The organism is Flavobacterium enshiense (assembly GCF_040750275.1).
GTDB classification, from domain to species: domain Bacteria; phylum Bacteroidota; class Bacteroidia; order Flavobacteriales; family Flavobacteriaceae; genus Flavobacterium; species Flavobacterium enshiense_B.
In genome coordinates this window covers 288,358-346,028 of the sequence record NZ_JBDOCV010000002.1, presented here as the reverse complement: position 1 = coordinate 346,028, position 57,671 = coordinate 288,358, and the positions used below count along the sequence as shown (strand labels likewise).

Genomic DNA, 57,671 nt, shown 5'->3' with positions numbered 1-57,671 from the left:
TACTTTAGAAATGCAAAAGAAGCTGCTATAGTTTCAGGTTTGGAAGTTTATGGTGTTGACAATGTACTCGAAGTAATCAATTTTTTTAACGGAAAACAGACTCTTGAACCTACTATTATAAATACTCGTGAAGAATTCGTCAAAACTTTAGATTTCCCTGAGTTCGATTTTGCTGAAGTAAGAGTTCTGCAAAGTAAAAATATAATCAATTTAAAGTCAATATGTTATAATTGATTTTAAAAATAAGTGTCTTAATGGTGTCTTAGTTTTCAACAATTATTTTAAACACCATAAACAATCCATACTTCCAAAACATGCAACACCATGATATAATATATACTAATAAAATATATTGTAATTATGAGAATCTTTTTTAAAACAAAATCAGTTAATAGATATATAAAGAAAGAAATAAAGTATTTGAAAACAAATGAACTATTTAGTGTTAGATTTTATTTCTTCTTCTATATAGTTAAAGTAGTTTCAATACCGGACTTTCTGTAAATTTCTCTTGTATTCAAAAAGAGGTGCCGTCACACTAGCACCTCTTTTTTATTTAGGTCATAGGGACTTTTCAAACTTTTATATATAACCTATGATATACAAGAGTTTAGAAGAGTTAGTAAAGGATGATTTTAAGTGGAGAAAGATGTCCTTAAAGATTTGTAAAGATGAAATTATTGCAGATGAACTACTGCATACTTTCTATGAGAAATATATCTCAGCAAAGCCAAAAGAGATAACAGGTGCTTATGTCTATGCTTCACTAAGCAATCATTATAAGCAATTAATTAAAACCTATAAGTTCAAAGAATTAACTATGGATTTTATAGAAGATGATGAAGAGATTGATGTAGTTAATCAAATAAGATATGAACTCTCTAAACTACATTTTTTTCATAGAATGATTTTTGAATATATAGTAGATGAAGGTTTTAGTATTAGAGAACTCTCTAGAAGAACCGGGATTAAATTTAATGTAATCCAAAAATCATTTAAAGAAACAAGAGAGCATATAAAAAGTAAAATTACTAATGAAAACATTTAAAAGAATATTGAAACAGATTAACCCTTATACAGCATTGTATATGATTACATTCTATGTAACTATACTATCAATACAATCTTTGTTAGTGTGGTTCTCAGGCTACCTAATCATTAAACTTTTATTAGGGTTTAAGTTCATTTCATTTTGGCAAACCATACCATTCACAATATGGCTAAACATTATTCACCAAGTCTTTAACAAGATTAACGGTGGTAAGTTTATGAATAATGTCTAATCAAAAATAGAATTGATAGTTATATGAGTATAAGGTATTATAAGAGTGGGTTTATCTTTTATAGAAAGAGTGTTGTAGAGAATGAGATTGTAGTTGATGTAAAACTTATTTATCCTGTCTCTATTACTCAATTTATCATTACAAATGATAATTATACTCTGAGTGATAAACTAACGCTTAAAACACTCCTAAATGGTTATTATCAGATAATTGATGAATATAACCGTATAGCCAAACTCTAATGAGTTTTGGCTCTCACAAAGTGAGTATCAAAAAATAATTAAAACAATGGCTCAAGCAGGTAAACCAAAAGGAGGTTATAGACCAGGCTCAGGTAGAAAATCTAAATCTGAAGAATTAAAACTAGCTGAGAAGTTAGAAGATGCTTCTGATGAAATTATTGCTATGATGAAACAAATGGCAATGAACGGAGATAAAGATATGATTAAACTTTATATGGGTTATATGTATGGTAACCCTAAAGTTAAAACTGAGAATGAAACTTCAATGTCAGTTTCAGGTATTGAACTGAAAGATATTTTAAGATTTGGTGATGAAGATTCAGAAGATTTATTTGATGAATTTGATTTGAATTAATCTATAAAAAATAGTCCTATGATTTTTGAGTTTATTAAAACCAAAGTATAAGCCATTAGCAGAGCATGATGGTAGATATTTCGTTGTAACAGGTGGTAGAAGTTCGGGTAAATCTCATGCAGTAACTAGATTACTTATTGCTTTAACTTTTGAAGCAGGGCATAGAATACTATTTACCCGTTTAACTATGACTTCTGCACACGATTCAGTAATTGCAGAAGTTAAAAAACAGATAGATGAACTTAATCTATCTGAATACTTTACAGTCAATAAAGAAAAGATTGTAAATAGAACTACCAATTCATATATAATCTTCAAAGGTATAAAGGCTTCAAGTGGTGATAACACCGCTAGATTAAAATCACTTTCAGAAATCACAACTCTAGTAGTAGAAGAAGCGGAAGAGTTAGTTGATGAAGATGTATTTGATAAGATTGATGATTCAATTAGAACTATCAATAAACAGAATAGGGTTATAATGATTCTTAACCCAACAACTAAATCACATTGGATATATAGAAGATTCTTTTTAGATAGAGGGATTGATGATAATTTCAATGGTATAGTAGAAGATACTTGCTATATATTCTCTACTTATAAAGACAACCTAAAATATATTAACCCATCTCTTTTAAAGAAGATTGAGAGCTTCAAAGAAACAAGACCTGATAGATACCAACACCAATACTTAGGTGCTTGGTTAGATAAAAGTGAAGGTGTTATTTTCAAAGATTGGGAGTTCGGAGATTTCCCTGATGATGTTGATTCTAAATTCGGTGCTGACTGGGGATTTACAAATGATGAAACAGCTCTAGTTGAAGTATATGTAGATAAGAAAGAAAGAACAATCTACCTAAAAGAACAACTATACCAAACTGAAGTATTGCCTACTGAAATGATAAAAATATTTAAAAGAATAGTTGGTGATAGATTGGTTGTTGCAGATTATGCCTCAGGTGGTGATAGAATGATAGCAGAACTTCAAACAAACGGTATAAATATTAGAAAATGTAGAAAGGGTGCCGGGTCTGTTAAAGAGGGTATAATGTTGATGAAAGATTATAAACTTGTAGTAGATAGACAAAGCTCTAACCTTGCAAAAGAATTTAATATGTATAGTTGGAAAAAAAGCGGTGAAGACCCTATTGATAAGTATAATCACTTAATAGATTCAGCTCGTTATATCATTAGTGATATTTTGAAAGAAGAAGATGGGGTTTATTTTATTTACTAATAAGTTATATCAATAACTATATCACTATATAATTGATGATTTTTTAATGTATGATTCCATCTAGAATTATTACCACTATAATCTAATTTAGGATTTGGGTAATCATTTATTTTATACTCACTAAGAATATTAAACTTATCAATTGCTTCTTTTACACTATCATTAAACTCACTAATTATTTTTCTTCTCTGGACAACTTTCCTATTAAAAGTTTCCATTGACCTAAGTTGAATTATTACTCTTATATCGGTAGTTTTATATTTAACTCTTGACAACAACGAAAGCTGAAAACAACTAATATCAACATTGAAGCCATAAATATCTTCAAAGTCAATAAAAGCAAGTTTCATATTATTTGAAACATCTTTAATTACCTCCTCTGCTTTCTCTTTCATAATGGCTAAGATAAGGTAAACCCCACAAATAAAAAAAGCGGTTAGGAAATATCTTAACCGCTTTTTACTTTTCATAAACCGAAATAACATCATAATAATCATAAACTATTTCATCACCATCTAATTCAATATCAACTGATGACTTTATATAATGCTTATCACTAAAATCTAACTTAACTATATATGAATTATCACCAAAATATTCAACACCTTCAATACCATCAATACCTTCATTAATTTCTCCATCAATGAAATCTTTAATTAAATCTCTTGCAGGTTTGTAAATAAACTCACCTTCTAATGCAGATATTAAATCATCAACATCACCATTATATTCATCTAATAACATAGAATACTTATCTCTATATTCATCTGATAAATCCTCATAATCAAAATCAACATCTATATACGATGCTAATAAAAACTCTTTACCTAATTCTTTTAATTCTTCTTTCATAACTTTTAACTATTTAATTTTTAATAACAAATTTCTATATAACTAACACCCTCATTACTCAATCTTTGTAATTCTCTATAATCTTCAACATAAAGACTTTTATCAAAACCTAAATCATACATCTTATCCAAAATATCAATTAAACAATATTGAGATGAATCATTATTAGGTGATACCATTGAAGCCTTACAATTATCAATAATCCAAATCTTAGTCTCTTCACTTAAAGAAACATCATATTCTAAAATAAATCTATCAACAGGTAAAATATCAATATTACCATCTTCATCAAACTTATACCCTCTAAGTAATAACTCTTCTTTTAACTCTTGTAAACTACATTTTTTTAAATAATCTTCCATAATTGTTAATTTTTTATATAATTCTTTGTTTTTCTTTTGTTTCACAAAGATATATTCAAAATAATTTAATTAAAAGTAAAATATATTTGTTTTTTAACAAAATTTGAAAATTCAGCAAAATAAGGAAGTTCTGAAAAAGAGGGTCAGAATGTTCTTCTGAATCTGATTTGAATTTAAGTTGCGAGTGCGAAGCACGAGCATTGAGCGAAGCGAATTAAAAGAGCGGAACGAAGTGTAGCGATTGGTTAAATAATAATAAATATATAATATATATTATGTTACTCTTCTTCACTTCAACTTCAAAACATAAGAAATCCTTATTGGTTAATCAATTTTTTCCAACCGTTATTAAGGATGAACCTAAATACAAAAATTCGCACCTTTTTTTGTATATTTTATTCCGCCAAGTGGGGAACTCTCCGTATCTTTATGTTGGTGCCTTGGAACTAACAAATAGGTTTTCACCTACAAAACCCCCTCTCTCTTTTCAATGGTTAAAATCTATGCGAACCCCTGTAATCATTGATATTTTCCATTAACAAACTTGCACCGCTCCTTGGTGGTTTGTCCGAATAACCTTATCTTTATAATGTAATAAATGTTTAATTAAATTCTTTGACATTATGAAAGAAAAGTTTAAGGAATTCCTTCAGAGGGATTTTGATTTCAATGATACCTTAAAGGTATTAAAATCTCCAATCAATGTATTTTGGAGTTGGGGTGTAGAAAAGATTTACACCGTTGAAAATAGTGGTATAATTTTAAAAGTAAATGGTCACCATTGGAAACACTTTGTCCTTATCACTTTAGCGTGGAATGATACTTACACCGTTACTCTTTTAGATGGTGGGTTTAATCCAACTAAAACAATGAAAGAAATCTATTTTGATGAACTACAAAATAGAATAGATAAAGAGATTGAATTTATTAGTGATTATGAGGGGGTTTAATCCCCCTCTTTAAATTTTAAAAGTATGGCTACTAGAAGTATTATAGCTATTAAAATTAATAGCACAAAAGTAAAGTTTGTTTATTGTCATTGGGACGGTTACCCTCAACACAATGGTAAAATACTATTAAATCATTATAACGATTTTTTAAAGATTAATGAATTGATAGAACACGGTGGAATTAGTTCGCTTGGTGAAAGTGTTAATGCTCCTAGTGATGTCTCACACTCATTTGATAAACCTGTTGAGAATGTAACTGTATTTTATGGACGTGAAAGAGGTGATAAAAACTCTCACCATACAGAAGTTAAAACAGTCAAAGCATTAGATAAATTCTTTGAACATTGGGGAACTGAATGGGTTTATTATTATGACTACTCTAAATGTAAATGGTTCTTTAAACACTATAAAAGTAAAGAGTATAAAGAACTCACCTCAAAAGATTGTGAAGAGTAACAACTACTCACTAAGTGAGATAAAAAGAGAGCATTGCTCTCTTTTTTTATATCCATATTTCTTATTTAGAACCGTCCTAAATGTTACTTCCAAAGCACCAACATAAAGATACGGAGAGTTCCCCAAATGGCGGAATATTTTAACACTTTTTTTCTAATTCAGGATAATCCTAAATAACACATAATCACCACTTTAACCTTGCCAATTTGTCCAATTATCCTTACATTTACATAGTAATAAATTAATCTTTGACATAATGAAAAAATACATTGCATACACCAGAGTATCAACATCTAAACAAGATTTAGGTTTAGATGTTCAATTAGAAATCATTAATAGATTCATAGGTAAAACTGATGAAGTGTTAGCCACCTATACAGAGAAAGAATCAGGTAGAAAATCTGATAGACCTGAACTAATGAAAGCGATTCAACACGCTAAAGATTCAGGCTCTATTTTACTTATAGCCAAACTAGATAGACTATCTAGAAATGTAGCCTTTATATCTACTCTAATGGATTCTAAAGTTCAGTTTAAAGCGTGTGATATTCCTACTGCTGATAACTTTACTATACACATCTTTGCAGCACTTGCTGAGAGAGAGGTAGGACTTATTAGAGAAAGAACCAAATCAGCTATGAATTTGATTAAAGAGAATATCTCAAAGAATGGTTATCATATATCTAAGAGTGGTAACCGTATTACATCATTAGGTGGTGGAACATTCACACCTGAACAAAGAGAGTTAGGTATATCTGTAATTAAACAAAAGAAAGCATCTAATGAGAATTTAAAACGTGCTAAAGCATTTGCTCTTTCTTTAAAAGATAATGGCTTAAATCAAACGCAAATAGCAAACCTTCTTAATACAAATGGGTTTAAGACATCTAAAGGGTTTGACTACACACACACTCAGGTAAGAAGATTGTTTGTGTAAACTCTATTTGAGTGTATATAAACCTTTACTGATTCTAATGAAGAAGGTATTATAATTACCTGGATTGTTTTCACAATGTTTTGATAGAAATGAAGGTGAGTTAATTAAGATGTTATTACAGAATTTATTAACATCTTTTACTCTAAATTTTTTAGGTAAAGTTTTACAGTTTGTAATTGTGTTTAAGATTGATTCTCTCATGTTAAATTGATTATAATTAGATATATAATATATGAAAAAAATATGAGAAATCCTAATATTCATAAGGGTTTTGTTAATAAAAATGTTTTAAAATTACTATAAGTTTTACTATCATTGTTAAATTATTAGAAGCACAATGAAGAAAGTATTATTAGATTCAATTAGTCAGGTTATCTCAGCAGGTATATTAGTTATTTTAGGGTTTATAAGTATGTTCACTTATAGTCAAATAACAGATAAACCATTTAAGACGGTGTTTAAAGATTCTATAACTTTTCAATTTCCTACTTATGTGATTATATTGATAATTTTAGGATTCATTTTAATCACCTCTGTAGTTAGTTATTTAAGAAGTAATAGTGTATCATCAGAAGTAAAGTATTTAAAGAGAAAGATTAAAGCATTTACCTCTGATGATTATAGATTTACTTACAATGATATTGGTTTATTGTGTAGATATAGTGTTAGTTATAATAATTATACAGGTAAACCATTTATACACAACTTGAAATTATATTGTAATAAACATACTCCACCTATGGAAATGTTTGATGGTGATTGTAATGTAAACCGTTGTGATAATAGAAATGCAGATATAAATGAATTTAGTGTTCAAAGACATTTAGAATCTGATATTATACATAGATGGGAAGAGTATGATAAAAAGCAAAAAAAAGGCTCTTAATTAAGAGCCTTTTTTTTATTTACCTGATTTCATTCTATTATCATTCTTACAAAGTAATTGACAATTCTCTTCTACTGTTTTACCACCTTCATGCCAAGGTGTAATATGGTCGGCTTCCATTTCTTCAATAGTGTAATGCTCTTGACATTTAACACATATTCCTAACTGCTTCTCATATACTTTTTGTTTGATAACATCATTGAAAGCACGGATAGAAAGATACTTCTCATTTCGTGTTAGAACATAAGGATATATTCCACTTTTCTTAGTAACATCATCATCTAAAATTAGTTTAGCAATCTCTGCTTCAAGTGCTTTAGTATCATAAACAACATCTTTGTATTTGTTATAAAGGAAACCCCATTCAATACCCTTCATAAACTTCTTTCTTTGTGTTGTGAATGTAGCATTAACCCAAGACATTACATCTTGAAAATATCTCCATAAAGCACTTGCATTAGGGTCGTGTTGGTGATTAGCCATATAGACCTCAATATTACCTTCTGATATCCAATCAATAGCAGTTTCAAAGAACTCTTGTCTTATTGGTGAGCCGTTAAGATAATCACCACCAATTTGATAAGCAGCGCAACCTGATTTACTGAAATATCTTTTAGCATCTGAAACCCAAGAGCCTGAATAAACAGCATTTCTTAGTTCTTGTTCAGTTAGTTTTTCACCTGCAATATTAATAGTTTTGAACCATTCTAATTTTTCACTTTCAGTTCCGCTACATATATAGACCATTAACTTATAATCTAAAATCTGTTCTTGTTCATCATTCTTTAGATTGTGAAAGTATCTGAATAAGTGAGCAAAATCACCATTAACATATTGACATATAGAGATAGTTCTTTGTTGACCGTCAATTACTTCATAAGTCCCATCTTCTCTTAGAGACCAATACATTACATTCAAAGGATAGTCTTTAGTAATGGTGTCAATTACAGCATCTCTTTGTTTATCTTTATAAATAAACTCTCTTTGGTAGGGTGGTCTGATGTCAAGGTTACCATTATAACCAAAGATACCTTGTTCATCTTTATCTATATAACCTTGTGTTAATTCACGGACAGTTATTTCTTTTAAAGTTATATCCATTACTTTTTCTTTATTAAAATTCTAGCATAAGGAACTTCAACAATATCATTTTTCATCATATATAAGTCACCATCAACTGCTCCTCTTTTTTGTATTTCTTTTCTATACTTTTTATGTTCAGGTTTATAAGGTTGAACTCCACACTCAATTCCTGAATTTGATATTCCAAGACCAATAATTTCAAACTGGTCAGGATTATATTTATCTAAAAATGTAATTGGAACACCAATGATTCCCTCATAGTCATAAGGTATTTCTTTTGTCTTATCTACATTGATACCATCAAAATTCTCATACTTTGGATAATCATCCGGTGTATATTTTCTATACAGTATTAAATCTTCATGTCTTTCATTATAATCTAAATTGGTATACCATCTAACACCTTTTACTCTAATGAATTTATTTCCAACTTCATCAATTCTACTTCCGGCTGCTGTTAATGGATAATCATCAGGAACTCTAAACTCTCTATCTCCACTATGAATACTATGACCAAACCATAATTTACCATCTTTAACTAATTTGAAGATGTCTCTATAAGTAAGTGCATTTAGGTTACCAATTATTACAAACTTTTTATCATGCTCTATAAGTTGAGCAACATATTCTCTAAATAAAGAAAAAGGTGGGTTAGTAACAACAATATCTGCTTCTTTTAAAAGCTCAATACATTCTTTACTTCTAAAATCACCATCACCTTTTAATGGTTTAATGCCGATTTCTTCGGGATTTGGAATGTTATCACCGTTTTTATCTCCGGTATATTCTAAATAGATTGCTTGTTCAGAGTTATTTTCACTAAATAGGTCTGCATTTTGACTTTTATAGCAAGTTGCAATTAGTTTTTTAAGACCTAATTTTTCAAAGTTGTATGAGAAGAAGTGAAAGAAGTTACTAACTCTAGGGTCATCACAATTACACAAAACAACTTTACCTTTAAAGTGGTCTTTGTAATGTCTTAATTCTTTTTCTATATCAGAAAGTTGAGTGTAGAACTCATCTTTTTTATTTGTTTTAGCTGATTTTAGATTTTTGTTAGCAGATACTTTTTCCATTTGTATTATTAAAACCAATATTATTTTTCCATTGGTCGTAAAAATACAATTTTACTTTCATTTTCTCACAATTTTTATATAAGAGATTAGTTTTTGAAATCTATCTCATTGATTTTTAATAACTCTTCAAGATATTTAATTCTCTTATTCAATTTAGAAATCTCATTACCCATATATGCTTTAGTGCTTCTATTTTCATTCCAAATCATTTCATCTTTATTTACACTCATAATTTCAAACCTATTTTTATACCTGCTACTGGTTGACCTGTTATAGGGTCATAAGAAACTTTTCCACCTACAATAACTTTATTCTTTATAGTGTAATCTAAATCAACACCTATTTCTTTTCTACTGTTATAACTTGGTGAAATGTATAAAGTATTCTTATTTACATACTTTGTTGTTTCTTTCTCAATGGTAATAATTGAATCTTTATACTTAGTATTTATTTCAATATTATTTATTCCACCAAACCCATCTACTTTTAAGTGTGTATCGCCATTCTTATCTACATAAGTTGTATCAATTGAGTAAGCATACTCTTCTTTAATTGTTTTATAAATGGTATCAGTTCTTAAACTTTCTTTGGTGATATATTTATTCTTATACTTTATTTCAGGTTTATCTTTTATTTGAATAATCTTTTCTTTTACCTCAATTGTTTTGGTGGTTTTGGTTGAACTATCTTTATCACCTTGACAGTTTATAACACAACCTAGTAGGAAGCCTATTATAACTGCTACAATTAATTTTATATTTCTCTTTATCATAAGATTATATATTAAAAAGAGAGTGGCTCTATTCTGAACCACTCTCTTCAACCTTAATCAAAAAAATTCTACTTATTATTTACAAGGTAATTCTCTACCAAATATTGCAAAAGAACAAGATAATGCAACACTTCTAACTAAAAAGTTTTTAATATCATCTACTATTTTATCATAAACAATAAACCCTTTTTCAATATTTAATTCTCTACATAACATTTTATCATCTTTTACAATTTTATATCTAATTGTTCCTGAGTTAAAATTATAACCAAATATTATAATCATATCTTTTTTTTCTAATAGGTTTTCTATTATAGAACCATTTTCTAAATCATATTCTTTTAATCCTAAATTTTCATTAAATCTTTTCATTTTCATTTTTAATAATTTTATCGCTCACTCTTTGGTGAGTTGGTTTTGTTTAAGATGGTATTAAGTTTTTGTTCTCTTATTGCTGCTGATAATATTGAAATATTGTATTCAAAATTATCATCAAGTTTTACACTTTTTTTTAGTTTATTTAACATAAGCGTCATTCTATCCAAATTACCATTTTTAATAATTGATTCTATAAGTGGGTAAATATTTTTCATATTTCAATCTAAATTATTTTTTATGAACTCTTCAACCACATCATTCAAATCTTCTCTCTGATGCTTTGATAGTTCTTGCTCTTGTAAATTCTCTATTAAGTCCCAAAATGCTACTGGGTTTATTTTAAATAGATGTGAGAGGTTAATCCACTCACGAGGGTCTTTTAGTATGATGCCGTTCTTATCGAAGCGGAAAAGAGACGGTTCAACTCTTTGTAGGTTATCGGTTGTGTAATAAAGTCTCATTTTTAATCTCTATTACCCATTATACAATTAATTATAATAATTAATATTAAAACTGTCACACAACTTGAAGTTTCATCACGAAAACACCATTGTAATACTTCTAACATATTTCATTCTTATCTTTTTTATTCAAAGCATTCACTTTGATATATGTATATATTACTATTTTATATTAGTTTTTCTCCGAGGTGGATTTTTTATAGAGAAGTGAATTAATTTTTTGGTCTCTCAATTCTGCTATTATTTCTTGAACTCGATTATTAATTATAATTTCATAACCAAGATTACTGATTGGTAATTCATAAAGAAGACTAGTTAGATATTCATTATCTTCTTTTGAATTATTAATCAAAATTCTAATATCATAATTAATTGTTTTATGAGAATTTTCAACAATATAGTTTGCTATTTCATCTACTATTTTATTTATTATAATATTCTTTTCAATTTCACACATAACTTTCATCTCTATCTAATAATTTTTTAATCTTCTCTTCTCTTATTTCTTCTTTATATTCTAAGAATACTTGTTGAACTTCATCTTTTGAAATTGTTCCGTGTTTCTTTAAATAGAGAAGTTTTTCAAAAATTTCATCACAACCCTTTGTGAAATCTATTCTTATTTCTAAACCATCATATTTAATTATAAATTCGTGGTTTAGGTAATCATTTATTATTGAGTAGTGCATACCTGCACTCTCGTTTTGCGAGTAGGTCATTTAACATTCCAATTTTTTTCTTTTCACTTCCTCTAAAGTGAATATTATTTCAGGTCTTCTTTCTTTACACCAGTTCAACATCAAATCTTTATCTTCTTTCTTTACTACAAGAGCATCGTGTATTGATAAACAAAATTCAACAGGACAATTATTCAGTAAATCATCAATGAAAATCTTTGCTTCTTTATACTGAAGAAGCCTACATATATTTTTATAATCAGAAGTTTTATAGTGTTTTAAAAATGTGTTAGCGATTGGGAAAATGTCTCTAATTATTTTCTTCTCACCATCAATATATCCAGTTCCATTTATCCAAGTGATGAATAAATCTTTTGCTTCATCTCTATCATTTTCTAATACTGGAATTCTATCTAAAATATATTGGTAGAAGTCTAAACCATTTTCAAAAATGAAGTTTAGTTTTTCATCTTGTAATCCTATTTCTTGTAGGTGTAACCATAGTAATCTTGGTTGTGTAGTTTTACCGTCTATTAAAAAGTAATCACCACCTTCTAATAGTTTTCTATATGAACCAAAATCTTCAATGTGTTGTGTGATATTTGTGTGTAGTCTTCTAGAAAAATTATCTCTTTTAATTCTAATATTTTCTAGTGGGAATCCTAAATCTAATAGGCTCTTTTTTGTTTTAGAATACCATATCTCATTTTCATATATGGTTGTGTAGTCAGTTTGTAAATCGTATTCATAACCTTCTTCTACATCAATAAGAAATTTATATTTCATACATATTCCTTTCTCAGTATCATAGAACTTTTTTCTTCTTTGATTGAACAAATCAGTAGTATCATAGTTTACTGATTTGAAGTCTATTATTTTATGTTCTAATAATAGATTTACTACTTTATAATATCTTGAATTTACTTTTTCTAGATATGCTGAAGGACAGTTAAAATAACCTTTTGTATTTCCTTTTTTATACACTAAAGCATTATAAACTTTTAGTATTCTTTCTTTAGCATCTTTTCTTTTTTGTAGGGTTAATAAATAATCTAATTCTTTACCAATTTTCACTTCATATTATTAATTTTTATGATTCGCACTTTGAGTTAAGTTCTTCACTTTATTATATATAAAATCTTCACTTCTCCCTTTTTAGTTTTTACTACTTTTTTTAAAACTTTTTAATCAAAGTGCAGAAGAGTGACATGATATATATTATATATTATTATAATTATTTAGATTTTTCCTTAGAATGTCTTAACTGTTATTTGATGTTCTAGATGTGTGCTTAGATATAAAATAAATCAGCACAGAATTAAACAAGATTTTATCTTGAAGACTAAAAGCCATTTTAAATAGTTCTGACGGATCTGCAAGAACTATAACAAACCATAACAATTAATGACAGCCTTAGAACGCAACAATCTTATAGTAGCACACGACCCTCAGGAGTGATGCGTTCTCAATAGAGCCAACCACCAACTTAATATATACTTCATAATCACTATGAAAAAAAGAAGTTATATAAGTATATGAGAATAACCTATGATTTAATTGATAGTAAACAAGATATAACATTAGGTAAATGGTTAGAATATGGAAATATTTCTAATACTGAAGATGTTGATATTAAATTTTTACAAGCAAAGAGATTAGAAATTTTTGCAGGTCTTTCATTAGAAGATGCTCTTTTATTGGAACAATGGCGAATAGATGAAATAGAAGAAAGAATTTCAATAATAACAAATGAAGAAAACAAGTTTGTTACAACATTTGAATTTGGTGGTATTGAATACGGTTTTATTCCTGACTTTTCAGAGTTTGTTACTTCGAGAGAATTAATAGATGCTGATTTCTATTTAGAAAAGCAAGACCATGTTAGATTACTTTCAATTTTATATAGACCAATTTCATTCAAAGATGGTGATAAATATAGGATTGACCCTTACACAAAAACACATACGCTCTTTAAAGATTTGAGGTATGATATATATGAGGCTTCTATGGGTTTTTTTTTGAATGGCTTGCTCATATTAGGGCAAGCCACCCTGAGATTTATAGAGGACAATCTAAAGGAAACCAAAATGAGTTCTCTAGAGAAGCACAATTTATTAAAAAGTATGGAGGATATACAGAAATGGTATACCTCGTTTCAGGTGGTGATATAACTAAAACTGAATATGTTTTCAATATGAAAGCGGTTGATTTTCTGTTTTGGGTTTGCTACCTAACCGATAAACAAGCTATTGAAGCAGCTCGTTATGAAAAAATGAATAAATCTTAATGAATTTTTATGCAATTGTAGGTAAGTATTTAGAAGGTATTTTCAAACAAGACCCCTTAGTAAATACGGTGATGTTTGGAACAATAAATGAAAGAGATATTGAAAAATATTTAATATTTCCATTGGTGCATATTATACCGGGAGATATGACATTAAATGAAAATAGAATTGAATTAGAATTTGAGATTGCTTGTGTTGATTTAAGAGATATAAGACCAGATTCTAATACAGATAAATTTTGGAATGATAACCTTATTGATTCATTAAATCAATCAGCAGCAATATTAGTTAAGGGTTTAAATATTATTAGAAAGAAGCGTAATGCAAATGATATTATTTTAGTCTCTTCAACATCAGCAACACCTGTAATATTTGAAGAGAAAAATATTGTAGATGGGTTTTCAATTCATCTAACACTATCTATTCAAAATACAGTAAAAGCATGTCAGTAAGTCCCGATATTCAAAAGAAGGCACTACAACTATTGCTTTCAACTTTTAAACAAAAAGCAAAACAAAAACTTCAATCTTCGAGAAGAGGTATTTGGACTGGAAAACTATTAGATAGTATTACTGGTTCAGTAGAATATGATGATGGTGAATGGAACATCTTTATTGATATGGAACATTACGGAGAGTTCTTAGATGAAGGTGTTAATGGAACTGAGAAAAATTGGGGTTCAAGATTCGGATATACAAGTAAAAAACCACCTATTAGTGCTTTAACACCGTGGGCAAATGCTAAAGGTTTAAGTCCTTGGGCGGTTCAACAGTCGATTTACAAGAACGGTATTAAACCAATTCACTTTTTTTCAGATGTTTTTGATAGTGAAATGGATAAAATGCTAGACTATATTATAGAAGCAGAGATAGATGATAAATTAAATAACGACTTCTTTCCTGACTTATAAAAAATAACCTCTTAAAATGCAAAATTATAATGATTTCATACTTACAAGAAGTCCATATTACATAACTTATTCAGCAACGGCATCACTATTTGACTATGCTACATTAGATTTATGGGTTTGGTCAGGTGATAAAACTACACCACCAAGCACAAAGAACTTTAGTTTAACAAGTTATAAAGCAAGAACATCTGATAACTCATTATACTTTCAAGTTAATGACTATATAAATGGGTTTTTAGACCCTCAAATATCTGATAACACATATTTTACAGGTAATACAGCATCTTTTGTATCAACGGAAGCTGTTTGGGTAAAATGGGTTTTAAAATCTTATAAATTATCAGCAGGTGTAGGAACACTTTACCAAACTTCTACTCAAAGTGGTAAGCCTGCAACTTTAGGTTATGGATATGTAACTGATGGTTACAATCCTACATTAGCAACAAGTTCTATTATAAATCAAAGTGATAGATTCGGGGTTGATACTTATTATCACTACAACGTATCATTAAACACTACTACAAACCAATCTTCACAATTATTTACAAGAGTAAATTCTACACCTGCTAATAATTTATGCTTAGGTGATTTGAATTTCTATCAAATCATATTCTTAAATAAATGGGGTGTATTTGATACTATGGATTTTAGTAGAAAATCAACAAGAAGTATCAGTATAAACTCTGAAAAATACGATGCTTATAGAACTCGCCCTGATATTTTCTCACAGTATAGAGGGACAAGTAGAATATATAATATAAATGCTAATGAAGAGTGGATTTTAAACACGGATTTATTAGATGATTACAATAATGAAGTGATGGAGCAACTATTTCTATCTGATAGATGGTGGTTGTATGATGCTGAAAAGCAATTAGCATATCCTGTAATACTTACTGACAAAAAGTTTGATGAAAAGTTAGGAGTTTATGAGGGTGCTATGATACAATGGACGCTGAAATTTGAATCAGCGAACAATAAAATTAATGATATAAGGTAATGAATGGGGTTAGAATTATTGTAGGAGATGATATTACTAACAAGGATATAATATTTAATGGTGAGGAATTAGATTTATTTAAAGATGAAACTATACAATTAACTCTTAAACAAACTGATTTCTCAGATATTGGAACTAATTTCTCAGATTATACACAACCTTTCTCAGTTCCGGCTTCATCAAAAAACAATAGAATTTTAAAATATTGGTATGATGTAAATAATGATGAACAATTTAGTTCCGTTGATGGTATACCTGCTAGAATTGATATTGATGGTGTTATGTTTAAAAGAGGAACTATTAGAATTATCAATTATCAATCAGATAATGACGGTAATCCAAAAAATTACTCTTTGAACTTTACAGCAGGTTTAAAATCACTTGCGGATTCATTTGCTGAGACCAATCTAAATCAATTATCATTTACTCAATCAATGGGTGTTTCAGGTTTACACAACTTTGAATATACAGATGATATGATTAGAGGTATAATTCAAAATAATAGTAATGCTGATTTAGAAATACCTATGGTGTCGGTTAAAAGATTATTAGATAACTATGATAATTTCAAATACCAAGGTAATAATCAAAATGGGTTAAGAAAAACAGAGTTAAGACCTGCAATGAAATTCTCTACTATTATTAATACAATAGAGAAAGAGTATAATTTAAAATTTGGTGGAAGTTTCGTTACTGACTTTGAAAGTCCGTTAAATAAACTGTATATGTGGTGCAATAAGAATGAAGAGCCATATACAAACGGTGGTATTACAATGGATTTTAATGGAACTACTATTAGAACATTATCCTCACCGATTGGAATGTTTGGAAACTCACCAACTAACTATGATACTGGAACTGCTTCAGTTTGGATTAACACAACTAATAACATTACAAGAATAAAGAAGAGTTATATAACATTTGGAACAGGTCTTAATAGTTATAGACTTTCTTCTAATAGTTATATGCTTAGAATGAACACTTTTACTAACAATTCATCTATTCCATATAGGATTTATCTACAAGAAGTTAAGATGATGGCTAATGGTGTTACAGTAAATGAAGCAGCAACAATAGCACAAACAAATGAAGGTTATGTTTGGACTTCTAACTGGGTTACAGGTAATCAATCTACTGACTATTATCAATGGGTTTGTGCAGCAGAACCAAATAATAAAGAAAGATTCTTTAGATGGAGGATTGAAGCTAAAGGAACTATTCTATTTACTAGCACACAACTATATGTTAGACATTCATATAGTATGAATAATGTATTCTTTTCGGGCCCGGTTGACCCTGAGGGATTTTACACTACTCAACATCTTTTAATGTCTAATGCAACCAATGATATTAGAGCAAGATTTGATGCAGGTAGAAATTTACCTGACCTTACTGTATCTGACTTTATGCGTTCATTGTTCAAGATGTTTAATCTTGTTATTGTTCCTATTTACAATCCAACTTTATCAGCACTTTTTGGAACAGAAAAGATTTTCTTATTGGAAACTTATAAGAAGTATTACGGTGCTTTAAATGAGTTTGATATTACTAATTATGTCAAAAGAAATGTAAAAGAAAATAAACTAAAAACATATAAAAATTTTGAGTTAAAACATGCTGATTCTAGTTATGGAACTAACATAGATTTTAAGTCTAAACAGATACCAAATAGAGAATATGGTTCTGTTAAGGCTGAGTTCCCTAATGGTGATGGTGGTGATTTAAAAGTTGATACTAAATTCGGATTAATGATATGGAGAGAAATGCCTAATGTTGGTATAACTGGAACATACTCATTAAATCAAACTTGGATTATTGCAGATGCCTTAAATGAAGACTATTCTAAAGGTGTTTTCAATAAACCAACTATATTTTTCTATAATGGTAAATCTTCATTAACACAAGGTAAGAACTTGTCATTTGTATATGATAATAACCAATCTCAATCACTTGTTAAATACTCCATATTCTCAAATTTAGATAAGATTACAGGTCTTTATACTACAACAAATACATTCTCTACTGAAGAAATGTTTGGTCAAGGTTTAAAAGAGAAATCTTTATTCTATAACTATTATAGTGGTTTAATAAATGGTGTTTATTCACCTTATTCAAGAGAGTTTGAAGTAAAGGCTGTTTTGCCTAAATATATTTATACTCAAATCACTTTAGGTTCTCAGATTATAATAGGTCAGAATAAATATTCTATCATTGATATTACTATTGAATTAACAAGTGGTGAAACTACATTAAAATTAACTAATGTAGTTGAGCAAGGTGATATTTTAGAAAATGATGGTAATTTAAAAGCACCACAATCACCTGCAACTTTTACAGCAAAGTCTAATAGTTCAGAAAATGTAATAACATGGGAAGATACAGTAGAAGAAAGAATTAATATTAAGAATTATACTCTTGAATATACATTAGGAACAGGCTCTACTTGGCAGTATTTAGATACAATCACATCTTCATTATCGTTTGGTTCATATACTCATACTGGAGTTACACAAGGTGCTACATATTCATATAGAATTAAAGTATCAAATTCTGCTGATATTGAGAGTGAAAATTACTCTTATACTTTTGTTGAAACATTTGATAATGAACCACCAACACTACCAAGTTCAACAATACCACAAGTATATGCTAATTATATTAAAATGGATTGGTCAGGTGTTACTGATGCTACTGAAATTGGTGGTTATTATGCTAGTATAACAAGAACTGGCTACTCTGACCCGAATATTCCAATTTATTCAGTAACATCATCAACACACTTCTCAGTTACTTATGATAAGGCTTATGATATAGATAATTTCCCTGCACCTCCGGGATTTACTCTTATTTTACCAAATACAGATTATGATATTACATTAAATATTTATGATGTTTATGGTAATACAACATCATCAGTATATCAGGTAACTACAACCGATAGTTTTTCATATTCTATTTCAGATAACTCACAAGGTGCAAGTGCATCTAATATTTGTTTAGTAAATCCACCTTCATTACCAATCTATACTGGTAAGCCGATTGAACTAATAGAAGTAGGTGATACATTTTATACTAATACTGGTTTAACAGCATCATATAATGGTGGTGGTGAATGGTGGAAAGTAGGTAGTTTGAGTGATTACAAATTCAAGTCTTATAGAATAGCAAGTTATGGTGAAATATTAGAAATAAATGATGGTTGTCCTGATTATTATTTCCAATACAATAGACCATTTGAGATTTTAGATGCAAGTATTTACACTATTCAAGATGGTTTAAATATTTCATCACTTGGAACTCAATATCCTATGTATTTAAAGAAAAAATATGAGCATATCATAGTAGGAACTGATAAGTTATACTTAGATACAAATGGAACTGTTTACCCATCTGCTTCAATAATGAAAATAAACCTAATAGGATTGTCTTATTCAATAATAAAAACAGATTCTAACGGTGTTATTGTTGAAACATTACTCGCTTAATCAATATTAGAAAAACAAGTTATATAAATATATGTTCAAGTTAATTAACCAAATACTTCAATTAGATGATTTCTATGGAATTAGTGAAGAAATAGACATACTGAAGGGTGTTAATAGATACCCTGATACTATGAAAGATGCTTATAAACAAGCAAAAAGAAAATTATTGTCTAACAATGCAAAAAAAGACAGCGGAATTAGAGATTAAATCTAATATCCCTAGTATTAAACAGCAATTAAAAGATGCTACAAATGAATTAATAAAAGCACAAGAAGCCTTTGGAGATTACTCTGAAGAAGCTATTAATGCTGCTAAACAAGTAGCAAAATTAAAAGACCAAATATCAGAGGCTAGAGAAACAGCCGATTTATTCGACCCTGGTAATAAGATGAAAGCCTTTGGTGGCGCAATGCAAGCCGTAGGTGCAGGTTTTGAGACTGCAATCGGTGGAATGGGTTTATTAGGTGGTGAAGGTAAAAAGTTAGAAGAGACTTTATTAAAAGTTAATTCTGCAATTGCTATGAGTGATGGTATTTCACGCTTAGTAGATTCAGGTAAAGACTTCAATAGATTTAAAACAATAGCAGTAAGTGCTTTTAATGGTGTTAAAGGTGCTATTGGAGCAACTGGAATAGGTCTATTCCTTATAGCAGCGGGTCTTATCGTTGCGAATTTCGATGCAATTAAGAAGAAAGTAATAGAAGTATTTCCTGCATTTGGAAATATGGGTAATCTATTTGGTAAAATCAAAGAAATTGCATTTGGTGCCGGTGAAGCAATTAAGAATTATGTATTAATGCCATTCAAAGCACTTGGTAAAGTTTTACAAGGTGATTTTAAAGGAGCATTAGCAGAAGTTAAGAATGGTTTTAATGTAATTGGAAACTTCCAAAAAGGTGCTGAAAAAGAGAGAGGTGACCAACAAAAAGCAGCTGCTAAAGAAAGGTTAGCAAATGATATAGCAGAGAATGAAAAGAGATTAGAAGTTCTTAAAGCAAGAGGTAAAGATACTTATGCTGAAGAGAAGAGAATTTTAAATCAAAAGTTAAAACTTAATGCTGAAGATAAAGCCGAAACTGCAAAATTAAACCAAGAAAAGGCAGTATTAGAAGCAGGTCACCAAAAGAAGTTAGAGGACATACAAAAAGCGGCTAATGATAAGGCTGCCGCTGCTCAAAAAGCCGCTAATGATAAGAAGAAAGCAGAGAGAGAAGCAGCAAAGCAAGAAGAAATAAATTCTGCTGTTGATAAGTATAAAAGATTAGATGATTTAGAGAGGGGTCTTCAAAAGGATAATGAAGATTTTGATGCTAATACAGCACAAAAGAAACTGGATTTAGCAAAGAAAAGAGAACAAGCCGAATTAGATGCTACAATACTTACTGCTGACCAAAAGAAACTGTTAAATGCTAAACAATTAGCAGATTATGAAAATGATGCTAAATCAGCACAAACGGCTTTAGATACAAAATATGCTAATCTTCAAACTGCTTTAAACAAAGAAGAACAAGCTAAAGTAGATGCAAAGAATAAAGACATTCAAGGTATCATAGATGGTAATGCAATTAAAAAATCATTAACCGATGCTAAGAATTTAGAAGAGTTAAATGCTATTTATGCTCAATTACAAGCTGAATTAGATGCTAAACAAGCAGCTCAATTACAAGATTTAGTAGATAAAGGTGCTAGTGGTGAACAAATAGCAGCTTTAAAAGCATCACAAGAACAACAAGATTTAGACTTAACTAAACAGTTCTCAGAAGCAAAAAAGAAAGTAAAAGACTTAGAAGAAGAGCATCTGAAGAAGAAAGTTGCTGCTATTGGTAACACATTAGCTCAGGCTTCTGAATTACTTGGTGAGCATACAGTAGCAGGTAAAGCATTAGCAATAGCAGCTACTACAATATCTACATATCAATCAGCAGTAGATTCATATAAAGGAATGGTATCAGCTATACCGGGTCCTGTTGGTATAGCAGCGGGTGCGGTTGCAGCAGCTGCATCTGTTGCTACTGGTTTAGCGACAGTTAAAAAGATTATTTCAACTAAAGTTCCAACTAAAGCAGGCGGTGGAGCAGGCGGTGGTTCAGCTCCATCAGCACCACCAAAACCATCAGTATCATTCCAAAATACAGCACAAACTCAAATAGGTGATACTGTTGCATCAGCAACTCAAAATAGAAGTCAAGAAGAACCTTTAAGAGCCGTTGTAGTTCTTAAAGATGTTAAATCGGCTGAAGAGTTAGATAGAAATATAGTGAATGGTTCAAAATTTTAATTAAAAACCAATCACTACTAAAAAAAGAAGTTATATAGGTATATGGATAATAATTTACCAAGATATGAATTGATTTTTGATGCTGAGACTATGGAAGGTGTTTATGGTGTTTCAACTGTATTTAGACCTGCTATGAAATCTGAAGAGGGTATTCAATCTATTATGTTTTCAGAGCAAAATGAAATTAATTATACCATAATTGAAAATCTTTTATTAAAAGGTGAAACTGTAAATTCTGATGAATGGGAATTAATAGATGAAAAGCAAGTAAATGATGAATCTGTTTATGGAATTGATTTAGCTTCAGTAGTTGATTCAAATGAAAATGAAGACAGTTCACAAGATAATGAAATACTTAGAATACGATATGAGTATTCACCAAGTTCAACTTCTGATAATTCAAGAGACTTCTGTAAAAAGATGGTTAATGCAGGATTATCATATAGAAAAGAAGATTTAGTCTTCTCAGGTGCTAATCCGGGTTTTGGTGCTAATGGTGCAGATTCTTATAACATCTTCTTATATAAAGGTGGAGTTAATTGTAAACACTTTTGGTTAAGAAAAATCTATTTAAGAAAAGACAATAAAAAGTTATCTGTTTTTGAAGCATTAAAGAAGATTGGTGAGTTAGATAAAAAGTCATTTTCAAAGGCTAAGATTGAGGTAAATCCTCAGGAAGTTGGTCAAGTTGCTTCTGCTGATAATAACTATTGGAAATTATCTTCTCAATTGACTGATATTAAGATGTCAAGTGAAGAGAAAAGAATCTTAACAGGTATAGTATTAATTCCAGAGCAAAATATATATAGAGAGTTTAAAGAAATAGATTCTGACGGTAAAGAGAAAACTGAGAAATGTAATGTTTTTTTAACTGCTGATACAATTGAAAAATTACAGCAAAATTTCTTTAAAAACTCATATCAAAAAAACTCAACATTAGAGCATAAAGAAGTTATAGATGGTGTTTTCTTTTTTGAGAGTTGGATAGTTAGAAATCCAAATAATGACACCGCAAATGAATTAGGTTTTAATGTTCCGGTAGGAACTTGGATGATGTCTATGAAAGTTGAAAATGATGATATATGGAACAACTATATCAAAAGTGGTAAAGTAACAGGATTTTCAATTGATAGCAGATTAGGAGTTCAAAAAAACACAAAAAATAAAAAGGAAAAGATGAATTACTCAAAAGTAAAAGAAATGGTAATGAAATCTATTCTAATGGACGCACAACTAAATGAATTTAAAATTGATGATTCATTATCTGTATATGCTGAATCATTAGAAAAAGATATGGTTGTTTTTGATAAAGACAAAAACCCATTAGCAAATCAGGAATTCACTTTTGAAGGTAAAACTTTTAAAACAGATGATAACGGTGTTATTGTTGAAATTACAGAAGTTGAGCCTGCACAAGATGAACAAAAACAAGAAGTAGATGCTGCTGATGAACCTGCTGCTGATGCGACTGCTGAAACAGATTCAGCAAAATTACAAGAAGAGTTAGATGCTGCTAACAAAAGAATTGATGAATTAGAAACTGAAAATCAAGCATTAAAAGCAGAATTAGTTTCAGTTAAAGAAGAAGTAGTAAATCTATCAAATCAACCTGCATCAACAGGTGTAAACTTAAATGATGTAAGTAATGTGGACTTAGAAAGTCTATCACCTTATGAAAGGTATAAAGCAACAAAATCTCAATACAGATTTAACTAATTCTCTCTGAGAATATAAAAAAATAAAATTATGAAATGTCAATTACCTATAATAAAATTGATTCTAGAGGAATACTTGCAGAGGAAATTATCTCTGAAATATTATTCCAAACTCCTACTATATCAGAAGGATTAGTAACATTTGAAGATGATATTAAAGCAAATACAATCTTCACAGAGAAAAGTGCAACTGTTTCTCAACAAGCATATACATCAGGCGCTCCAAGTGCTGCAGGTGATTTAACAGCATTTGATGCAATTGTAACACCTGCTAAAGTTATGTATTACACAGAGTTTGACCCTGAAACTCTAAGATTTTCAAGATTTAAAAGAGATATGAAGCCGGGTTCTTGGAATAACTTCTCAACTGAATTTGAGAGATTAGTTATCGGTGGAGCTTATGCTCCAAAAATCGCTTTAGATTTCGAGCAAAAATACTGGAATAACGCAACTTCAGCTACTAAAACAGCGGTTGCAGCTTTAACAGCATCAGCATCTAATACTTATGTTTCAACACAAGAACAAGCCTATGTTGCTTCTTTAACAGCAGGTGAGTATGATGGTTTACTTACTAAAGTAATCTACAATGATTCAAATAGTGCGGGTGTTGCAGGTGTTGGTGGTAGAATTAAAGTTGTTGGTGCAACTAAAAACGCTTCTAACATTAAAGCAGAATATGATAAAAAATTCGCTGCAATTCCAGCAGAAGTATTACATAGTGGTAATAAACCATATATCTATGTTCCTTATGCAGATATGCAATTAATTGATATTTACAACAACAATGTATCAAACTTTAGAGATTCATTCGCTGTATCAAATGGTAAATATTCATTCAATGGTTTAGAAATTAAATTCGTTCCAATTCCATCTAATGTAGCATTAGTAGGTAATAAAGAACACTTCATTTTAGCAACTGATTTAATGTCAGATGTTCAATTCTTACAAATGGAGAAAATTGCAGCTAACCAAGATAGATGGTTCTTGAAATCAGTTATGACTTGCGCGGCTCATGTTCAAAACCAAAAATTCAATGTATTATACATTTCTTAATAAAAGGGGTGGTAAACCCACTCTCTTTTATATAAAAAAATAATTTAAAATAATGGCTTGTGAAGGAATAACAAGGTCAAGATATATAGGTTGTGCAGATAACTTTTCAGGTATTAAAGCAATCGGTATTTTACCAATAAAATCTAAATTAACATTAACTTCCGATGGTCTATTTGAAGGTGTTGGTATTACTGGTTCTATTTATAGATGGGAAGTAGATGCAGATGCAAATGTAGGTGAAGGTGAGACTCAAATTGACACTCAAACTCTTACTAATGTAACTACTCAAACATTGAATTTAACTATTCAAGGTATAGATAATGATACTCTAGAACAAATTAGAAAACTGTCTTATGGTAAACCTAAACTTTTCTTAGAAATGTTTGATGATGAAACAATATTGTTAATGGGACATAATAGCGGTTGTAGATTACTAAACTATAAAGTATCTACTGGTGGTGCTAGAACTGATTTATCAGGTATAACTTTGACATTTGAGGCTAAAGAAAAAAGAACAATGGCAATATTAGGTGCTACTGGTTCAACAGCGTATAATAACGCAATTAATTTAACAAACGCTATAAACGGATAATATCTTTCATTCATATCGTTAAACTCTCCGAAGTGAGTAAAAACACCCTTATTTCTTATATGAAGTAAGGGTGTTTTAATATATAGATTTAATCAATTTACTAAAAAGTAGTTATATAAATATATGAAGATTATAAATTTTGATTTTGATGAAAGTATTACTGCTGATAGCGGTTCTGTAACTGCTGATAGCGGTTCTGTAACTGCTGATGGTGGTTTACTTGAAATGGTTTATTCAGTTTCTTTTTTACCTAGAATGACTGATGATATAAACCTAACTCTTAGAATAAGGCATAAAGAAGAAGAAGGTATTACAATAGTTCATCAAATGGCTTATAGAAGAAGAGGATTATTTAAAGTGAAATTAGACCCATTTGTTCCAATAAATGATGCTAAATATGAAATGGTTGTATTAAATCAAAGTAATACTATTATTTGGAGTGGTGAGATTATGTTCACTACTAAAGATGTTCAGAATTATAACTTAAATGATAGTGATGATTCAGATAAAAATTACTTAACCCTATAATGATTAATGAAAATGAAAACACTTATATCTACAACATAGATTTAAACAATTATGTCCTACCTGAAATAAAGTGTTATGTAGGTAATAAATATGTCTTAAATGGTGAGAAAAACTCATTCTTTGAATTTGTAAAAAAGCGTTACATCGGCTCTAAAACAAACTCATTAATTATCAACAAACTTGTAAATTACATTATTGGTGATGGTCTAGTTGATAAATCAGGAATCAATGTAAATAAATACATTTCAAAAAGAGATTTAAGATTAATTGTTCAGGATTTCAAAATCTACGGACAATATACAGTTCAAGTTATTTGGTCAAAAGGTTCAAAGCTATTAAATGAACAACCTAAACCAATTCAAATAAAGCATGTTCCTACTGGAAAAGTAGGTTTAGATGTAAATAGATTAGGAGAAATTAGTGGTTATTGGCATTCTTTTGATTGGTCTAATTTCTATAAATATAAACCTAAATTCTATAATAAATTCACAGGTATATATAATGAAAATTCACCAATAGATTTTAAGACTGTTACAAGGATTTCATCAGAGCCATATTTTCCACAACCAGACTATTTATCAGGTCTTCAATACGCTTGGTTAGAAGAAGAGTTATCAAACAAATATCTAAATTATGTTTTAAATGATTTAAGTGTTGGTTGTATGATTGTTGCTAAAGGTGGAATTCCTGCAACAGAAGAACAAAGAAGAGAGTATAGTGAGAAGTTCTTACAAGCAATAACCGGAACATCAAACAATAAAAAACCTTTTGTGTATTTCACTAATAATGAAAACGATTTAGAGATTAAAAGAATTGAAATAAGTGAATTTGACCAACAAGCAGCTTATCTAGATGAAGTTGCTAAAGATTCATTATTTGATGCTCACGGTATCGGTAATAGAACCATTTTCGGTAAAGATTCTAAGACAGGATTCTCTTCTACTGCTGATGAAATGGATACTACTTTAAAACATCTTTACATAGATACAATCAAACCAATGAGAGAAATTATAATTGACGGTTTAGAAGAGATTTTAAGATTTGCAGAACCTACAATAGAATTAGATTTCATCAATTCAAAAGAGTTAATCTCAATAAAAAATGATACCAATGAATAATGACACAAAGTTATGATTTTGATTTCAAGATATTGATACAACCGGGTAGTAATCTAATGGTTAAATTAACTGGTATTATAGGTAATGTTACCTACGATAAAATTAAACCATCTATTTGGGTTGCTCAAAATACTGAGATTAAAAGAATACTAACAAAACCGCTATATGATAAGATTCTTGAAGATTTCATTAATGCTTCATTAGATGGTGTTTATAAGCAGATATATGAAGATTATATTGCTTTTATGTTGGTATTCTATTCTACCGCTGATTTTGTTCAAAGAAATTCAATAATGATAGCAAATGGTGGGAACTTTAAACATTCACCTGATAATGCACAAATTGTAGATTTCAAAGAGGTTGATAGAAATGCTAACTATTATAGAGATTTAGGTAGATTCTATGAAGACCAGTTCAAAGAGTTTGTCAAAAAAAATAATGTTCCTGAATACGATTCGAGTTCAAATAATAATGATAATGATTTCTTTTTCGGGGTTTATATGTTGTAATGGATAAGGAAAAAGAAAAGAAGGTTAAAGAGAAATATATTATCAAACTCTTACAATTTCAAAGGGAGTTAGAGAAAGAAAAAAAGAATAATAACACTAATGAATAATGTTAATGTTGGATTACAATATAATGATGGTTTAGGTGATAAGTTAAGAGATGCTTTCATTATCGTAAATGATAATTTTACAGATATTCAGAGTCAAGTAGATAATCTATCAGTAGAAGTAACTATTGGTGATGTAAATGGTTTACAAACAATATTAGATAATCTACAAAGTGAAATAGATACACTTCAAATATCTGATATAAGCGGTTTAACAGCTAGTTTAGGTTCAATAACTAACAACATAACTTCTTTACAAACATCTATTACAAATCTTGTAAATTCTGATATTACTCTACAAGATAGTATTAACTCAATTAATACTTCCATTGATACTATAAACACTTCTATTATAACTATCAATGATACTATTACTGATATAATTTCAATATTAGATAATTTATCAGGTGGTGGAGGTGGAACTTTACAAGAAATGCAAGATAATAATACTCTTTCAGCTACTTGGAGTTATGGAGAAATGAATTTAGGTGGTGAGTATTATTCAGGAATGAAACAATTTAAGTTCAGTTCAAGAGGTGATGGTAATGATTTTAGTGTTGATAGAAGTGTTAATATAAATGTTAATCCTGAGGAATCAATTGGTTTTTCTATGACTGATACCTCAGTTTCATCAACTATTTCAATATCACCTTATAGTGTTGATATAAGTTCAAGTGATTCATCAACCGGTAATTCTATCTCAATAGACCCTAGCACTACTACTTTTTATAAAAAAATAAATTCAAATGAGGGGCTATCAGGTATAAATACTACAAGTGAATTTAGACTTGGAACAATAAACTATGATACATTAAGAGAGTTCTTTTTTAAAGTAAATGGTGACGATAATAATTATTCATCTAATATTAGATATGAAGCTAGAATTGATATGGATAGTGCTATATCAATTTATGCAATAGATGATGATAATAACACTTCAGCTGCTTTAAATGTATATACAGGTGCTATTTACAACTATGTTAGTAATGGTGGTAGTTCAAATACTCTACAAATATTATCAACCGAAACAAACTCTTCTAAAAAGATAAATTCTACACAGGGTATTTTTGGTCAATATTCTACTGGAAATAATTTTGGTTTATGTTCAGCTTGGAATGGTTATGAACAATATAGACAATTTTACTTCAATTATAAAGGTGATGGAAACCTATTCCCTTCATCAGATAACTTCTCTATGAGAATGAATAATCAAGAAGGATTGGTTTATACAAGTTATATAAATAATGGTAGTAACCAAGGTAATGTTTATATAAAGGGAGGTGTAACATTACAAGCAGTAGGAAGTGGTGGTATATTAACTAATATAGAGTTAAATAGTTCGAGTGGACTTACACAAATTCTTAGTAGAACTGGTATTACTTCAACTCAAAGAAAGACTGAATATAATTTTAAATCAACAGGTATTTTAATTGATTATAAAATTGGAACTGCATCAGTTGGCTCTATTACAAATATTCTATCACCAACTGCATCAGGAACAACAGATGTTTATTTACCTAGTGAGAGTGGAACACTTGTAGTTCAAAAATATAAAAGTTATGTAGCCGTAATAAATCAAAGTGGAACATCAGCACCAACAGCTACAATTATGGAAAATACATTAGGTGGTAATATAACTTGGACTTATAATGGTGTTGGTTATTATGAGGGAACTTTATCAGGTGCTTTCCCTAATTACTTTAAGTTTTATTCAAATACAAGTCTTCAACAATATGGTGGAGCTTGGGCTTATGTTGATAGAGGTGATACAAATACTATTTCACTTGCTACTGGTGTAGGTTCAACAGCACAAAATGGTATTGCTTCAGATAGAAGTTTAAGAATTGAAATTAGAGTTTATAATTAAAAAATAATGATATGAAATAGTGATAAATGTAAATGTAAGTCAACCTAATGATGGTTTAGGTGATAAATTAAGAGATGCTTTTATAATAGTTAATGATAACTTCAATGAGTTATTTTCATTGATTGATGGTTCTGTTGACCAAAGTGAATTAGATTCTGCTATTGATTCTATTAACTCTCAAATAAATAACATTGTTACGAACTTAGACAATGATTTAACTAATATCTTAAATATCTTAAATACTAAGAGTGATATTGGACATACACACCTAATAAGTGAAATAAGTGGTTTACAGACAATATTAAATAGTTTGGTTACATCAACTACATTTAACGCACAAATAACCTCTATAAACTCTCAAATTGCTTCTATAAATGATATTCTAATATCATTACAAGAAACTGACAATAATTTTCAGATAGATATAGCAGAATTACAAGATAATGTAATTACTCTTCAAGGTAATGTTACGGATTTACAGAATACAGATATTACACTTCAGAATGAGATTGATGATTTACAAGACCAAATAAATAACATTCCACCAAACGACTTACAAAGCGTTACAGATGCAGGTAATACCACAACTACACAAATTATAGCAAATGGTGGTGTTGAAGGTTCAACAGATTATGCTTCTTTCCAGTTGCTTTCACCATACTACAATGATATGAAGTGGTTTAGATTTTCAACTTATGGTGATGGAACAGATTTCTCTGTTAATAGTGGTTGTCAATTTGTAATGAATCCGGAAGAAGGTATTTATATACAAAGATTTGACTATGATAATAGTAGAGCTTCTACAATAGGGTTAGCATCAGGTAGTTTAAATTTCAGTAACTCTTATGGAACTTATTCATCTTATATGCAACTAGATGAAGCGGCTAATATAAACTTATCATCCAATGGTTTTGCAGCAAGATTAAGAACTGATTTATTAACTGATAATAGAACATTTCAATTTCCTGATGAAGATGGAACTTTAGCACTTTTAAGTGATGTATCTAGTTCAATTACAAATGCTAATAATACTTTACTTAATACAATTGTTAAACAAACTGTAACTAATGGTGTTACTTCATCTTGTCCTAGCCAAGATGCTGTTTATGATTTCGTAACAGCTGCTATTGCTTCTGCTACTGCATCTGTAACAACTCCAAGTTTATCACAAGTTACTGCTGTTGGTAATACTTGTTCTCAAATACTTGTTGGTAATGGCTTAGATATAAATGGTGGAAGTGGATATATTGAATTTGATTTTACAGGTTCAAATGTTAATGTATATGATTACATAGATAATGAAGAGTTATATACAAATATTACTAAAAATGGAGATTTCTTTAAGAACTCTTCAACAGCACACGACCTTACTAGATGGGTTGCTACTGTCCAAGAAGGTATTGGAAAAGCATCTACAATTGAAATACAACACCCATTAATTGAATTAGAATCTTATGGTGAAGTAAAAGTTACATCACCAACATTTTCTATTCAAGGTGGAGTTTATAAAGGCACATTTAAAACAACAAATCTAACTACTGATAGAATTTATCAACTTCCTAATAATAGCGGAACTATTGCATTATTAAGTGATATTTCAACTGCAACCGCTTCAATGAACTTACAACAAGTAACTAACATTGGAGCTACCACATCTAAAGCTATTGAATTACAAGGTGGTGTTTATACTAATAATGGTAATTTATCATCAGGACATTTCAATATTTTGAAAGATGGTATAAATGGTAGATTCTTAGAATTAGATGCTTTATTTAAAGGTGATGAATCAGAGAATTATTCAATAATTAAAACAAGTTATAATCATAATGAATGGTTTAGATATGATGATTATTCACAAAATTCAGGTAATGGTATAATCTTATATGATGGTGCTACTACAAACTTAAATTCATTTGATAATACATCATCATCTGATTTAGATGTTAAAGCAAATACAATCAAATTATACTCTTCTGAAACTTATAGTAATTCTCAGTTATTAGTAAAGTCAAATGGTGTAATTGAAATAGATACTAATTCAGATGTTAATAGCAGTATGATTACTGTTGGAACTGGAAGTATCATATTACAACATTTAGATAATATTTTCACTGGTGGTTTTCCACCAATGCCACCAGTATTAGTAGGTGCTACTATTAAGTTAGAAGGGTTTAATGGTGTTGGTGTTCAAACAAATAGTTATACCGCTTACTTAAAAGCAGATAACTTATTTTCTGATAGAAGTTACCAATTTCCAAATGCTAGCGGAACATTCTCATTAGTCGGTCATACACATTCTATTAATGATGTAACAGGATTGACTTCTTCTCTTGCACTTAAAGCTAATGATAATGCTGTTGTTAAATTAACAGGAGACCAATCTATATCAGGTGTTAAGTCATTTAGTCAAGGTGTTATAAATCTATATGAGGGAGCTAATGGTGTTGATATAACTTTAGGAACTAATGAAGATGCTTATTCATTTCTTCACGATGGAAACCCTATGCACTATCATAATTTTAATGATGAAATAATTTCATATTATGGTAAAGACGGAGGACAAGCAAATATAACTTATGGTTCTATAAGTGGTATTAAAAATTATAGCCTACCAAATGCTAGTGGAACATTCTCATTAACATCTGATTTAGCTAACTATGTAAGTATATCGGGTGGAACTGCCGGTAATCCACAATTAATAACTGGATTTAAGAGATTCACCAATGCTGTTAAATTTGATAATGTAATTGAGTTAGAAGATATTACAGCAGGTGGTTATGGTTCATTTGAATTAGATGAAGATTCATTATCATTCTATTCATCTCCAGATTCACCTTATACAGGTAGTTTATATAGAGTATTTAGTGCAGGTAATGCTTTTATAGCAATTGGTAAGAGTCCTACTGTTGGTCATTATTTAATGTCTAATGCAAATGGAAGTTATAAATCTCAAAACTTAATTGATGCTAGTGGTAAGATATTAATAAAAAGAACATCTGCGCCTGCAACTCCTACATCTGCGGGTGTAGAAGGTGAGACATACTTTGATGGAACAAATTTCTACTGGTGTTATAGTGATAACAATTGGAGAAGGGTAGCAGGTTCAACTTGGTAAGCCTTAATGTGTAAGGGATTCAAAGAAAAATTATATATACTATACTAAAAACTACTACTATGATAAATGAAATTTTTACTGGCACTTAAAGACTTTTTATATGATATAAAAGAATTTCTAATACCTATTATTACTATAATCTTAACATTCATTACACCGATTAAAGGAATGTTAATCACTACTACATTATTTGTAGCAATAGATACTTTATTTGGTATTTACGCTTCAATTAAATTAGGTGGTATAAAATCATATAAATCATCAAAGCTATTTAATTTAGTTCCTAAGACTTTTTTCTATCTATCAACTATTATACTTGCTTATTTAGTCAATCAATTTTTAATAATAACACCAGTATGGGGGATAGAAAATTTAATAACTAAAGCGGTGTGTGCTTTTTGGATATATATAGAGATTAAATCTTTAGATGAAACAAGCATGAAATTAGGTAATAAATCATTTTGGGTTTTACTTAAAGAAGCAATCAGAAAACTTTACTCAATCAAAAAAGATTTAAGTGAATTGATTGAGCCTAAAAATGATGATAAAAAAGATGAAGAAGAATTATAAAAGTTTAGGCTCTGAATTTTCACTACTAAATTGGGAAATAAAAGATATAGTAGGTAATATAAGTTTGAATGAATTTAAAATATTGTTATCTATTGAAGATAATGCTTCTGATAATTGGTTTGAAAAGGTATTAGATTATTTTATAGAGAATGAATTTTATGAATATGCTTGTGTAGTTAGAGATGAAATTAAAAGAAGGGAAGGTAATAAAATGAGAAAGCCATCTAAATAGATGGCTTTCTCACACTCTACTAAAATAGAACTATCTACAATCAATAATTCTAACCGTTTTAATCCAACCACCTTCATCTACTTGACCAATAGGGGCTTGGTTGATATATTCTTTCTTTTCACCACATTGAATATCATAACCTTGTGTTGTATAAGTGCTTCTTAAATCATAAGTAGTTACAACTGATAAAGTATCTTGACCACCTCTATAAGTTTGTATTCTAATCTTCTTACAACTACCATTACAATTTAGACCCGGCGGGGTTACACCACTACCATTATCAACTGGATTATCTTCATAACCCATACCTTCTTTTGAACAACTTAACATTGCTAAAGATGCAACAAGCACCAAACCTAATTTCTGTAAATTTCTTTTCATAATTCTTTAATTTTTAATGTTATATATTAATTTTTTTATACGGTTTTTCCCACATTTAAGGCTAAGTTAAGGAACGGAATTTTACCAACCAAGGAACTTATCTATAAAAAATCCTCCTTTTCAAAATGGTGATTTTCAATTCATTATATATACTAAAAATGAAAAAGTTTAATGAAAAAGAAAAACACTAATAAGTTTGATTCTGACTTAAAATGGGGGCAATTCATTGAATGGGAAACTATACCATTTATAGAAAAAACTTTTAATGAAGTTTTAATTAAGAGAGGTGAAAAAATGAGATTTATTCAAGAGAATATTTCTACAAAGAAAAATGAATTAAAGAAGTGGGATTTGAAATTTGGAATCTATAAAGACGGCTCACCATTTTTAGAGAGAGAAATTTACTTTGAAATTAAAGGTGATAAGTTTGATGAAACTGGAAATCTATTCTTTGAGAAATCTTGCTCTAAAAAAGATTCAGGTGTATTTGCTACTGAAGCAAATTTCTTTGTTTATTTCTTACCACGCTACAAATCAAAAAACTTCTACTTAGTTAAACCGAAAGACTTAATAGAATTGCTAACTACAAAATATGCTTCATGTCTTAGTTATGATGGTGGTGATGGTGGTAGAGTATTAAGTTATTTAGTTACTAAAAGTGATTTTGATGAAGACTTTGTTAAGGTGGGTAAGTTGTTAGATTGTAGCATAACAATTCCCGATTACTTTGGTTTAGAAAAGTTCAAAGAGAAAAGTAAAACAACTTATCAATCTGACTTCTTAAAGTGTTATGAAAATCCATTAGATTAAAAGAGAGAGAGTCCATTTCAATATATAGGAAATGGATTCTTTATTTATAAAATACTATGAAAAAACTTTAGTTTGGGAAGGTGGTGCAAAACTTCATAATGTTGAAGGTGATTCCGGTGGTTGGACTAAATATGGAATAGCCTACAACTACAACAAACATCACTTTGATTCATTAGATGAATTTAAGGAAATGTCTTTTGAAAAGGCTTGTGAGATTACCTATGAGAACTATTACTTAACACTTCACTTAGATTTAGTTAATCCTGATGCAAGAGAACAACTATTTGATATTGCTTTTAATGCAGGTGTTAAAAGAGCGTTTATTTTGGCTCAGAGAGCATTAGGTTTAACAGATGATGGAATATGTGGAAAAGTTACAAAAGCCTGTCTAAAGAACTTAGATAACACCAAATTGTATAATGAGAGAGTGAAGTTCTATATGTCATTAGCAAAGAACAATTCAAAACTAAATAAGTTCCTTAAAGGTTGGCTTAGAAGAGCAAACGACTTCAAATAAAAAGAGAGAGTATTAAACTCTCCCTCTTCGGTGTAATAAATGTTCAATCTTTGACTTTGAACAAATACAAAAGTAAAACTATTTTAGGTAATTAACAATATTTAGATTCAGTTCATCAACTCGCTTACTGGAGAACTGGGCAATATATCCTTGTGTGGTTTTCAGCGATTTATGACCGAGAGACTGCATTAAATCGAAGAGATTCAAATTCTCACCAATTTCAATCATTAATGAAGTGTATGAATGTCTAGCTAAGTGTGTAGTTAAATTCTTTTTAACGCCACATTGAATAGCAATGATTTTAAGTATTCTATTGTAGTAGGTTCTTCTTCCTGTAAATTGTGTGTATTGCTCTTCTGTTATTTGTCTAAAGTCCTTAACATATTTGAAATCTTCATTAGATAACAATGGAAACACAAACATATTTTTACACTCATTATCATACTTCAAAGAATCAATAATAACTTTTAAATTGTCATAAAAATAATCATCAGTTTTCTTATCAGAAGTCTTAATATGCTCTTTAACAGAAATCAATTTTTGAGATACAATTTCTCTTAATTCTTTTAGATATTTAGTCTTATCATCAACCTCTAATAATCCCTTAATATGATTATTTATTTTAATCTCATTTTTAGTTCTAATCAAACTTCTTAAATGTAATTCTCTTTTAGAAATATTAGTATCAATATCAGATAATGAAATATGAAACTTCTTAATATCATTAGTAGTTTCTCTATGAGTAATAAAGTCTAATTTAAACTTTCTAATATCATTAATATCTAAATCAATATCTATTTTGAAATCAGAATCATCAATCTTGAATTTTTGTTTTTGAGAGAATATCTTATTGTAAAAAAGATTATAAGCCTTTGATTTTATTTCTTCATCACTAATAGATTCAATCGGTATAAAGTTTATTAAAAGTTCAGCAGTATAATTATTGATTAAGAAGTTAATGTTTTCTTTAACCTTAACCATTTTCTTATCTACTCTTATACCATTAACATCAACCTCAAAATCACACCATCTTAAAGTCATTAAATCACTTACTCTAATTCCTTGTGAGAATAATTGAAACAGAAAGAAGTTTCTAAAAGTATCTAATGAAATATAACCTTCATACTTCTTACTATTCAAAACAGATAAATCAGGTATAGGCACACCGAACTTTTGACGGCTTCTATAAACTTCTACTAACTGAGTTTCTTTTAACTTCATTAACTCTTCTTTATTCAAAGGCGTAATCTTAGTAGATTCTAAACTCAATTCAATTAAATCAAATGGATTCAATTCATAAGTGAAATGTCTTTCTCTCTCAGCTTTGTTAGTAAAACTTTTAAAAGTCTTAAACTTATAGAAGATGGTGTTTTCGTTATTACCTCTTTCTCTAAGATAACTTCTAAACTTTTCTAAGTATTCTACATTTATATCCGTAAATTTAATATCAGTATCACCAAAGTTTTTAGTGTGAAAATCAACAATCACATTTTTAATATTGGTGTATTTGATTTTAGTTCCTGAATTGTTAGTAGGGTTAAGGTCAATAAGATTATTCATATAACTAAGAAAAGACTTCTTATCATTATTGATTAATTTTATTTTACTTCCTTTGCCTTCAAGTTCTTTTAATTTTTTCTCAATGGTATTGTTGTAATGTTCGTGTTCTTTGAAAGAAGTTCTTAACCTTTGAGTATTACTATTGAAATGTTTTTTATCAATAGGGTCTAGAGGTAAATTTCTAATTACAGTTTTACCCGCAACTCTTGAAGATAGTCTAAGGTAACCTAACTTATCTTCTTTGCTCTTTGCTTTCCAAATTACTCTTATACCTGACATATATTTTAATTTAAAAGTGTCTTAAAAGTGTCTTACTTTTTTACAAATATATTCAATTTCTACAAATATTCAATTTCGTAAAGTGTTGTAAATAAAGGAACTTATCAACATAGATTGATTACTCTACTGTCGTAAGAGGGCAGGAGTCTATTAAAAGATGTATGGAAATCGCTGCGGCAGGTGGTCATAATATTATTTTAATCGGGCCGCCAGGAGCCGGAAAGACAATGTTAGCGAAACGTATGCCCAGTATTTTGCCGCCCATGACTTTGAAAGAAGCGTTAGAAACCACAAAAATTCACAGTGTGGCAGGTAAGGTGAAAGATGTTGGTTTGATGAATCAGCGTCCTTTTAGAAGTCCTCATCATAATGCATCAGCAGCTGCACTGGTTGGTGGAGGGAGTTACCCGCAGCCCGGAGAAATCTCATTAGCACACAACGGCGTTTTATTTTTAGACGAATTACCGGAATTTAAAAGAGATGTTCTAGAAGTAATGCGACAACCTCTTGAAGATAGAGAAGTAACTATTTCACGTTCTAAGTTTACCATTACTTATCCGTCGTCTTTTATGTTAGTAGCAAGTATGAACCCGAGTCCCGGGGGGTATTTCAATGATCCTGATGCACCGGTAAGTTCGTCACCAACAGAAATGCAGCGTTATCTCAGCAAAATTTCAGGGCCGCTTTTAGATCGAATTGATATTCATATTGAAGTAACACCAGTTCCTTTTGAAAAACTTTCGGATAAGAAAAATGGTGAAAGCAGTATCGAAATCCGAAAGCGTGTTATTAAAGCACGAGAAGTTCAGTCCAAACGATTTGAAAGCTTTGAAAACCTTCATTATAACGCACAAATGAGTACAAAACACATACGAGAACATTGTGCTTTGGATGATGTTTCACTTCAATTATTAAAAACAGCTATGGAGCGCTTGAATTTATCGGCAAGAGCCTACGACAGAATTTTGAAGGTTTCCCGAACCATTGCAGATTTGGATGGAAGCAATAGTGTAAATTCCAGCCATATTTCGGAAGCTATTCAATATAGAAGCTTAGATAGGGACGGCTGGTTGGGTTGATTTCAGAAAACAGCAATCAGTAGTCAGTGTGAGCAAAAAGTGTTTTTAAATAAAAAGCGAGTAAAACTCGCTTTTTTATTCTAAAAATCTAAAACTTAATTTAATTCTTCTGCAAAGGTATCACCAAGTTTAATATCGCCTGATTTGAATCCTCGAGTAAACCATTTTATACGTTGTTCGGAGGTGCCATGAGTGAACGATTCAGGAACTACATGTCCCTGCATTTTACTTTGAATGGCATCGTCTCCAACGGCATGCGCAGCACTTAAGGCTTCATCAATATCACCTTCTTCGATATATTTTTTATTGTAATGTGACCAAAGACCGGCATAAAAATCTGCTTGTAATTCTAAGCAAACCGAAAGTTCATTGGCTTCGGCATCGCTTTTACCAGCCTGTAACTGACGGACTTTTCCTGAGGTTCCCAATAATGTCTGTACGTGATGACCAACTTCGTGTGCAATCACATATGCAATGGCAAAGTCACCGCCTTTTGCTCCAAAACGAGTACGCAATTCTTCAAAAAAGTCTAAATCCATATACACTTTCTTGTCACCCGGGCAATAGAAAGGCCCTGATGCTGAAGTAGCGCCACCGCAAGCAGTTTGTACCTGACCTGTGAATAAAACCATCTTTGGTTCTTCATAAGTCATGCCGTTTTCCTGAAATATCTTATGCCAAATATCTTCCGTATCCGCAAAAACAGTGGAAGCAAAATCACCCAGTTCTTTTTGTTCCGGAGTAAGTTCAACTTGTTCTGTTGGGGCTCCTTGCTGATTTTGTTGCATTTGCTCTAAAACCGGTGTCAGCATTTTTGCATTTTCGCCCCCAAAGAGATTTAATAATAAAACAATAATGCCGATTAAACCTCCACCCACAGCAATCTGACCTCCTGAGATTCCTCTGCGGTCTTCAACATTGTCACTTTTTCTTCTACCTTGCCATTTCATAGATACTGGGTTTTATGTTTTTAAATTTCTGTAGAAATTCCTATTTCGTCAATTTCATTTTTTTCTTCAACCCCAACTGCATTTTTAAATAAAATATATTGTGTTGAGTAAATAATTGGTAATGTGAAGAATATACCAATACATAAAGCAATTATTCCAACCATGGCGATAATGGCACTTACGATTAGTGCTACTAAAATTACAAAAGGTTGTTTGAATACCAAGGCAAAACTGTTGGAAATAGCAGTTGTTGAATTATGATTTTGAAAAATGATTAATGGAATCGCAAAAACTGCAAAAAAAGAAACAATATAGGTTGCCAGTGTTCCTAAGAAATCCCAATGCATAAATTGAAGCGTTGTCGCTAAAATATTGGTAATGAAACCTAATAAAAGACCTGTTAAGAATAATTCTTTGAAATATTCAGATTTATAATGATCAAAAGCAGTACCTATATTGATTTCTCTACCAATTTCGGCCTCGTGCGCCATTTTAATGATTCCTGCTGTGAATGGATACATTATAGCTCCAACCAAAGAAGTTCCAATGATATAAAGGATAAGGCTTGTAGAGGAAAAATTGCTCACATGAAAACCGGCCATTTCAGATCCGAAGTTAGCGAATCCAACAAAAATCCCAATTGCTCCAAAACTTAATGCGATTAAAACAATAGAAGTTATTAATGTGGCAACACCTGCATTTACAGCAATTTTTTTAAAATTTTCAAAACTTTGGGAAATAACCTCACCTAAATCCAAGGAATAACCATTTTGTTTTAAGCTTTCAATTTTTTGATTAGAGTTTGACATAAAATAAAATTAGAAATTAAAATTAAATACCGAATCGGAAGCCCATATAAACATCGGCTTGTTTTGAATCGTTTAACGCAGCGGTCACAATCGATCCTGAACCTAAGAAGAAACCTCCAAGGCGAAAACCAAATCCTGTGGTAAAACCTGAAACTTCATTGCTGGAAACCGGCAAGTACAATTCATAATGCTTCCCACCAAAACGAGGTGTCAAGGTATAAATATTCTGAATTGTTGTAATATCGTTTTGGGTATCATCAGAGATTTTCTGTTGCATATAAGCCGAAACAGACCATTTGTTATAAATTTTGTAATCAACGTAAGCATTGATTACTGCAGGTAATTTTACTTTGAAATCGCCGTTTGAGGATTGTTTTGTTAGGTAGCCTTCGCTGGTTAGATAATTTTCAATCTGAACAATACTGTTCATTTCTTCAAAATCGGATAAATTTAAACCACCTATGCCAACAGCATCAGGAATGTTTAATGCATAATTTGATGAATTGTTATTATCGTCTTTAAACGTCATGCTTCCCATGTTTCTGAAGGATAGCCCTGCATTCAATTTATAACCGTCAACGGTGTAATCACCACCATCTGCAGATTCTTGCATTTTTTCTTTAAGTTGATAGTTGAAACCGAAGTCAACGCCAAAACCATTTAATCCGCCGGCAAATAATTTGCTGTAATTCGAACTGTCTTCATAGCTGTTGGCTAAAGAGCCGGAGTAGGAGAAGTTCATACTTGCCGTTGCATTATCCAAATAAATATCTCCATTCGTTGGGTCGGTTGTAATTTGTCCTTGTAATCTATCAACTCCCATATTCATGTAAGAACCCGGAAACAATAGTTTAAATGTTACGCCGCCACTTAATTTGTGATTTCCAATTTCAATAATGTTTCTTGCCGCCGATAGATTAATTTCTCCCCAAGAGGCTGCATTCATTCGTTGGTTATAATCGGAATTAATCTGAGACATTCCTAAGAATGAGTTGGTTACGGCATTCCCGAAATTCACATCTACATCAATGGCATTGGCTTTAATATTCCCTGCTGATGCCAATGCAAATACCCATTTTTTATATCTCATGGCTATTGATGGGCCCTGAAACAAAGCATCAAGTCGGGCAGAAGTAGGTTCGGATCCGGTGAAAATTTTATCCTCAAGATTAGTACCTTCCGTTAAATCACTAAAACCTACTTTGTTGTTTGACAAATTCAAGCTCATATTGAAAACATTTACGTCGAATTTTCCGTTTATGTTTGTAAGTTCAGCAGGATTTACGGATGCATTGAGTAATCCGCCACGTTTAGAAATATTAATTCCTGAAAAATGTTCTTGCGCAAAAGAACAAAAACTTATTAGTGAAAAACCAATGATCAATTGTTTCTTCATAAAAATGATTTAAGGATTAGTATTATAAATTAACGAAAAATCAGATAGATTTCCAAATTACATCATTTGGAACCGGTGCAATTATTTCTAAAATCTCTTTGGAAACAGGATGTGCTAAAATAAGTTTTCTGGCATGGAGATGAATCCCGCCGTCTGGATTACTTCGGTCGAAACCATACTTTAAATCGCCTTTTATCGGACAACCAATAGCAGAAAGCTGACTGCGAATTTGATGATGCCTTCCGGTATGCAGATTGATTTCCAGCGCATAATAATTGTCCAATTTCTTAATGATTTTATAATCTAAACTGGCTTTTTTACTCTCGGGAACTTCTTTGGTATGGGCTTTAGATGTGTTGTTTTTCGGATTGCGTTTCAGAAAATGAATCAAATTATCTTCTGTTTTAGGCGGTTGGTTTTTTACAACTGCCCAATACGTTTTCTGGGTTTCACGATTTTTGAACAAGTCATTTAGTCTTGTTAAAGCTTTTGATGTTCTAGCAAAAACAACAATTCCGGTAGTAGGTCGGTCAAGCCTATGCACAACGCCTAAAAAAACTTCTCCGGGTTTATTGTATTTCTGTTTGATGTATTCTTTAACCACATCTGAAAGAGGTTTATCACCGGTTTTATCACCCTGAACAATATCGCCCACACGTTTATTGACAACAATGATATGATTGTCTTCATGTAAAACCTGAAGGTTGTCTTTGGTAGAAACGATCTTTTCAGACATTAATACTGCTCGTTTGCATTAGGAAAATCAACAGCTTTTACATCGGTTACATATTGTCCGATAGCTTTGGACATATCTTCGTATAAGTTCATATAACGACGTAAAAAACGCGGGCTGAATTCATGAGTCATCCCAATCATGTCATGAAGTACCAAAACCTGTCCGTCAACACCGCTTCCGGCACCGATTCCAATAACTGGGATAGAAATACTTTCTGCTACTTTTTGGGCTAATGCTGCTGGAATTTTTTCTAAAACCAAAGCAAAACAACCTACTTTTTCCAGCATTTTGGCGTCTTCCAATAGTTTTTCAGCTTCTTCCTCTTCTTTTGCTCTTACAGTGTATGTTCCGAATTTGTAAATCGATTGCGGGGTTAAACCCAAGTGTCCCATTACTGGAATTCCCGCGTGTAATATCTTTTTGATACTTTCTTTAATTTCTTTACCACCTTCCAGTTTAACTGCGTGGCCACCGCTTTCTTTCATGATTCTGATGGAAGAACGAAGCGCCTCACGAGGATCGGACTGATAACTTCCAAAAGGTAAATCTACCACAACTAAAGCTCTTTCAGCAGCACGAACCACGGAAGATGCGTGATAAATCATCTGATCTAAAGTAATAGGTAAAGTAGTTTCATGTCCGGCCATTACATTACTGGCAGAATCGCCAACCAAAATTACATCCACACCGGCGCTGTCAACAATTTTTGCCATGGTGTAATCGTAAGCCGTTAACATAGAGATTTTCTCTCCGTTGGCTTTCATTTCAATTAATGATTTTGTGGTAATTCTTTTATAATCTTTTTTAGCTACAGACATGATTCTATAATTTATGAATTGTAAAATTACTACAATTTCAAGAACTGCGTAACATTATTCCCATAAATACTACTTATAATCATAAAACTTTTGGTTATGAAAAAAATATTTTTGATGTTAACTTTTTGCTTCTCAATGGTTTCCTTTGCTCAAAAGACAGAGGTAGAGCATGCTGTTAAAACTTTTTTTGAAGGATTTCATGCCAAAGACACTTTGAAAATAAAATCGGTATGTCATGAAGCTATGATTCTGCAATCAATTATTGAAGGACAGAAGGGCACTAAGCTTGTTGATGAAAAAACTTCAGAGTTCTATAAATCGTTTTCAACTTTTCCAAAAGAGATGAAATTTGAAGAGAAAATTTTAAGTTATAACATTCAGATTGACGGCAAAATGGCGCATGCCTGGACGCCTTACGAGTTTTACATCAACGGAAAATTAAGCCATTCCGGGGTAAATGCCTTTACTTTTTTTAAGGAAAATGACGTTTGGAAGATTATTCATCTTGTCGATACCAGACGGAAATCGGTTAAATAAATAGGGGAAAATTAGGTTATAAATGTGATTTGAAAACTGCTTCCTGAACCCAATTCGCTCTCTACGGAAATGGTTCCTCCTTCGGCTTCAATAAACTCTTTGCTGATGGCCAAACCAAGTCCCGTTCCTTCCTTGTCTGTTCCGGGAACTCTAAAGTACTTGTCGAAAATTTTATCTTTATATTGAGAGGAAATACCAAGACCGTTATCGATCACACGTACGGAAACTTTGTTCTCATTTTTTTTGGCTTCCACCCGAACTGAAGAATTTTCATAAGAATATCGGATGGCATTTGAAATTAAATTTGAAATCACCCAAGCCGTTTTTTCTTTGTCAACATTGATTTCAGGCAGATTATCTTCAATCTGCAATTCCAGTTTTATAGTGTTTTGCTCGGCCAGATTCTTGGTTGATTCTACGGCTTGCATAATAATAGGTCTGATTTCGCAGGATTCGATTTTCATTTTCGATTTTCCGGATTCTACCTGTGTAATGTTTAATAATTCTCCGGTGGTTTTTAGCAATCTGTCGGCATCATCGTAAATGCTGTGCACCAATTCTTTTTGCTCCGGATTTAGTTTACCGATTCCTTCATTTTCCAACAATTGCAAACTCATTTTCATAGATGCAATTGGCGTTTTAAATTCGTGGGAAACGGTGGCAATGAAATTAGTTTTAGCTTCGTCCAGCGTTTTATAAGCAGTAACATTTCTAAGAATAATAAATGAACCGATATGAATCTTTTCTTTTTCACCTGTAGGAATAATTCCGATGGGAACCAATTGTTTTTCGAAATAGCTTTCCTTTTTATCGGCATAGATTTTTAAAGTTTCAGGTTTTCGATCAGTCTGATTATCAACCAAATGCTGCAATAAGGAACGGATCAAATCGTTGGAAAGTGCTACTTCTTTAGCCGATTTTCCAATAACATCCGTTGCTTTTAAACCGGAAATTGCCAAAGCCTGTTCGTTGGCAAACAAGATGATGTTTTTATCGTCAAGACCTATTACTGGATCATGCATGTTGTTGATGAGCGTTTCAATCCGTTTTTTTTCCATCATGAGTTTAGCCAAATTACTGTCGTTGTATTCCTGTAATTTTTCAGCCATCGTGTTGAAGGATTTAGCCAAATCGCCAAATTCATTATGATCCTCAAAATGCACACGCTGATGGTAATTTTTAGCCGCAATCTGACGAATACTATCTGTTAAATTTTTTATTGGATTGGCGATATTGCTGGGTAAATTTATAAGAAGGGTAAAGGCGATGATAAAACAGGCTGCACCGGTTAACGATATCCAGAGTATGGCGCTTTGTGCCGTTTTGGAAGCAATGTCACTTTTCCGTTGAATGGCATCCATGTTAAGTTTCATGATATCATTTATATCGTTACGAATCTTAACGGCTAATGCAGTGCTAGCTTGCTTTTTATATTGTGCAACATCTTCGGTAAGATTTTGTGTAAATTCATCTTCGCCAATTTCCGTGATGTTCTGAGATTGTAATTTCAGAAAGCTGTCAAACCTTTGAAAGGGTTTGTCTTCACTTTCAATCTTTTCCAACTCTTTAAGCATATTTCGGGAATAGTCTAATGAATTGTAGTTAGCAACCAATATGTTTTCTGTATCGTTGGAAATTTTATGCACTTGACGAACTCCTAATCCTACCAACAGCACAATTAGGAAAAACAGCAATCCAACGCCAAGTGTAAGTTTTGTTTTAATTCTCATTTTTTAACTTAAAATGATTAAATCGATGTCACTCGAAGATAGTTTATTTAAAAGTTCCTTGAAAACATTCGTAGAGAGAATAATCTTCATTAGGTTCATTCGCGGTTTTCCGATGCAAACCGTTGTAATGTTTTTCTGCTCGGCAAGTTCTATTATGGCTTTGGCAATTTTTGTATGTTCGATCTTGATTACTTCGCCACCCAATTCCGTTGCCAGTTTAAAATTATTAATAAGATGGCGTTGTTTATCAAGTGGAATTTTATCGACACTTTCATTAGGCAATTGAACATATAAAACATACCATTTGCTATTATAGTAATTGGCTAACCTCGCAGTTTTACGAATTACTTTTTTAGCAGTTTTTTCATTACTGCTGATGCAGGCTAAAAACTTTTCGTGACGAATCGCTTTGTTTTTAGGTACTTCTATTTCCACTTTTCGCTCCACCTGACTTGCCACTTCTTTTAAAGCTAGTTCCCGCAATTGCAAAATATGTTCGCTTTTGAAGAAATTTTTCAAGGCAGTTTCTATTTTTTCAGCCTGATAAATTTTACCTTCTTTTAAACGGGTTATGAGTTCATCAGCTGTTAAATCAATGTTTACCACTTCATCGGCTTGTGCCAAAACGATATCAGGAATTCGCTCTTTAACCTCAACATTCGTAATGCTTTTTACTTCCTCATTTAAACTCTCAATGTGCTGAATATTTACGGCACTAATCACATTTATACCGGCTTCGAGAATTTCCATGACATCCTGCCAACGCTTCTCATTTTTACTGCCTTCGATGTTGGTGTGCGCTAATTCATCGACAATGACCACTTCAGGACGAAGATTGATAATCGCCTGAACGTCCATTTCCTCCAATTCTTTGCCTTTGTAGAAAAGCTTTCTGCGGGGAATTACCGGCAAACCTTCCAGTAAATCGTGCGTTTCTTTACGGTTATGGGTTTCGATAAAGCCAATTTTGATATCAATACCGTTTTTTAACAGCGAATGCGCTTCCTGAAGCATACGGAAACTTTTGCCTACACCGGCACTCATACCGATGTAGACTTTAAATTTCCCTTTGCGTGATTTTTTTATTAAATCGAGAAAGTGTTGCACGTTATCTTCTCTGTTGCTTTCCAAAATACGCTTTTTTAGTTGTGTTAAAATGAAATAGCTAAAGCAGTTACTGCAACGAAGTTCTGATCTGATGGATTTCCATTTTTACTGAATACTTCGTCTTTGCTGCTTAAGTTTCTGGCTTCAACACGCCAAACCACATTATCGTAAATATTGTAGTCTAAATTTACGGAATATCCAAAAGTTTGAAAACCGTTTGGCGTTGCTGTTGCAATAATTACCCCGTTTTTATCAGAATAATACTCACCACGAGCAGCGATATTTATTTTGTCGGTAGCTTTATATTTCGCAATTAAAACCGGGGAATACCAACAATTGTAACTTTCGCTTCCTTTTGATTTTTGTTCAGCTCCGATATCAAAACCAGCAATTATCCCCCATCGCTCATTAAACTGAAACTGACCGTAAAGGTTGTGGAAGTAACGCATTTGTTTCGATTCGTTCGGCTTATCGTTTCCAATGAAAGAACTGCTGTTTAACGTAACTTTTGCGTTCGGTTTGTACGTTAACTGATGTCCGAAGGCTAAGGTTTTGTTGCCTTCCACACGCTGAATACGCTGCCAGCCATTTAAAACCAATCCGCTTACAAACCATTTTCCGCTATCGGAAGTGTAGGATAGTTTGGCACCGCTTTCATAATAAGGCGAATTATCAGCTAACATGCTTCGGGTAAGCGTCCAACAACTTGGGGCATGGGCGCTTTCAAAACCAATGTGCGATGCGAAAACTCCGGCGTCTACCCAAAGATTTTTACTTTTAGAAAGTTTCACACCTACATTAGCTTCGTAGATATTTTTCAAAACACCTTCTTCGGCCGCTAAATTGGCATTACTGTAACTTCCGGTCATTAGTGCCAAATTTGCTCTTACATTATCTTTTTCATAAGCGACTTTAATAAAGGCTAAATTTATAGCAACTTCGTTATGACGGTTATGTGAGTAGATAAAACTTGGACGTGTGTTATTTTCCGGTTCTCCGAAATCATAAGCATAATAGGTTTCAATAAAACCGCTAATTTTTAATGGATTTACAGTTTTTGTACTGTCGGTTTGTGCCTGTAAACTTAATGATACTAAGGCAGTTGTTATAATTGTTGATATTTTCGTGTTCATTTTATTTAAGCTTCTCTAAGGCAATATTTAATTTAAGGACATTTATTTTATCCGGACCGAAAAGACCTAATAGCGGTTTCTCCGTATTTTCAGTGATTAAATGTACCAATTTTTGTTCGTCTATCTTTCTGATTTTTGCAATTCGTTTTAGCTGAACTTTTGCGGCTTGTACTGAAATGTTAGGATCTAAACCACTTCCGCTTGCAGTTACTAAATCGGCCGGAATTTCACTTTTCTTAATTTCAGGATTTTGAAGTAAGAAGGTATCGATTCTTTTTTGTACTTCGGCTAAATATTCCGGATTGCTTGGTCCTTTGTTGCTTCCGCCCGAACCGGCTGCGTTATAAGCGACTGCCGATGGACGCGAGTTAAAATATTTGGCCTCTGTAAAAGATTGACCAATGTTTACATATTGTTTTTTACCGTTTACTTCAACGATTTCCCCTTTCCCTTTGTTGGGAGTGATTTGAGCAACACCCAATATAAAGAGCGTGTATATTCCTGAGAAAAAGACCAAACAAATAGCGGTCAATTTTATTCCAGTTATGATATGTTTTTTCATTTTTAAAAATTTTGATTACATGAATAAAGCGACTATGATATCAATGGCTTTAATTCCGATAAAAGGAACGATGATACCGCCCAGTCCGTACCACAATAAGTTTCTTCTCAATAAGGCCGAAGCTCCAATGGGTTTGTAAGTAACACCTTTTAAAGCCAAAGGAATCAAAAACGGAATAACAATTGCGTTAAAAATTACGGCAGATAAAATAGCACTCTCAGGGCTGTGTAACTGCATGATATTCAATCCTTGTAATGAAGGAATGGCTGCAATAAACAGCGCCGGAATGATGGCAAAATATTTCGCTACGTCATTGGCAATACTGAAGGTAGTCAATGTTCCTCTGGTCATTAACAACTGTTTCCCGATTTCGACAATTTCAATCAGTTTGGTTGGATCGTTGTCTAGATCTACCATGTTACCGGCTTCTTTGGCTGCTTGTGTTCCGCTGTTCATCGCAACACCTACATCTGCTTGGGCTAAAGCCGGAGCATCATTGGTACCGTCACCCATCATGGCCACTAGTTTACCTTGAAGCTGCTCATTTTTGATGTAATTCATTTTATCTTCCGGTTTGGCTTCAGCGATAAAATCGTCTACACCGGCTTTTTCAGCAATGAATTTTGCGGTTAACGGATTATCTCCGGTTACCATTACCGTTTTTACACCCATTTTGCGTAAACGCTCGAAACGTTCCTGAATGCCGGGTTTAATGATATCCTGCAATTCAATTACGCCTAACACTTTTTCATTAACGGATACCACCAAAGGGGTACCGCCGTTTTTAGAAATGGCCATTACGCTTTCTGTGGTATCTTTCGGGAAATTGTTTCCGGCGTCTTCCACTATTTTTTTAATGGAATCATAGGCTCCTTTTCGGATTCTGGTTCCGTCTGGCAAATTAACGCCGCTGCATCTTGTTTCTGCGGTGAACTTAATGAGTGTTGCGCCTTGAATAGATAGTTTTTCTTTGATGCGTTCTCCGGCTAATTCGACAATTGATTTTCCTTCCGGGGTTTCATCTGCCAAAGAAGATAGCATACAATTTTTTATAAAGTCGTCTTGCTGAACATTTGCGGTCGCGTAAAACTCGGTGGCTTTTCGGTTTCCGATGGTGATGGTTCCGGTTTTATCTAACAACAATACATCAATATCTCCGGCAGTTTCTACCGCTTTACCTGATTTTGTAATAACATTGGCCCGTAAAGCTCTGTCCATTCCCGCGATACCAATGGCTGATAAAAGTCCGCCAATGGTTGTCGGAATCAAACAAACGAATAGCGAAATAAACGCTGCAATTGTGATGGGTATGTTAGCATAATCCGCAAAAGGTTTTAAGGTTACACAGACAATGATGAAAACCAAGGTGAATCCGGCCAAAAGTATGGTCAGCGCAATTTCATTGGGTGTTTTTTGTCGTGAGGCTCCTTCAACCAAGGCAATCATTTTATCCAAGAAACTTTCGCCCGGTTCGGTAGTGACTTGTACTTTAATTTTATCGGACAATACTTTTGTTCCTCCGGTAACCGAACTTTTATCGCCTCCGGCTTCGCGAATAACTGGAGCACTTTCTCCGGTAATGGCGCTTTCATCTATGGTAGCCAAACCTTCAATAATTTCACCGTCTGTTGGGATAATGTCACCTGCTTCGCACATGAAAAAATTTCCTTTTTTAAGGCTTGATGAAGAAACAACGACGATTTCATTCACATACAATTCACCTACTTGTTCTATTTTTTTTGCAGGTGTTTCTTCACGGGTTTTTCTTAAACTGTCTGCTTGGGCTTTCCCACGTGCTTCGGCTATTGCTTCGGCAAAATTGGCAAATAAAAGCGTAAACAGAAGAATTAGAAAAATCGCGAAATTGTAGGCAAAACTACCTTGTGACTGTTCCCCGGATAAAATCCAAAGGCAAACACAAAACATTACTGCTGTACCGATTTCTACGGTAAACATGATTGGGTTTCTGAAAAGTGTGACAGGATTCAACTTTAAAAAAGATTGTTTTAAAGCTTCCAGCACCAACTCTTTCTGAAATAATGATTTATTTTTAGTTTTCATTATAGTTTTATTTCATTGAAAAATATTCAGCAATAGGGCCTAAAGACAAAGCAGGAAAGAAAGACAATGCTGCGATGATAGCGATGACAGAGAAAATCATCAGTCCAAAAGTGGCAGTATCGGTTTTTAAGGTTCCGGCACTTTCCGGGATGTGTTTTTTATTGGCCAAAATACCTGCAATGGCAATCGGGCCTATAATCGGTAAGAATCTTGATAAAATCAGTACGATTCCCGTTGTAATATTCCACCACGGATTATTGTCTCCAAGACCTTCAAATCCGCTACCATTATTGGCCGAAGATGAAGTAAACTCATACAATATTTCACTAAAACCATGAAATCCAGGATTGTTTAAAGTACTGGCTCCTTGCTCCGGAAATGCTGTTGAAAGTGCAGTTCCAACTAAAATCAGTAAAGTATGTAATAAAGCAACAATCATGGCGATTTTCATTTCCCTGGCTTCGATCTTCTTACCTAAAAATTCAGGTGTTCGTCCTACCATCAATCCACTGATAAATACCGCAAGGATGATGAAGATGTAGAAATTTAATATCCCAACACCACATCCGCCATAAAAACAGTTTACCATCATAGCCAGCAACTGATTCATTCCCGAAAGCGGCATAGCACTGTCATGCATGGAATTCACGGAACCTGTTGAAATAACGGTTGTTGCAATGCTCCAATATCCAGAAGCAGCTGCTCCAAAACGAACTTCTTTTCCTTCGGTGGCTCCGTTGGAAGTGTCAATTCCCATTTGAGTAATCGCCGGGTTTCCGTTCATTTCTGTCATTACTGTCGGAACGGTTAAAGCCAGGAAACCAATGGTCATCACACTGAAAATCATCCAAGAAAATTTACGACGGTTCAAATAAAAGCCAAGGGCAAAAATCATGGCAAACGGAATTAACATCTGTGCCACCATTTCGACCATGTTGGTAAAATAGTTGGGGTTTTCAAAAGGGTGTGCTGAGTTGACTCCGAAAAAGCCGCCTCCATTGGTTCCTACGTGTTTAATCGCTGTAAAAGCTGCCACCGGACCTTGAGAGACCTGAACTGTATCGCCTTGAAGCGTTGTCATTGTTTCTTTTCCTTCAAAAGTCATCGGCGTACCATTACACAACAAAATAACTGCTACGACTACTGAAACAGGCAACAAAATACGAGTGCATGATTTTATAAAATAGTTGTAGAAATTACCCAGTTTGTCGGTAGTTCTTTCTTTTAAAGCGTTAAACAATACGGCTGCGGCTGCCAATCCGATACCGGCAGAAACGAACTGCAAGAACATTAAAAATAATTGGCCTAAATAACTCAAACTGGTTTCTCCGGAGTAATGTTGCAGGTTGCAATTGACAAGGAAAGAAATAGCGGTGTTAAAAGCCAAATCGGCAGTCATGTTCGGGTTGTTGTCCGGATTAAGCGGAAGCCATCCCTGACACATTAAAACGACCACTCCCAGTAGGAACCAAATCATGTTTAACGTAAGTAAAATGATCATGTGTTGCTTCCAGTTCATCTCTTTAGAAGCATCAATGCCGCTAACTTTATAAAATAGTTTTTCTATCGGATTGAAAACAGGATCTAAAAATGTTTTTTGTCCCGAATATACTTTTGCAATGTATTTTCCCAACGGAATGGATAATCCCAAGGTAATGAGAAACATCGCAATAATTCCTAAAATTTCTGTGTTCATGATTAAAATTTCTCAGGTTTTACCAGCACATAACAGATGTATGTAAACACTGCTACGGCAATTATAAATAAGGCTATCATCTCTTAAATTTTTTCAAAATAATTAACCGATGCGTAAAGGAGTGCAAAGCAGAGCAATCCGACTCCCGATAAAACTATTGTCATCATACCCCTGAAGTATTAATTTGTTTTACATATTCCTTGTGAAGTTCGATTGGCAATAACTGTTTCATTGCAAAATGATTCAGTTCCAGATAATGTGATACCGAGTATAGGTACACATTTGAAATGGCATTTTTAACTTCAGAGTTTCCCTTTTGAAAAACGTCATTGGCTAATTCCAAACATCTTTTGGCACGAACCATTTTCCCCAGTTTTAAACTGTTAATGGTTACTTCGGCGAAGCGTTCCATTTTTTTAATCAGGGTAGTATTTACTTGTTTCATAAAAAATTGAATTTATTTTTCTGACTTATGCCAAAAAACAAGCCTAAATTCTGTAAACAAGTCTAATTGATTGATATTGTTGTGTTTATTGCTATTTCAAAATTCCAAGCAACAAAAAACCCTATCAAAACGATAGGGTTACTACTTTCAAAACGATAGGATTTTAACCGATTTTGTATTCTTCCAGTTTTCGGTATAAGGTGGTTAAGGCAATGCCAAGCAATCTTGCCGTTTCGGTTTTATTGCCGTTAGTGTAATTCAGTACTTTTTGAATGTGCAGTTTTTCTGCCGAAGCCAAAGAGAAAGCCGATAACGTTTTGCTTTGAGTTGCCTCATCATTATTCACTCGAAGTTGCTGAATTTCAAAGGGAAGGCTATCTGGCTGAAGCATATCTTCAGTTTCTAAAATAACACTTCGCTCCATTATATTTTTTAGTTCACGGATATTTCCGGTCCAAATATGCAGTTTTAGTAAATGAAGAAAATCAGTTGAAAAACCTTTAATTTTTTTATTGGTTTTTAAGGAAAACGTAGTTAAAAAGTGTTTGGCAAGTATCTCAATATCAGCAACTCGCTCACGTAATGCCGGCAATTGAATTTGAAAAACCGACAAACGATAATACAAATCCTGTCGAAAGTGACCTGCTTCAATTTCTTTAATTAAGTCGCGGTGGGTTGCCGTAATAATGCGTACATCCACTTTGGTTACTTTACTTTCGCCAACTTTAATGAACTCGCCATTTTCAATCACGCGCAATAGTTTTGCCTGCAAATCGAGTGGCATTTCACCAACTTCATCCATGAAAATCGTTCCGTGATTGGCTTCTTCAAATAAGCCTTTTTTGTCTTTAGTGGCTCCGGTGAAGGCTCCGGCAGTATGACCAAACATTTCACTTTCCAGTAAATCATGACTAAATGCCGAACAATTGATGGCCACAAAATTTTTGTTTTTTCTGGTACTGGATTGATGAATGGCCTGGGCAAAAACTTCTTTCCCGGTTCCGGTTTCGCCTGTGAGCAGCACTGTGGTATCGGTTACAGCCACTTTTTTAGCCAATTCGATTGCCTGTTGCAGTGTTTTGGAAGTTCCTATAATTCCGTCAAAAGAAAATTTAGTATCGAGTTGGGCTTCCAATTGTGCAACTCTTTGAGTAAGATTGACTTTCTCTATTGCTCGATGCAGTAACGGGATGATTTTATTGTTATCATCACCTTTAACGATATAATCAAATGCTCCGTTTTTGATCGCCTGGACGCCATCTGGAATGTTCCCGTAAGCTGTTAAAAGTATAACTTCCGTAGCTGGAAATTTTTCTTTCATAATAGCGGTGAAATCAACACCGTTTCCATCGGGGAGTTTGACGTCACAAAGCACCACATCGATTGCGTTTTGTTCTAATTTTTTTAAACCCGATTTACAATCTCCGGCTTCAATAACTTCAAAACCTTCCAAATGTATGATTCGGGCAATCAGTCCACGAAGTTTTTCTTCGTCGTCTATGATGAGTACTTTTTTCAATGGAAATAAAAAATTAGATTAACAATCTGCCAAGTTAACAGCAATTGCCAAACCTCCTTCAGAAGTTTCTTTGTATTTGTTGTTCATGTCTTTAGCCGTTTGCCACATGGTATCGACTACTTTGTCTAAAGGCACTTTTGCGTTTTTCGGATCGGTTTCCAAAGCTAATTCTGCTGCGTTGATGGCTTTAATAGCACCCATTGTATTTCGCTCAATACAAGGGATTTGTACCAAACCGCCAATTGGATCACACGTTAAGCCCAAATGATGCTCCATGGCAATTTCTGCCGCCATTAAAACTTGCTCCGGAGTTCCTCCCATTAGTTCGCATAAAGCTGCTGCTGCCATGGCTGAAGAGACGCCAATTTCTGCCTGACATCCACCCATTGCGGCTGAAATAGTAGCTCCTTTTTTAAAGATACTGCCCACTTCTCCGGCAACCATCAAAAATTGTTTGATATGATTTTCGTCGGCTTCGTGGTTTTCGATTACCATATAATACATTAAAACGGCAGGGATAACTCCGGCACTTCCGTTGGTTGGTGCGGTTACGACGCGACCTAAGGAAGCATTTACTTCGTTCACGGCCAAGGCAAAACAACTTACCCATTTTAAAATCTGACGGAATTTCACTTCGGTTTGACGGATAATCTGTAACCAGGAATGTGGATTGTCATAAGGCAACACACCAATCAGGTTTTTGTGCATGTCGTACGCGCGTCTTCTTACGTGTAATCCACCCGGAAGCGTGCCTTCGGTGTGACAGCCGATGTACATACATTCCAACATCGTATCCCAAATGCGCAACAATTCAGTATGAATGACTTCTTCGGAACGCATGGATTTTTCATTTTCATATACGATTTCCGAAATCTTCTTGTTTTCTTTCTGACAATACGCCAGCAATTCTTCGGCTTTATCGATAGGGAAAGGAAAAGCGTATTTGATTTCCTTGTTTTCTTTTGCGTTCTCGCGGTCTTCTTTTACCACAAATCCGCCGCCGATGGAGTAGAAGGTTGAACTGTATTCACTTGCATCGGTATAAACTGTAAAAGTCAAGCCGTTAGCATGGAAAGGCAGAAAGTTTTTGTTGAAGACAATATCTGTTTCTGCATCAAAAGGAATAATAATTTCATTCCCTAAGAAGATTTCTTTTTTGTTTTTGATCGCTGAAATAATCACATCGATGCTTTCTACAGGAATATACTCCGGATCAGCACCGCTTAAGCCTAACATAACCGCTAAATCTGTTGCATGCCCATGTCCAGTCAGCGAAAGTGATCCGTATAAATCAACTTTGATTCTGTTAATACTGTCGATTAAATTCTGTTCACGGATTTCAGCAAGGAATTGTTCGGCCGCTCTCCAAGGGCCAAGTGTGTGCGAACTCGAAGGCCCAACACCGATTTTAAGCATATCAAAAACGGAAATGCATTCCATAACTATAGTATTGATTTGGTTTGTTTAAGACAAAGATACTTGTATAATTTGAGAGTTCATAAACCTTTATGTTTTTTATAGTAACCATAAATTGTCCATTTGTTTCAAAACTGTATTTTTGAGTAATCAATCAAAAAAAATGAAAAATCAAATACTTATATTATTGGCTCTAATTGCAATTTCATTAACCTGCAATTCACAATCCCAGAGAGAATTATACAATCAAAGTACGGAAGCCTACAAAGCAAAAGATTACCCGCAATTTTTAAAACTTACGCAGCATTTGGACAGTATTCGTCCGTTGCATCCGACTTACACATATAATCTGTCAGTGGCCTATGCTTTGAACAACGATACCGGAAAAGCGGTTTCCGTTTTGAAAAAACTGGTCTTGATGAACAACAAAATCGATTTTGAAAAAGATGCGGATTTCGATAATATCAGACATTCTGCTGAATTTGATAAAACTCTAAAGTTGAAAGCCGTTTTAGATAAACCCATCATAAACTCTGAAAAAGTAATTTCCTTGTCTGAAAAAGATTTGCATCCGGAGAGTTTAATCTATCTGGAAAAACAAAAGATATGGCTGGCTTCGAGTATTCGTAAAAAGAAAATAGTTTCATTCGATTTGAAAACCGGGAAATGCTCAGATTGGTTTACAGAATCTAATTTTTCTGTATTCGCCATGAAAGCGGATAAAAATGAAAATTCCCTTTGGGTGACAACTGCGGCTATGCCTGAAATGTTAGGTTTTTCCAAAGAAATGGAAGGTAAATCAGAAATATTGAAGATTGATTTAAAAACACGTAAAATAAGTAAGCGTTATCCAATTGATGGTAATCATGTTTTTGGCGATTTGTTACTTGATGAAAAAGGTGACGTTTATGTTTCGGATAGTGGAGATGCTATCGTTTACAAGATCTCCAATGATACAGTGTCAGTTTGGTTGGATTTAAAATCGGAAGCTTTTAATCTGCAGGGAATTACATTTAATGATGATAAATCAAAACTTTTTGTAGCTGATTATCTGAAAGGTATTCTGGTGATTGAGGTAAAGAATCCACAAAATAGAAAATGGCTTGAATTTCCTAAAAATGCTACCCAAAAGGGAATCGACGGTTTGGTTTTTCATGATAATTCTCTTCTGGCTATTCATAACGGTGTGAAACCAATTCGGGTTATGCAATATCTTATGAATGAAAATCAGGATATTATAGAAGAGGTTAAAATTATTGATATTAATCAGCCTGAATTCGATGAACCGGCTTTAGCAACAGTAATAAAAGGAAAACTATATTTCTTTGCGAATTCGCCATGGAAAGCCTACAATAAGACTTTTGAACTTGATATGACAAAATTTGAAGCTCCGATTTTGTATCATTATGACATTCTGAAGTAAAGTAAAATGTCATCCTGTCAGTAATTTTAGTGTTCGTTTTAACAGAATCTGACATTTTTAATCATTTTTCTTCTTGGCACAATGATTGTCATTTGAGAAATCGTGTTAAAAACACTGCCAACTCGTAGAGGGGCAATTAAAACGAACAATAAAGGAGATTTATATTATGAGTAAAATTATTGGTATCGACTTAGGAACAACAAACTCTTGCGTTTCCGTAATGGAAGGTGGAGAACCGGTTGTAATTGCTAATGCCGAAGGAAAAAGAACAACACCATCTGTAATCGCATTTGTAGAAGGTGGCGAAATTAAAGTAGGAGACCCTGCAAAACGTCAGGCGGTAACCAATCCTACTAAGACTATTGCTTCCATCAAACGTTTTATGGGTAACAAATACACCGAAAGCGCTAAAGAAGCATCAACTGTAGCTTACAAAGTTGTTAAAGGAGACAACGACACGCCACGTGTTGACATCGACGGAAGACTTTACACGCCACAGGAATTGTCAGCTATGACACTTCAAAAAATGAAGAAAACAGCTGAAGATTATTTAGGAACAACCGTAACTGAAGCAGTTATCACCGTTCCGGCTTATTTTAACGATGCACAACGTCAGGCTACTAAAGAAGCTGGTGAAATTGCAGGTTTAAAAGTTAGAAGAATCATCAACGAACCAACTGCTGCTGCGTTAGCATATGGTTTGGATAAATTAGGACACGATCACAAAATTGCGGTTTACGATTTAGGAGGAGGTACTTTCGATATCTCGATCCTTGAATTAGGAGACGGCGTTTTCGAAGTATTGTCTACAAACGGAGATACTCACCTAGGAGGTGACGATTTCGATCAGGTAATCATCGATTGGTTAGCTAACGAATTCAACAGCGCTGAAGGTGTAGATTTAAGAAAAGACCCAATGGCTTTACAGCGTTTGAAAGAAGCTGCTGAAAAAGCGAAAATCGAATTGTCATCGTCAGCTCAAACAGAAATCAACTTGCCTTACGTTACGGCTACGGCTTCAGGACCAAAACACTTAGTTCAAACGTTAACTCGTGCAAAATTCGAGCAATTGGCGGATACTTTGGTAAAACGTTCTATGGATCCAGTTGCTAAAGCGTTGAAAGATGCAGGTTTATCAACATCCGATATCGATGAGGTAATTTTAGTTGGAGGTTCTACACGTATTCCTGTAATTCAGGAGCAAGTTGAGAAATTCTTCGGAAAAAAACCATCAAAAGGAGTAAATCCTGATGAGGTTGTAGCAATTGGTGCTGCAATTCAAGGTGGCGTTTTAACCGGAGACGTAAAAGACGTATTATTATTAGACGTTACACCACTT

58 protein-coding genes and 2 pseudogenes (1 of these 60 running past the window's edge) are annotated in these 57,671 nt (G+C 32.3%); 30 read left to right on the top strand and 30 right to left on the bottom strand.

The annotated features are described in order from the left end of the window. Positions 1-6 precede the first annotated feature (6 nt). The 4 genes and pseudogenes from ABGT15_RS04385 to ABGT15_RS04370 all read left to right on the top strand — a co-directional run. Positions 7-195: pseudogene (locus tag ABGT15_RS04385) on the top strand (YifB family Mg chelatase-like AAA ATPase); the annotation flags it as partial. A gap of 400 nt (positions 196-595) precedes the next feature. Further along, entirely contained in the window at positions 596-1,048 is a 453-nt protein-coding gene (locus tag ABGT15_RS04380; protein ID WP_367230198.1) for a hypothetical protein, read from the top strand. Between the two features lie 523 nt (positions 1,049-1,571). Beyond that, complete coding sequence (locus ABGT15_RS04375) at positions 1,572-1,880, top strand: hypothetical protein (protein WP_367230197.1); 309 nt, start codon at positions 1,572-1,574, stop codon at positions 1,878-1,880. A gap of 25 nt (positions 1,881-1,905) precedes the next feature. Further along, positions 1,906-3,114, top strand: coding sequence for a PBSX family phage terminase large subunit (locus ABGT15_RS04370; RefSeq protein ID WP_367230196.1), 1,209 nt, complete (start codon positions 1,906-1,908; stop codon positions 3,112-3,114). Here the strand turns inward: ABGT15_RS04370 and ABGT15_RS04365 are convergent. From ABGT15_RS04365 to ABGT15_RS04355, 3 genes are all read right to left on the bottom strand, one after another. Further along, positions 3,111-3,509, bottom strand: coding sequence for a hypothetical protein (locus ABGT15_RS04365; protein WP_367230195.1), 399 nt, complete (start codon positions 3,507-3,509; stop codon positions 3,111-3,113). The genes ABGT15_RS04370 and ABGT15_RS04365 overlap by 4 nt on opposite strands. A 64-nt stretch (positions 3,510-3,573) precedes the next feature. Next, positions 3,574-3,966, bottom strand: a complete 393-nt coding sequence (locus ABGT15_RS04360) for a hypothetical protein (RefSeq protein WP_367230194.1) — start codon at positions 3,964-3,966, stop codon at positions 3,574-3,576. Positions 3,967-3,986: 20 nt separating this feature from the next. Beyond that, the gene (locus ABGT15_RS04355) at positions 3,987-4,328 is read right to left on the bottom strand and encodes a hypothetical protein (protein WP_367230193.1); all 342 of its coding nucleotides are present in this window, start codon (positions 4,326-4,328) and stop codon (positions 3,987-3,989) included. Between the two features lie 623 nt (positions 4,329-4,951). Between ABGT15_RS04355 and ABGT15_RS04350 the strand changes: the two genes are divergently transcribed. From ABGT15_RS04350 to ABGT15_RS04335, 4 genes are all read left to right on the top strand, one after another. Beyond that, on the top strand, positions 4,952-5,278 hold the full coding sequence (locus ABGT15_RS04350; RefSeq protein ID WP_367230192.1) for a hypothetical protein: 327 nt from the start codon (positions 4,952-4,954) through the stop codon (positions 5,276-5,278). Positions 5,279-5,302: 24 nt separating this feature from the next. Continuing rightward, complete coding sequence (locus ABGT15_RS04345; RefSeq protein ID WP_367230191.1) at positions 5,303-5,734, top strand: hypothetical protein; 432 nt, start codon at positions 5,303-5,305, stop codon at positions 5,732-5,734. Positions 5,735-5,990: 256 nt separating this feature from the next. Next, positions 5,991-6,671, top strand: coding sequence for a recombinase family protein (locus ABGT15_RS04340; RefSeq protein ID WP_367230190.1), 681 nt, complete (start codon positions 5,991-5,993; stop codon positions 6,669-6,671). Between the two features lie 337 nt (positions 6,672-7,008). Then, positions 7,009-7,557, top strand: a complete 549-nt coding sequence (locus ABGT15_RS04335) for a hypothetical protein (RefSeq protein WP_367230189.1) — start codon at positions 7,009-7,011, stop codon at positions 7,555-7,557. 15 nt (positions 7,558-7,572) lie between these two features. Here ABGT15_RS04335 and ABGT15_RS04330 read toward each other — a convergent pair whose 3' ends face one another. From ABGT15_RS04330 to ABGT15_RS04285, 10 genes are all read right to left on the bottom strand, one after another. Next, positions 7,573-8,658, bottom strand: coding sequence for an HNH endonuclease family protein (locus tag ABGT15_RS04330; RefSeq protein ID WP_367230188.1), 1,086 nt, complete (start codon positions 8,656-8,658; stop codon positions 7,573-7,575). Then, positions 8,658-9,716 carry an adenine-specific methyltransferase EcoRI family protein gene (locus ABGT15_RS04325; protein ID WP_367230187.1) on the bottom strand — a complete coding sequence of 353 codons (1,059 nt, stop codon included), beginning with the start codon at positions 9,714-9,716 and terminating at the stop codon, positions 8,658-8,660. The genes ABGT15_RS04330 and ABGT15_RS04325 overlap by 1 nt, the downstream gene beginning before the upstream one ends. Before the next feature lie 86 nt (positions 9,717-9,802). Beyond that, the gene (locus tag ABGT15_RS04320) at positions 9,803-9,946 is read right to left on the bottom strand and encodes a hypothetical protein (RefSeq protein ID WP_367230186.1); all 144 of its coding nucleotides are present in this window, start codon (positions 9,944-9,946) and stop codon (positions 9,803-9,805) included. Next, positions 9,943-10,488, bottom strand: a complete 546-nt coding sequence (locus ABGT15_RS04315) for a hypothetical protein (RefSeq protein ID WP_367230185.1) — start codon at positions 10,486-10,488, stop codon at positions 9,943-9,945. Before ABGT15_RS04315 ends, ABGT15_RS04320 begins: the two co-directional genes overlap by 4 nt. A gap of 75 nt (positions 10,489-10,563) precedes the next feature. Beyond that, positions 10,564-10,866, bottom strand: a complete 303-nt coding sequence (locus tag ABGT15_RS04310) for a hypothetical protein (protein ID WP_367230184.1) — start codon at positions 10,864-10,866, stop codon at positions 10,564-10,566. An 11-nt stretch (positions 10,867-10,877) separates the two neighbouring features. Next, a complete protein-coding gene (locus tag ABGT15_RS04305; protein ID WP_367230183.1) occupies positions 10,878-11,081 on the bottom strand; it encodes a hypothetical protein in 204 nt (67 codons plus the stop codon). A gap of 3 nt (positions 11,082-11,084) precedes the next feature. After that, on the bottom strand, positions 11,085-11,327 hold the full coding sequence (locus tag ABGT15_RS04300) for a hypothetical protein (protein WP_367230182.1): 243 nt from the start codon (positions 11,325-11,327) through the stop codon (positions 11,085-11,087). A 172-nt stretch (positions 11,328-11,499) separates the two neighbouring features. Then, entirely contained in the window at positions 11,500-11,793 is a 294-nt protein-coding gene (locus tag ABGT15_RS04295; RefSeq protein WP_367230181.1) for a hypothetical protein, read from the bottom strand. Beyond that, entirely contained in the window at positions 11,777-12,046 is a 270-nt protein-coding gene (locus tag ABGT15_RS04290; protein ID WP_367230180.1) for a hypothetical protein, read from the bottom strand. Before ABGT15_RS04290 ends, ABGT15_RS04295 begins: the two co-directional genes overlap by 17 nt. Continuing rightward, positions 12,047-13,078 (bottom strand): hypothetical protein, encoded by a 1,032-nt coding sequence (locus tag ABGT15_RS04285; RefSeq protein WP_367230179.1) that lies wholly within the window; start codon positions 13,076-13,078, stop codon positions 12,047-12,049. A gap of 461 nt (positions 13,079-13,539) precedes the next feature. Between ABGT15_RS04285 and ABGT15_RS04280 the strand changes: the two genes are divergently transcribed. The 16 genes from ABGT15_RS04280 (at position 13,540) to ABGT15_RS04205 (ending at position 33,368) form a co-directional block, all read left to right on the top strand. Continuing rightward, complete coding sequence (locus tag ABGT15_RS04280) at positions 13,540-14,175, top strand: hypothetical protein (RefSeq protein ID WP_367230178.1); 636 nt, start codon at positions 13,540-13,542, stop codon at positions 14,173-14,175. Positions 14,176-14,290: 115 nt separating this feature from the next. Next, the gene (locus tag ABGT15_RS04275) at positions 14,291-14,743 is read left to right on the top strand and encodes a hypothetical protein (RefSeq protein WP_367230177.1); all 453 of its coding nucleotides are present in this window, start codon (positions 14,291-14,293) and stop codon (positions 14,741-14,743) included. Next, the gene (locus ABGT15_RS04270; RefSeq protein ID WP_367230176.1) at positions 14,734-15,201 is read left to right on the top strand and encodes a hypothetical protein; all 468 of its coding nucleotides are present in this window, start codon (positions 14,734-14,736) and stop codon (positions 15,199-15,201) included. Before ABGT15_RS04275 ends, ABGT15_RS04270 begins: the two co-directional genes overlap by 10 nt. Before the next feature lie 16 nt (positions 15,202-15,217). Continuing rightward, positions 15,218-16,201 (top strand): hypothetical protein, encoded by a 984-nt coding sequence (locus ABGT15_RS04265; RefSeq protein WP_367230175.1) that lies wholly within the window; start codon positions 15,218-15,220, stop codon positions 16,199-16,201. Then, entirely contained in the window at positions 16,201-19,686 is a 3,486-nt protein-coding gene (locus ABGT15_RS04260; protein ID WP_367230174.1) for a hypothetical protein, read from the top strand. The genes ABGT15_RS04265 and ABGT15_RS04260 overlap by 1 nt, the downstream gene beginning before the upstream one ends. Before the next feature lie 176 nt (positions 19,687-19,862). Continuing rightward, a complete protein-coding gene (locus ABGT15_RS04255; protein ID WP_367230173.1) occupies positions 19,863-21,965 on the top strand; it encodes a hypothetical protein in 2,103 nt (700 codons plus the stop codon). A gap of 42 nt (positions 21,966-22,007) precedes the next feature. After that, entirely contained in the window at positions 22,008-23,681 is a 1,674-nt protein-coding gene (locus ABGT15_RS04250; RefSeq protein ID WP_367230172.1) for an XkdF-like putative serine protease domain-containing protein, read from the top strand. Between the two features lie 35 nt (positions 23,682-23,716). Then, positions 23,717-24,733, top strand: a complete 1,017-nt coding sequence (locus ABGT15_RS04245; RefSeq protein ID WP_367230171.1) for a hypothetical protein — start codon at positions 23,717-23,719, stop codon at positions 24,731-24,733. Between the two features lie 52 nt (positions 24,734-24,785). Next, complete coding sequence (locus ABGT15_RS04240; RefSeq protein WP_367230170.1) at positions 24,786-25,325, top strand: hypothetical protein; 540 nt, start codon at positions 24,786-24,788, stop codon at positions 25,323-25,325. Positions 25,326-25,448: 123 nt separating this feature from the next. Further along, positions 25,449-25,853 carry a hypothetical protein gene (locus tag ABGT15_RS04235; protein WP_367230169.1) on the top strand — a complete coding sequence of 135 codons (405 nt, stop codon included), beginning with the start codon at positions 25,449-25,451 and terminating at the stop codon, positions 25,851-25,853. Beyond that, positions 25,853-26,971: a hypothetical protein gene (locus tag ABGT15_RS04230; protein WP_367230168.1), complete on the top strand. Its 1,119-nt coding sequence runs from the start codon at positions 25,853-25,855 to the stop codon at positions 26,969-26,971. Before ABGT15_RS04235 ends, ABGT15_RS04230 begins: the two co-directional genes overlap by 1 nt. After that, entirely contained in the window at positions 26,971-27,480 is a 510-nt protein-coding gene (locus ABGT15_RS04225) for a DUF6712 family protein (protein WP_367230167.1), read from the top strand. The genes ABGT15_RS04230 and ABGT15_RS04225 overlap by 1 nt, the downstream gene beginning before the upstream one ends. 99 nt (positions 27,481-27,579) lie before the next feature. Beyond that, positions 27,580-29,451 (top strand): hypothetical protein, encoded by a 1,872-nt coding sequence (locus ABGT15_RS04220; RefSeq protein WP_367230166.1) that lies wholly within the window; start codon positions 27,580-27,582, stop codon positions 29,449-29,451. Positions 29,452-29,470: 19 nt separating this feature from the next. After that, positions 29,471-32,566 (top strand): hypothetical protein, encoded by a 3,096-nt coding sequence (locus tag ABGT15_RS04215; protein ID WP_367230165.1) that lies wholly within the window; start codon positions 29,471-29,473, stop codon positions 32,564-32,566. A gap of 66 nt (positions 32,567-32,632) precedes the next feature. Beyond that, positions 32,633-33,136 carry a phage holin family protein gene (locus ABGT15_RS04210; protein WP_367230164.1) on the top strand — a complete coding sequence of 168 codons (504 nt, stop codon included), beginning with the start codon at positions 32,633-32,635 and terminating at the stop codon, positions 33,134-33,136. Then, positions 33,120-33,368 (top strand): hypothetical protein, encoded by a 249-nt coding sequence (locus ABGT15_RS04205; RefSeq protein WP_367230163.1) that lies wholly within the window; start codon positions 33,120-33,122, stop codon positions 33,366-33,368. The genes ABGT15_RS04210 and ABGT15_RS04205 overlap by 17 nt, the downstream gene beginning before the upstream one ends. 30 nt (positions 33,369-33,398) lie before the next feature. Here ABGT15_RS04205 and ABGT15_RS04200 read toward each other — a convergent pair whose 3' ends face one another. Then, positions 33,399-33,749 (bottom strand): hypothetical protein, encoded by a 351-nt coding sequence (locus tag ABGT15_RS04200; protein WP_367230162.1) that lies wholly within the window; start codon positions 33,747-33,749, stop codon positions 33,399-33,401. Positions 33,750-33,920: 171 nt separating this feature from the next. Here ABGT15_RS04200 and ABGT15_RS04195 point away from each other — a divergent pair, with 171 nt between their 5' ends. Both ABGT15_RS04195 and ABGT15_RS04190 read left to right on the top strand, forming a co-directional pair. Then, positions 33,921-34,559 (top strand): hypothetical protein, encoded by a 639-nt coding sequence (locus ABGT15_RS04195; protein ID WP_367230161.1) that lies wholly within the window; start codon positions 33,921-33,923, stop codon positions 34,557-34,559. Positions 34,560-34,590: 31 nt separating this feature from the next. Further along, entirely contained in the window at positions 34,591-35,076 is a 486-nt protein-coding gene (locus tag ABGT15_RS04190) for a glycoside hydrolase family 108 protein (RefSeq protein WP_367230160.1), read from the top strand. Between the two features lie 78 nt (positions 35,077-35,154). Here ABGT15_RS04190 and ABGT15_RS04185 read toward each other — a convergent pair whose 3' ends face one another. Beyond that, on the bottom strand, positions 35,155-36,915 hold the full coding sequence (locus ABGT15_RS04185) for a phage integrase SAM-like domain-containing protein (RefSeq protein WP_367230159.1): 1,761 nt from the start codon (positions 36,913-36,915) through the stop codon (positions 35,155-35,157). 131 nt (positions 36,916-37,046) lie between these two features. Between ABGT15_RS04185 and ABGT15_RS04180 the strand changes: the two are divergent. Beyond that, a pseudogene (locus tag ABGT15_RS04180) lies at positions 37,047-37,994 on the top strand (YifB family Mg chelatase-like AAA ATPase); the annotation flags it as partial. Positions 37,995-38,089: 95 nt separating this feature from the next. On the opposite strand, the gene ypfJ reads toward ABGT15_RS04180, so the two are convergent. From ypfJ to panB, 5 genes are read right to left on the bottom strand one after another with little or no spacing between them, the layout of a single operon-like run. Beyond that, positions 38,090-38,944, bottom strand: a complete 855-nt coding sequence (gene ypfJ / locus ABGT15_RS04175) for a KPN_02809 family neutral zinc metallopeptidase (RefSeq protein ID WP_367230158.1) — start codon at positions 38,942-38,944, stop codon at positions 38,090-38,092. 20 nt (positions 38,945-38,964) lie between these two features. Further along, entirely contained in the window at positions 38,965-39,753 is a 789-nt protein-coding gene (locus ABGT15_RS04170) for a hypothetical protein (protein WP_367230157.1), read from the bottom strand. Between the two features lie 22 nt (positions 39,754-39,775). Then, positions 39,776-41,149: a DUF5723 family protein gene (locus ABGT15_RS04165; protein WP_367230156.1), complete on the bottom strand. Its 1,374-nt coding sequence runs from the start codon at positions 41,147-41,149 to the stop codon at positions 39,776-39,778. A 40-nt stretch (positions 41,150-41,189) separates the two neighbouring features. Beyond that, on the bottom strand, positions 41,190-41,885 hold the full coding sequence (locus ABGT15_RS04160; protein WP_367230155.1) for an RluA family pseudouridine synthase: 696 nt from the start codon (positions 41,883-41,885) through the stop codon (positions 41,190-41,192). Further along, positions 41,885-42,703, bottom strand: coding sequence for a 3-methyl-2-oxobutanoate hydroxymethyltransferase (gene panB, locus ABGT15_RS04155; RefSeq protein ID WP_367230154.1), 819 nt, complete (start codon positions 42,701-42,703; stop codon positions 41,885-41,887). Before panB ends, ABGT15_RS04160 begins: the two co-directional genes overlap by 1 nt. A 96-nt stretch (positions 42,704-42,799) precedes the next feature. On the opposite strand from panB, the gene ABGT15_RS04150 reads away from it, so the two are divergent. Continuing rightward, the gene (locus tag ABGT15_RS04150; protein ID WP_367230153.1) at positions 42,800-43,240 is read left to right on the top strand and encodes a nuclear transport factor 2 family protein; all 441 of its coding nucleotides are present in this window, start codon (positions 42,800-42,802) and stop codon (positions 43,238-43,240) included. A gap of 11 nt (positions 43,241-43,251) precedes the next feature. Here ABGT15_RS04150 and ABGT15_RS04145 read toward each other — a convergent pair whose 3' ends face one another. The 10 genes from ABGT15_RS04145 to ABGT15_RS04100 all read right to left on the bottom strand — a co-directional run bounded on the left by ABGT15_RS04145 (position 43,252) and on the right by ABGT15_RS04100 (position 54,933). Next, positions 43,252-44,970 (bottom strand): ATP-binding protein, encoded by a 1,719-nt coding sequence (locus ABGT15_RS04145; protein ID WP_367230152.1) that lies wholly within the window; start codon positions 44,968-44,970, stop codon positions 43,252-43,254. A gap of 3 nt (positions 44,971-44,973) precedes the next feature. After that, positions 44,974-46,101 (bottom strand): sensor protein KdpD, encoded by a 1,128-nt coding sequence (locus ABGT15_RS04140; RefSeq protein ID WP_367230151.1) that lies wholly within the window; start codon positions 46,099-46,101, stop codon positions 44,974-44,976. A gap of 20 nt (positions 46,102-46,121) precedes the next feature. Next, the gene (locus ABGT15_RS04135; RefSeq protein ID WP_367230150.1) at positions 46,122-47,210 is read right to left on the bottom strand and encodes a porin; all 1,089 of its coding nucleotides are present in this window, start codon (positions 47,208-47,210) and stop codon (positions 46,122-46,124) included. A 1-nt stretch (position 47,211) separates the two neighbouring features. Then, entirely contained in the window at positions 47,212-47,772 is a 561-nt protein-coding gene (locus ABGT15_RS04130; protein WP_367230149.1) for a K(+)-transporting ATPase subunit C, read from the bottom strand. Between the two features lie 15 nt (positions 47,773-47,787). Then, positions 47,788-49,833 carry a potassium-transporting ATPase subunit KdpB gene (kdpB, locus tag ABGT15_RS04125; RefSeq protein ID WP_367230148.1) on the bottom strand — a complete coding sequence of 682 codons (2,046 nt, stop codon included), beginning with the start codon at positions 49,831-49,833 and terminating at the stop codon, positions 47,788-47,790. A 7-nt stretch (positions 49,834-49,840) separates the two neighbouring features. Continuing rightward, positions 49,841-51,529: a potassium-transporting ATPase subunit KdpA gene (kdpA, locus tag ABGT15_RS04120; protein WP_367230147.1), complete on the bottom strand. Its 1,689-nt coding sequence runs from the start codon at positions 51,527-51,529 to the stop codon at positions 49,841-49,843. A gap of 2 nt (positions 51,530-51,531) precedes the next feature. Next, positions 51,532-51,609: a potassium-transporting ATPase subunit F gene (locus tag ABGT15_RS04115; RefSeq protein WP_367230461.1), complete on the bottom strand. Its 78-nt coding sequence runs from the start codon at positions 51,607-51,609 to the stop codon at positions 51,532-51,534. Positions 51,610-51,692: 83 nt separating this feature from the next. Continuing rightward, positions 51,693-51,974 carry a DUF7674 family protein gene (locus tag ABGT15_RS04110; RefSeq protein ID WP_367230146.1) on the bottom strand — a complete coding sequence of 94 codons (282 nt, stop codon included), beginning with the start codon at positions 51,972-51,974 and terminating at the stop codon, positions 51,693-51,695. 163 nt (positions 51,975-52,137) lie between these two features. Then, complete coding sequence (locus tag ABGT15_RS04105; RefSeq protein WP_367230145.1) at positions 52,138-53,493, bottom strand: sigma-54-dependent transcriptional regulator; 1,356 nt, start codon at positions 53,491-53,493, stop codon at positions 52,138-52,140. A gap of 18 nt (positions 53,494-53,511) precedes the next feature. After that, positions 53,512-54,933, bottom strand: coding sequence for an L-serine ammonia-lyase (locus tag ABGT15_RS04100; RefSeq protein WP_367230144.1), 1,422 nt, complete (start codon positions 54,931-54,933; stop codon positions 53,512-53,514). A 139-nt stretch (positions 54,934-55,072) separates the two neighbouring features. On the opposite strand from ABGT15_RS04100, the gene ABGT15_RS04095 reads away from it, so the two are divergent. Beyond that, positions 55,073-56,332, top strand: coding sequence for a TPR end-of-group domain-containing protein (locus ABGT15_RS04095; RefSeq protein WP_367230143.1), 1,260 nt, complete (start codon positions 55,073-55,075; stop codon positions 56,330-56,332). 166 nt (positions 56,333-56,498) lie between these two features. After that, positions 56,499-57,671 carry the 5' portion of a molecular chaperone DnaK gene (gene dnaK / locus ABGT15_RS04090; RefSeq protein WP_367230142.1) on the top strand. 714 nt of this gene lie beyond the right edge of the window, so 1,173 of the gene's 1,887 nt are visible here — the first part of the coding sequence; its start codon is at positions 56,499-56,501; its stop codon lies beyond the right edge, outside the window.

Excerpts from the sequence above, each read along its gene's own strand:
- ABGT15_RS04380 (WP_367230198.1), top strand. The coding sequence starts at position 596 with ATGATATACAAGAGTTTAGAAGAGTTAGTAAAGGATGATTTTAAGTGG.
- ABGT15_RS04375 (WP_367230197.1), top strand. The coding sequence starts at position 1,572 with ATGGCTCAAGCAGGTAAACCAAAAGGAGGTTATAGACCAGGCTCAGGT.
- ABGT15_RS04365 (WP_367230195.1), bottom strand. The coding sequence starts at position 3,509 with ATGAAAGAGAAAGCAGAGGAGGTAATTAAAGATGTTTCAAATAATATG.
- ABGT15_RS04360 (WP_367230194.1), bottom strand. The coding sequence starts at position 3,966 with ATGAAAGAAGAATTAAAAGAATTAGGTAAAGAGTTTTTATTAGCATCG.
- ABGT15_RS04355 (WP_367230193.1), bottom strand. The coding sequence starts at position 4,328 with ATGGAAGATTATTTAAAAAAATGTAGTTTACAAGAGTTAAAAGAAGAG.
- ABGT15_RS04350 (WP_367230192.1), top strand. The coding sequence starts at position 4,952 with ATGAAAGAAAAGTTTAAGGAATTCCTTCAGAGGGATTTTGATTTCAAT.
- ABGT15_RS04345 (WP_367230191.1), top strand. The coding sequence starts at position 5,303 with ATGGCTACTAGAAGTATTATAGCTATTAAAATTAATAGCACAAAAGTA.
- ABGT15_RS04340 (WP_367230190.1), top strand. The coding sequence starts at position 5,991 with ATGAAAAAATACATTGCATACACCAGAGTATCAACATCTAAACAAGAT.
- ABGT15_RS04335 (WP_367230189.1), top strand. The coding sequence starts at position 7,009 with ATGAAGAAAGTATTATTAGATTCAATTAGTCAGGTTATCTCAGCAGGT.
- ABGT15_RS04330 (WP_367230188.1), bottom strand. The coding sequence starts at position 8,658 with ATGGATATAACTTTAAAAGAAATAACTGTCCGTGAATTAACACAAGGT.
- ABGT15_RS04325 (WP_367230187.1), bottom strand. The coding sequence starts at position 9,716 with ATGGAAAAAGTATCTGCTAACAAAAATCTAAAATCAGCTAAAACAAAT.
- ABGT15_RS04320 (WP_367230186.1), bottom strand. The coding sequence starts at position 9,946 with ATGAGTGTAAATAAAGATGAAATGATTTGGAATGAAAATAGAAGCACT.
- ABGT15_RS04315 (WP_367230185.1), bottom strand. The coding sequence starts at position 10,488 with ATGATAAAGAGAAATATAAAATTAATTGTAGCAGTTATAATAGGCTTC.
- ABGT15_RS04310 (WP_367230184.1), bottom strand. The coding sequence starts at position 10,866 with ATGAAAATGAAAAGATTTAATGAAAATTTAGGATTAAAAGAATATGAT.
- ABGT15_RS04305 (WP_367230183.1), bottom strand. The coding sequence starts at position 11,081 with ATGAAAAATATTTACCCACTTATAGAATCAATTATTAAAAATGGTAAT.
- ABGT15_RS04300 (WP_367230182.1), bottom strand. The coding sequence starts at position 11,327 with ATGAGACTTTATTACACAACCGATAACCTACAAAGAGTTGAACCGTCT.
- ABGT15_RS04295 (WP_367230181.1), bottom strand. The coding sequence starts at position 11,793 with ATGAAAGTTATGTGTGAAATTGAAAAGAATATTATAATAAATAAAATA.
- ABGT15_RS04290 (WP_367230180.1), bottom strand. The coding sequence starts at position 12,046 with ATGACCTACTCGCAAAACGAGAGTGCAGGTATGCACTACTCAATAATA.
- ABGT15_RS04280 (WP_367230178.1), top strand. The coding sequence starts at position 13,540 with ATGAGAATAACCTATGATTTAATTGATAGTAAACAAGATATAACATTA.
- ABGT15_RS04275 (WP_367230177.1), top strand. The coding sequence starts at position 14,291 with ATGAATTTTTATGCAATTGTAGGTAAGTATTTAGAAGGTATTTTCAAA.
- ABGT15_RS04270 (WP_367230176.1), top strand. The coding sequence starts at position 14,734 with ATGTCAGTAAGTCCCGATATTCAAAAGAAGGCACTACAACTATTGCTT.
- ABGT15_RS04265 (WP_367230175.1), top strand. The coding sequence starts at position 15,218 with ATGCAAAATTATAATGATTTCATACTTACAAGAAGTCCATATTACATA.
- ABGT15_RS04260 (WP_367230174.1), top strand. The coding sequence starts at position 16,201 with ATGAATGGGGTTAGAATTATTGTAGGAGATGATATTACTAACAAGGAT.
- ABGT15_RS04255 (WP_367230173.1), top strand. The coding sequence starts at position 19,863 with ATGCAAAAAAAGACAGCGGAATTAGAGATTAAATCTAATATCCCTAGT.
- ABGT15_RS04250 (WP_367230172.1), top strand. The coding sequence starts at position 22,008 with ATGGATAATAATTTACCAAGATATGAATTGATTTTTGATGCTGAGACT.
- ABGT15_RS04245 (WP_367230171.1), top strand. The coding sequence starts at position 23,717 with ATGTCAATTACCTATAATAAAATTGATTCTAGAGGAATACTTGCAGAG.
- ABGT15_RS04240 (WP_367230170.1), top strand. The coding sequence starts at position 24,786 with ATGGCTTGTGAAGGAATAACAAGGTCAAGATATATAGGTTGTGCAGAT.
- ABGT15_RS04235 (WP_367230169.1), top strand. The coding sequence starts at position 25,449 with ATGAAGATTATAAATTTTGATTTTGATGAAAGTATTACTGCTGATAGC.
- ABGT15_RS04230 (WP_367230168.1), top strand. The coding sequence starts at position 25,853 with ATGATTAATGAAAATGAAAACACTTATATCTACAACATAGATTTAAAC.
- ABGT15_RS04225 (WP_367230167.1), top strand. The coding sequence starts at position 26,971 with ATGACACAAAGTTATGATTTTGATTTCAAGATATTGATACAACCGGGT.
- ABGT15_RS04220 (WP_367230166.1), top strand. The coding sequence starts at position 27,580 with ATGAATAATGTTAATGTTGGATTACAATATAATGATGGTTTAGGTGAT.
- ABGT15_RS04210 (WP_367230164.1), top strand. The coding sequence starts at position 32,633 with ATGAAATTTTTACTGGCACTTAAAGACTTTTTATATGATATAAAAGAA.
- ABGT15_RS04205 (WP_367230163.1), top strand. The coding sequence starts at position 33,120 with ATGAAGAAGAATTATAAAAGTTTAGGCTCTGAATTTTCACTACTAAAT.
- ABGT15_RS04200 (WP_367230162.1), bottom strand. The coding sequence starts at position 33,749 with ATGAAAAGAAATTTACAGAAATTAGGTTTGGTGCTTGTTGCATCTTTA.
- ABGT15_RS04195 (WP_367230161.1), top strand. The coding sequence starts at position 33,921 with ATGAAAAAGAAAAACACTAATAAGTTTGATTCTGACTTAAAATGGGGG.
- ABGT15_RS04190 (WP_367230160.1), top strand. The coding sequence starts at position 34,591 with ATGGATTCTTTATTTATAAAATACTATGAAAAAACTTTAGTTTGGGAA.
- ABGT15_RS04185 (WP_367230159.1), bottom strand. The coding sequence starts at position 36,915 with ATGTCAGGTATAAGAGTAATTTGGAAAGCAAAGAGCAAAGAAGATAAG.
- ypfJ (WP_367230158.1), bottom strand. The coding sequence starts at position 38,944 with ATGAAATGGCAAGGTAGAAGAAAAAGTGACAATGTTGAAGACCGCAGA.
- ABGT15_RS04170 (WP_367230157.1), bottom strand. The coding sequence starts at position 39,753 with ATGTCAAACTCTAATCAAAAAATTGAAAGCTTAAAACAAAATGGTTAT.
- ABGT15_RS04165 (WP_367230156.1), bottom strand. The coding sequence starts at position 41,149 with ATGAAGAAACAATTGATCATTGGTTTTTCACTAATAAGTTTTTGTTCT.
- ABGT15_RS04160 (WP_367230155.1), bottom strand. The coding sequence starts at position 41,885 with ATGTCTGAAAAGATCGTTTCTACCAAAGACAACCTTCAGGTTTTACAT.
- panB (WP_367230154.1), bottom strand. The coding sequence starts at position 42,703 with ATGTCTGTAGCTAAAAAAGATTATAAAAGAATTACCACAAAATCATTA.
- ABGT15_RS04150 (WP_367230153.1), top strand. The coding sequence starts at position 42,800 with ATGAAAAAAATATTTTTGATGTTAACTTTTTGCTTCTCAATGGTTTCC.
- ABGT15_RS04145 (WP_367230152.1), bottom strand. The coding sequence starts at position 44,970 with ATGAGAATTAAAACAAAACTTACACTTGGCGTTGGATTGCTGTTTTTC.
- ABGT15_RS04135 (WP_367230150.1), bottom strand. The coding sequence starts at position 47,210 with ATGAACACGAAAATATCAACAATTATAACAACTGCCTTAGTATCATTA.
- ABGT15_RS04130 (WP_367230149.1), bottom strand. The coding sequence starts at position 47,772 with ATGAAAAAACATATCATAACTGGAATAAAATTGACCGCTATTTGTTTG.
- kdpB (WP_367230148.1), bottom strand. The coding sequence starts at position 49,833 with ATGAAAACTAAAAATAAATCATTATTTCAGAAAGAGTTGGTGCTGGAA.
- kdpA (WP_367230147.1), bottom strand. The coding sequence starts at position 51,529 with ATGAACACAGAAATTTTAGGAATTATTGCGATGTTTCTCATTACCTTG.
- ABGT15_RS04115 (WP_367230461.1), bottom strand. The coding sequence starts at position 51,609 with ATGATAGCCTTATTTATAATTGCCGTAGCAGTGTTTACATACATCTGT.
- ABGT15_RS04110 (WP_367230146.1), bottom strand. The coding sequence starts at position 51,974 with ATGAAACAAGTAAATACTACCCTGATTAAAAAAATGGAACGCTTCGCC.
- ABGT15_RS04100 (WP_367230144.1), bottom strand. The coding sequence starts at position 54,933 with ATGGAATGCATTTCCGTTTTTGATATGCTTAAAATCGGTGTTGGGCCT.
- ABGT15_RS04095 (WP_367230143.1), top strand. The coding sequence starts at position 55,073 with ATGAAAAATCAAATACTTATATTATTGGCTCTAATTGCAATTTCATTA.